The sequence below is a fragment of the Pantoea allii genome, assembly GCF_002307475.1.
Classification (GTDB): Bacteria; Pseudomonadota; Gammaproteobacteria; order Enterobacterales; family Enterobacteriaceae; genus Pantoea; species Pantoea allii.
Genome location: NZ_NTMH01000031.1, coordinates 114515 through 172185 on the forward strand (window position 1 = coordinate 114515; position 57671 = coordinate 172185).

The 57671-nt window shown below is 49.9% G+C and carries 49 protein-coding genes and 4 pseudogenes (2 of these 53 running past the window's edge); 23 read left to right on the forward strand and 30 right to left on the reverse strand.

The window, feature by feature from the left end:
• The 5 genes and pseudogenes from CMR03_RS11550 to CMR03_RS25565 form a co-directional block, all read right to left on the reverse strand.
• A protein-coding gene (locus CMR03_RS11550; protein ID WP_096011618.1) for an aromatic amino acid transporter crosses the window boundary here: on the reverse strand, positions 1 to 640 show its 5' portion. Its footprint begins 611 nt before the window's first position; only the first 640 of its 1251 coding nucleotides appear in the window; the start codon lies at positions 638 to 640; its stop codon lies beyond the left edge, outside the window.
• Positions 641 to 794: 154 nt separating this feature from the next.
• Positions 795 to 1895, reverse strand: a pseudogene (locus tag CMR03_RS11555) (tyrosine phenol-lyase); the annotation flags it as partial.
• Between the two features lie 102 nt (positions 1896 to 1997).
• Positions 1998 to 2657, reverse strand: a complete 660-nt coding sequence (locus CMR03_RS11560) for a DUF2931 family protein (RefSeq protein ID WP_063876930.1) — start codon at positions 2655 to 2657, stop codon at positions 1998 to 2000.
• Positions 2648 to 4522 carry a phospholipase effector Tle1 domain-containing protein gene (locus tag CMR03_RS11565; RefSeq protein ID WP_096011619.1) on the reverse strand — a complete coding sequence of 625 codons (1875 nt, stop codon included), beginning with the start codon at positions 4520 to 4522 and terminating at the stop codon, positions 2648 to 2650. Before CMR03_RS11565 ends, CMR03_RS11560 begins: the two co-directional genes overlap by 10 nt.
• Positions 4523 to 4601: 79 nt before the next feature.
• Positions 4602 to 4917, reverse strand: a pseudogene (locus CMR03_RS25565) (recombinase family protein); the annotation flags it as partial.
• Here CMR03_RS25565 and CMR03_RS11575 point away from each other — a divergent pair.
• A pseudogene (locus CMR03_RS11575) lies at positions 4914 to 5122 on the forward strand (Tn3 family transposase); the annotation flags it as partial. The pseudogenes CMR03_RS25565 and CMR03_RS11575 sit on opposite strands and share 4 nt — an antisense overlap.
• 138 nt (positions 5123 to 5260) lie before the next feature.
• Here CMR03_RS11575 and CMR03_RS11580 read toward each other — a convergent pair.
• The gene (locus CMR03_RS11580; RefSeq protein WP_244181377.1) at positions 5261 to 6223 is read right to left on the reverse strand and encodes a D-threonate 4-phosphate dehydrogenase; all 963 of its coding nucleotides are present in this window, start codon (positions 6221 to 6223) and stop codon (positions 5261 to 5263) included.
• A 16-nt stretch (positions 6224 to 6239) separates the two neighbouring features.
• Positions 6240 to 7520 carry a D-threonate kinase gene (gene dtnK, locus CMR03_RS11585; RefSeq protein ID WP_244181374.1) on the reverse strand — a complete coding sequence of 427 codons (1281 nt, stop codon included), beginning with the start codon at positions 7518 to 7520 and terminating at the stop codon, positions 6240 to 6242.
• Positions 7521 to 7664: 144 nt separating this feature from the next.
• Between dtnK and CMR03_RS11590 the strand changes: the two genes are divergently transcribed.
• The 6 genes from CMR03_RS11590 to CMR03_RS11615 all read left to right on the forward strand — a co-directional run bounded on the left by CMR03_RS11590 (position 7665) and on the right by CMR03_RS11615 (position 13528).
• Positions 7665 to 8810, forward strand: a complete 1146-nt coding sequence (locus CMR03_RS11590; RefSeq protein WP_096011622.1) for an iron-containing alcohol dehydrogenase — start codon at positions 7665 to 7667, stop codon at positions 8808 to 8810.
• An 18-nt stretch (positions 8811 to 8828) separates the two neighbouring features.
• A complete protein-coding gene (locus CMR03_RS11595) occupies positions 8829 to 9713 on the forward strand; it encodes a dihydrodipicolinate synthase family protein (protein WP_063876935.1) in 885 nt (294 codons plus the stop codon).
• 77 nt (positions 9714 to 9790) lie between these two features.
• Positions 9791 to 11212, forward strand: a complete 1422-nt coding sequence (locus CMR03_RS11600; RefSeq protein WP_063876936.1) for a sodium:solute symporter family protein — start codon at positions 9791 to 9793, stop codon at positions 11210 to 11212.
• Between the two features lies 1 nt (position 11213).
• The gene (locus CMR03_RS11605) at positions 11214 to 12371 is read left to right on the forward strand and encodes a sialidase family protein (RefSeq protein WP_096011623.1); all 1158 of its coding nucleotides are present in this window, start codon (positions 11214 to 11216) and stop codon (positions 12369 to 12371) included.
• Between the two features lie 4 nt (positions 12372 to 12375).
• Complete coding sequence (locus CMR03_RS11610; RefSeq protein ID WP_096011624.1) at positions 12376 to 12846, forward strand: NanQ anomerase/TabA/YiaL family protein; 471 nt, start codon at positions 12376 to 12378, stop codon at positions 12844 to 12846.
• A gap of 1 nt (position 12847) precedes the next feature.
• The gene (locus CMR03_RS11615) at positions 12848 to 13528 is read left to right on the forward strand and encodes an SDR family NAD(P)-dependent oxidoreductase (RefSeq protein WP_096011625.1); all 681 of its coding nucleotides are present in this window, start codon (positions 12848 to 12850) and stop codon (positions 13526 to 13528) included.
• A gap of 175 nt (positions 13529 to 13703) precedes the next feature.
• Here the strand turns inward: CMR03_RS11615 and CMR03_RS11620 are convergent, their stop codons facing one another.
• On the reverse strand, positions 13704 to 14105 hold the full coding sequence (locus CMR03_RS11620; protein WP_063876940.1) for a cupin domain-containing protein: 402 nt from the start codon (positions 14103 to 14105) through the stop codon (positions 13704 to 13706).
• 253 nt (positions 14106 to 14358) lie between these two features.
• Between CMR03_RS11620 and CMR03_RS11625 the strand changes: the two genes are divergently transcribed.
• Positions 14359 to 15156 (forward strand): MetQ/NlpA family ABC transporter substrate-binding protein, encoded by a 798-nt coding sequence (locus CMR03_RS11625; RefSeq protein ID WP_096011626.1) that lies wholly within the window; start codon positions 14359 to 14361, stop codon positions 15154 to 15156.
• 56 nt (positions 15157 to 15212) lie between these two features.
• Here CMR03_RS11625 and CMR03_RS11630 read toward each other — a convergent pair whose 3' ends face one another.
• A complete protein-coding gene (locus tag CMR03_RS11630) occupies positions 15213 to 15920 on the reverse strand; it encodes a phage antirepressor KilAC domain-containing protein (protein ID WP_063876942.1) in 708 nt (235 codons plus the stop codon).
• Positions 15921 to 16352: 432 nt separating this feature from the next.
• Between CMR03_RS11630 and CMR03_RS11635 the strand changes: the two genes are divergently transcribed.
• Positions 16353 to 16787 (forward strand): 6,7-dimethyl-8-ribityllumazine synthase, encoded by a 435-nt coding sequence (locus CMR03_RS11635; protein ID WP_063876943.1) that lies wholly within the window; start codon positions 16353 to 16355, stop codon positions 16785 to 16787.
• 87 nt (positions 16788 to 16874) lie between these two features.
• Entirely contained in the window at positions 16875 to 17348 is a 474-nt protein-coding gene (locus CMR03_RS11640; RefSeq protein WP_096011627.1) for a nuclear transport factor 2 family protein, read from the forward strand.
• Positions 17349 to 17605: 257 nt separating this feature from the next.
• On the opposite strand, the gene CMR03_RS11645 is transcribed toward CMR03_RS11640, so the two are convergent.
• The 4 genes from CMR03_RS11645 to budA all read right to left on the reverse strand — a co-directional run bounded on the left by CMR03_RS11645 (position 17606) and on the right by budA (position 21565).
• Positions 17606 to 18058, reverse strand: a complete 453-nt coding sequence (locus CMR03_RS11645) for a hypothetical protein (RefSeq protein WP_063876945.1) — start codon at positions 18056 to 18058, stop codon at positions 17606 to 17608.
• Positions 18059 to 18282: 224 nt separating this feature from the next.
• The gene (locus CMR03_RS11650; protein ID WP_096011628.1) at positions 18283 to 19056 is read right to left on the reverse strand and encodes a (S)-acetoin forming diacetyl reductase; all 774 of its coding nucleotides are present in this window, start codon (positions 19054 to 19056) and stop codon (positions 18283 to 18285) included.
• Positions 19057 to 19087: 31 nt separating this feature from the next.
• Positions 19088 to 20767: an acetolactate synthase AlsS gene (alsS, locus tag CMR03_RS11655; RefSeq protein WP_063876947.1), complete on the reverse strand. Its 1680-nt coding sequence runs from the start codon at positions 20765 to 20767 to the stop codon at positions 19088 to 19090.
• Positions 20768 to 20782: 15 nt separating this feature from the next.
• A complete protein-coding gene (gene budA / locus CMR03_RS11660; protein ID WP_096011629.1) occupies positions 20783 to 21565 on the reverse strand; it encodes an acetolactate decarboxylase in 783 nt (260 codons plus the stop codon).
• A gap of 104 nt (positions 21566 to 21669) precedes the next feature.
• Between budA and CMR03_RS11665 the strand changes: the two genes are divergently transcribed.
• Both CMR03_RS11665 and CMR03_RS11670 read left to right on the forward strand, forming a co-directional pair.
• Complete coding sequence (locus CMR03_RS11665; protein ID WP_096011630.1) at positions 21670 to 22563, forward strand: LysR family transcriptional regulator; 894 nt, start codon at positions 21670 to 21672, stop codon at positions 22561 to 22563.
• 901 nt (positions 22564 to 23464) lie between these two features.
• On the forward strand, positions 23465 to 24739 hold the full coding sequence (locus tag CMR03_RS11670) for a Glu/Leu/Phe/Val family dehydrogenase (protein WP_063876950.1): 1275 nt from the start codon (positions 23465 to 23467) through the stop codon (positions 24737 to 24739).
• A 61-nt stretch (positions 24740 to 24800) separates the two neighbouring features.
• Here CMR03_RS11670 and CMR03_RS11675 read toward each other — a convergent pair whose 3' ends face one another.
• Complete coding sequence (locus CMR03_RS11675) at positions 24801 to 26732, reverse strand: methyl-accepting chemotaxis protein (protein ID WP_096011631.1); 1932 nt, start codon at positions 26730 to 26732, stop codon at positions 24801 to 24803.
• 159 nt (positions 26733 to 26891) lie between these two features.
• On the opposite strand from CMR03_RS11675, the gene CMR03_RS11680 reads away from it, so the two are divergent.
• Positions 26892 to 27230 (forward strand): cupin domain-containing protein, encoded by a 339-nt coding sequence (locus CMR03_RS11680; RefSeq protein WP_096011632.1) that lies wholly within the window; start codon positions 26892 to 26894, stop codon positions 27228 to 27230.
• A 339-nt stretch (positions 27231 to 27569) separates the two neighbouring features.
• On the opposite strand, the gene CMR03_RS11685 is transcribed toward CMR03_RS11680, so the two are convergent.
• From CMR03_RS11685 to fhuE, 4 genes and pseudogenes are all read right to left on the reverse strand, one after another.
• Positions 27570 to 27896, reverse strand: coding sequence for a YebG family protein (locus CMR03_RS11685; RefSeq protein WP_063876952.1), 327 nt, complete (start codon positions 27894 to 27896; stop codon positions 27570 to 27572).
• 137 nt (positions 27897 to 28033) lie between these two features.
• On the reverse strand, positions 28034 to 28828 hold the full coding sequence (locus tag CMR03_RS11690) for an SIR2 family protein (RefSeq protein ID WP_063876953.1): 795 nt from the start codon (positions 28826 to 28828) through the stop codon (positions 28034 to 28036).
• Entirely contained in the window at positions 28825 to 29385 is a 561-nt protein-coding gene (locus tag CMR03_RS11695; protein WP_063876954.1) for a non-canonical purine NTP pyrophosphatase, read from the reverse strand. The genes CMR03_RS11690 and CMR03_RS11695 overlap by 4 nt, the downstream gene beginning before the upstream one ends.
• A gap of 217 nt (positions 29386 to 29602) precedes the next feature.
• Positions 29603 to 31815: pseudogene (gene fhuE, locus CMR03_RS11700) on the reverse strand (ferric-rhodotorulic acid/ferric-coprogen receptor FhuE).
• 1177 nt (positions 31816 to 32992) lie between these two features.
• Between fhuE and CMR03_RS11705 the strand changes: the two are divergent.
• Positions 32993 to 33388 carry an H-NS family histone-like protein gene (locus CMR03_RS11705; protein ID WP_063876956.1) on the forward strand — a complete coding sequence of 132 codons (396 nt, stop codon included), beginning with the start codon at positions 32993 to 32995 and terminating at the stop codon, positions 33386 to 33388.
• A gap of 59 nt (positions 33389 to 33447) precedes the next feature.
• Here CMR03_RS11705 and CMR03_RS11710 read toward each other — a convergent pair whose 3' ends face one another.
• Positions 33448 to 34497 (reverse strand): tyrosine-type recombinase/integrase, encoded by a 1050-nt coding sequence (locus tag CMR03_RS11710; protein WP_208625022.1) that lies wholly within the window; start codon positions 34495 to 34497, stop codon positions 33448 to 33450.
• Between the two features lie 496 nt (positions 34498 to 34993).
• On the reverse strand, positions 34994 to 35290 hold the full coding sequence (locus CMR03_RS11720; protein ID WP_063876958.1) for a hypothetical protein: 297 nt from the start codon (positions 35288 to 35290) through the stop codon (positions 34994 to 34996).
• Between the two features lie 953 nt (positions 35291 to 36243).
• Between CMR03_RS11720 and CMR03_RS11730 the strand changes: the two genes are divergently transcribed.
• Positions 36244 to 36486, forward strand: coding sequence for a ParD-like family protein (locus CMR03_RS11730; protein WP_096011636.1), 243 nt, complete (start codon positions 36244 to 36246; stop codon positions 36484 to 36486).
• Positions 36486 to 37271 (forward strand): type I methionyl aminopeptidase, encoded by a 786-nt coding sequence (gene map / locus CMR03_RS11735; protein WP_096011637.1) that lies wholly within the window; start codon positions 36486 to 36488, stop codon positions 37269 to 37271. The genes CMR03_RS11730 and map overlap by 1 nt, the downstream gene beginning before the upstream one ends.
• A gap of 112 nt (positions 37272 to 37383) precedes the next feature.
• Here the strand turns inward: map and CMR03_RS11740 are convergent, their stop codons facing one another.
• Both CMR03_RS11740 and CMR03_RS11745 read right to left on the reverse strand, forming a co-directional pair.
• Positions 37384 to 38442, reverse strand: coding sequence for a diguanylate cyclase (locus tag CMR03_RS11740; protein ID WP_096011638.1), 1059 nt, complete (start codon positions 38440 to 38442; stop codon positions 37384 to 37386).
• 204 nt (positions 38443 to 38646) lie between these two features.
• The gene (locus CMR03_RS11745) at positions 38647 to 38958 is read right to left on the reverse strand and encodes a hypothetical protein (RefSeq protein WP_096011639.1); all 312 of its coding nucleotides are present in this window, start codon (positions 38956 to 38958) and stop codon (positions 38647 to 38649) included.
• A 170-nt stretch (positions 38959 to 39128) separates the two neighbouring features.
• Here CMR03_RS11745 and CMR03_RS11750 point away from each other — a divergent pair, with 170 nt between their 5' ends.
• Positions 39129 to 39815: a RipA family octameric membrane protein gene (locus CMR03_RS11750; RefSeq protein WP_096011640.1), complete on the forward strand. Its 687-nt coding sequence runs from the start codon at positions 39129 to 39131 to the stop codon at positions 39813 to 39815.
• 290 nt (positions 39816 to 40105) lie between these two features.
• On the opposite strand, the gene CMR03_RS11755 is transcribed toward CMR03_RS11750, so the two are convergent.
• Positions 40106 to 40927, reverse strand: coding sequence for a Cof-type HAD-IIB family hydrolase (locus tag CMR03_RS11755; RefSeq protein ID WP_096011641.1), 822 nt, complete (start codon positions 40925 to 40927; stop codon positions 40106 to 40108).
• A 228-nt stretch (positions 40928 to 41155) separates the two neighbouring features.
• On the opposite strand from CMR03_RS11755, the gene CMR03_RS11760 reads away from it, so the two are divergent.
• Entirely contained in the window at positions 41156 to 42418 is a 1263-nt protein-coding gene (locus tag CMR03_RS11760) for a DUF1479 domain-containing protein (protein ID WP_096011642.1), read from the forward strand.
• Between the two features lie 49 nt (positions 42419 to 42467).
• The gene (locus CMR03_RS11765) at positions 42468 to 43289 is read left to right on the forward strand and encodes a DeoR/GlpR family DNA-binding transcription regulator (RefSeq protein ID WP_096011643.1); all 822 of its coding nucleotides are present in this window, start codon (positions 42468 to 42470) and stop codon (positions 43287 to 43289) included.
• Here the strand turns inward: CMR03_RS11765 and CMR03_RS11770 are convergent.
• Positions 43233 to 44240 (reverse strand): LacI family DNA-binding transcriptional regulator, encoded by a 1008-nt coding sequence (locus CMR03_RS11770; RefSeq protein ID WP_096011644.1) that lies wholly within the window; start codon positions 44238 to 44240, stop codon positions 43233 to 43235. The genes CMR03_RS11765 and CMR03_RS11770 overlap by 57 nt on opposite strands.
• A gap of 312 nt (positions 44241 to 44552) precedes the next feature.
• Between CMR03_RS11770 and ascF the strand changes: the two genes are divergently transcribed.
• Together ascF and CMR03_RS11780 are read left to right on the forward strand one after the other, a co-directional pair.
• Positions 44553 to 45989, forward strand: a complete 1437-nt coding sequence (ascF, locus tag CMR03_RS11775) for a PTS cellobiose/arbutin/salicin transporter subunit IIBC (protein ID WP_096011645.1) — start codon at positions 44553 to 44555, stop codon at positions 45987 to 45989.
• Positions 45990 to 46018: 29 nt separating this feature from the next.
• Positions 46019 to 47449, forward strand: coding sequence for a 6-phospho-beta-glucosidase (locus CMR03_RS11780; protein ID WP_096011646.1), 1431 nt, complete (start codon positions 46019 to 46021; stop codon positions 47447 to 47449).
• 115 nt (positions 47450 to 47564) lie between these two features.
• Here the strand turns inward: CMR03_RS11780 and CMR03_RS11785 are convergent, their stop codons facing one another.
• Entirely contained in the window at positions 47565 to 49331 is a 1767-nt protein-coding gene (locus CMR03_RS11785) for a sensor domain-containing phosphodiesterase (RefSeq protein ID WP_096011647.1), read from the reverse strand.
• Positions 49332 to 50169: 838 nt separating this feature from the next.
• Here CMR03_RS11785 and CMR03_RS11790 point away from each other — a divergent pair.
• Positions 50170 to 50409 (forward strand): hypothetical protein, encoded by a 240-nt coding sequence (locus tag CMR03_RS11790; RefSeq protein ID WP_096011648.1) that lies wholly within the window; start codon positions 50170 to 50172, stop codon positions 50407 to 50409.
• A gap of 278 nt (positions 50410 to 50687) precedes the next feature.
• Here the strand turns inward: CMR03_RS11790 and CMR03_RS11795 are convergent, their stop codons facing one another.
• Together CMR03_RS11795 and CMR03_RS11800 are read right to left on the reverse strand one after the other, a co-directional pair.
• A complete protein-coding gene (locus CMR03_RS11795; RefSeq protein WP_096011662.1) occupies positions 50688 to 51458 on the reverse strand; it encodes a DeoR/GlpR family DNA-binding transcription regulator in 771 nt (256 codons plus the stop codon).
• A 524-nt stretch (positions 51459 to 51982) separates the two neighbouring features.
• Positions 51983 to 53176, reverse strand: coding sequence for a diguanylate phosphodiesterase (locus CMR03_RS11800; RefSeq protein ID WP_096011649.1), 1194 nt, complete (start codon positions 53174 to 53176; stop codon positions 51983 to 51985).
• Positions 53177 to 53869: 693 nt separating this feature from the next.
• On the opposite strand from CMR03_RS11800, the gene CMR03_RS11805 reads away from it, so the two are divergent.
• A complete protein-coding gene (locus CMR03_RS11805) occupies positions 53870 to 55645 on the forward strand; it encodes an EAL domain-containing protein (RefSeq protein WP_096011650.1) in 1776 nt (591 codons plus the stop codon).
• Positions 55646 to 55707: 62 nt separating this feature from the next.
• Here the strand turns inward: CMR03_RS11805 and CMR03_RS11810 are convergent, their stop codons facing one another.
• The 3 genes from CMR03_RS11810 to rluF all read right to left on the reverse strand — a co-directional run.
• Positions 55708 to 56379 (reverse strand): hypothetical protein, encoded by a 672-nt coding sequence (locus CMR03_RS11810; protein WP_063877094.1) that lies wholly within the window; start codon positions 56377 to 56379, stop codon positions 55708 to 55710.
• Between the two features lie 270 nt (positions 56380 to 56649).
• Complete coding sequence (locus CMR03_RS11815) at positions 56650 to 57162, reverse strand: GrpB family protein (RefSeq protein WP_096011651.1); 513 nt, start codon at positions 57160 to 57162, stop codon at positions 56650 to 56652.
• Positions 57163 to 57177: 15 nt separating this feature from the next.
• Positions 57178 to 57671, reverse strand: the 3' portion of a protein-coding gene (rluF, locus tag CMR03_RS11820; RefSeq protein ID WP_063876980.1) for a 23S rRNA pseudouridine(2604) synthase RluF. The gene runs 379 nt beyond the window's last position; only the last 494 of its 873 coding nucleotides appear in the window; its start codon lies beyond the right edge, outside the window; its stop codon occupies positions 57178 to 57180.

Here is a 57671-nt window from a genome sequence, read left to right on the forward strand (position 1 = left end):
TAGGTACGTTACCGTGGAAACCGTAAGAAATAATACAGAAAGGCAGGGTCATTAAGACATAAGGCAGGTATTGCGTATCAGGCAGCGCCAGCGCGGGACTGTCGATCAGTTTGGCCCCGTCGACATGCCATACCAGACCGGAAAAAGTAGCAAAAAACGCCAGAAACTTACCGATAATGAGCACCGTTGTGATACGACCAACTAAAAGCGAACTGTACCAGGCGATGCCCCCGACCAGCAGACTAACGATAACCACCGATAACCGGGCCGGAAGATGAAAATCGCTATATTTTTCCACTGTCTGGGACAGGACAGCAGAGGAGCCAGAAATATAAGCATAAGTTAAAATATATAATACAAACCCGAATGCAATACCGACGACCCCATTCCATTTATGACCTAATAAGTCCTTGGTGAAGGTGTTAAAACTCGCGCCACCACCATAATGGAGGTTAACCTCGACCAGCATTAAACCGGTTAACAGCATCATTACCGCCACAACGATTAAAATAACCGATGCTCCCGGAAACCATACGCCAGCCATAGCAACAGGAAGAGAGAACATTCCTCCACCGATAACGGTGGCAATGATAAGCATTGTTCCACTGAGCAAACCGGGTGTTGTTTTATTAATATCCATGAAAAAATGCTCCTGTTGACTCTTTATTATCATTTTGGCGTCATTCTTGATGATGTGGATACTAAACTGTTAACAGCTGACCTGTCATTAAGGCAGGTCCGAAATAAAATCCTGTTTATAAAAAACAGGCCCCTGTCAGGGGACCTGAATCGTATTAAATATAATCAAAGCGGGCAGTAAAGAAACGGAGCTGTTTGGGTTCATAAACAAACCTCAAACCGCGAATATCGTCTTTGTGTTGATACAGTTTAATGATGCCATCAGCAACAACATCCATGTGTGCGTAGGTGTAAACACGGCGTGGAATAGCCAGGCGTACTGTCTCCAGTTTGGGGCGGTGGTTTTCCCCCGTTTCTTTACTGCGCCCGGCGGAAACGATGCCACGTTCCATGCTACGCACGCCGGTTTCCATATAAATGCTGGCTGCCAGACTCTGTGCCGGAAACTGATCCTGCGTCAGATGGGGGCAAAAACGACGGGCATCAAGAAATACAGCATGTCCACCCGTCGGTTCGACAATAGGTACACCGGCATTACGGAGCTTATCTCCCAGATAGCGCACCTGTTTCACGCGATGTTCAATGTATTCATACTGCATGGCTTCACGCAACCCAATAGCCATGGCTTCCATATCACGACCGGCCAATCCGCCATATGACGGCATCCCCTCATAAACCACAACCAGCTCTTTCGCGGCCTGGAACATCTCGTCATCGTTCATGCACAGGAAGCCGCCGATATTCACCAGACAGTCTTTTTTGCCACTCATGGTGCAGCCATCGGCATAGCTGAACATTTCATGAACGATATCTTTGATGCTGGTGTTCTCGTATCCGGCTTCCTGCTCTTTAATGAAATAGGCATTTTCAACGCAGCGTGTCGCATCGTAGAAAATCTTAATGCCATATTGACGGGTCATTTCATGTACGGCACGCATATTTGCCATTGAAACGGGCTGACCGCCTGCCAGGTTCACGGTGACCGCCAGGCAGATATAGGCTATGTTATCCGCGCCCTTTTCTTCGATGAGTTTGGCTAATTTATTGAGGTCAATATCGCCTTTGAAAGGCACCTTCAGGCCAGCGTCGTGCGCTTCGTCACGAACAATATCCACAAAGGTTGCGCCGTTTTTTTCCTGATGGAATCGGGTCGTTGTAAAATACATATTCCCCGCAACATATTGACCGGGCTTAATGGCCAGCTGCGAGAGCAGGTTCTCTGCTCCGCGCCCTTGATGCGTGGGAACAATATGTTTGGGGTCAATTTGGGTATTGGAAATTATTGTACGTTAAGGCTTAAACTTGACCTCCAAGTCCCAAAGGATCTTGGGAAGATCCCCCAGGGCTCAATAGCAAGCTTACCAGCTACCATAAGGATACTTTTTCCCTTTGATAAACTCCTCGGTATCTTTTCCGTACTCATAGCCGTTAGAAAACCGCGTTATTCCTTTGCACATATCTAATTTGTCCCCTGAAACGGTTTTAAGGACTGACGGTTTGACGCGATAATTTGGCTCAGAACTAATCCCCTGCAACCAGACGGCGACTTTTCCCTCCGGAGCCAGACCAATTTGCACTCTGTCGTAATACGCAGTTCTTCCCCGATAATTCCTGTAATCACTCGGCCTGAGCATTTTCTCCAGTATGGGTTTAGGGATTGTCAGTGCGGTCTCATACACTTTTTTATCGATAATAGAGTCCCAGCAAAAAATAATATGTCTGGGAGGTCGTTTAACGTGATTCCAGTAGCCACCAGACACACGGTCTTTGTCGTTCCACTCACCGATAACGTCGGGTAGAACAGATGTACGGTTCAGGGTATTAAATTCATAAACTTTGCCATCGGCATCCTGAACAACGGCGTACGTCACCAGTGCGGGCAGCGCCTTAGGTGTGAAAAAATCAAAGGTCCACTCTACTGGCTCATCGTTTTGAGGGTCACTTCCGGGCAACGACTGCCCCTGACAGGCCGTCAGAATGAGCAACGGAAACAGCCAGGCCACACGAATTATTTCCATATTTTATTCCCATCCATATTATAAACTGTCCGCTGCCAGCGCTCGTCTGGCCGGTTGGTAAATGTTACCAGCTTCGCTGGTCTGACTGCACCGCTGATACTTCCCCGACCGTCTCTCACCACGCTGTTCCAGTTGGCTGAGCAATGGATATATTTTTCGGCCAGCATCAGAATTTCCGGCGTGGTAAAGCCGGGGGCTGACTTACCACTCCTTATGGCACGGCCCATCACGATTGCTTTTTCACACAGGCTGTTCAGTTCTGGCCGGAGTGACAGGTTGTCGTCTTTAGGTAAAATAGGGGAAAATTCCACCCCGGCATCCTGCGCCGCATCGAGCATCACTCGCAACACCACCTTCGACCAGTCGTTACGCGTCGGGCGATCGATAACCAGCGCAGCGCCGCTGCGTTTCTGTAGCGATCCGTAACGATCTGCTGGCAGTCTGTCGTCATGCCAGGTATCGACATTCACCTCCACCGCATTCAGCAGTGGCGCTATCGCGGGGTAACCGTCCATCGCTGTAAGCTCCCCGCAGGTCTGTTGATAAATCCGCGTTTCTGTGTCTGGTGTAGAAAGGGGAACGGTTTCAAAATCGGGTCGGGTAAGAAAACATAATTCATGCTCATCGGGATTGTAGCCGCCGCCTATGTCAGAATGCACCCCGGGAAGGGCCAGCTCCGGCCACGCCGGTTTCACGCTATTCAGCGCGAAATTGAAGCGGCATTCGTGCTGCGCAGTGATATGGAATACTTTATCAGCAACGCCCGGACGCAGCGCCAGATTGACATCCCCGGTATCGGCGCTGTGCGGGTTGAGGCCGTTAACCGGTGTCCCGATGGCGGCTACGGTATCAAATATCCCCAGAAAGCGGGTTTTGCCCCCGGACGTACCGGAAAAATCAATACCATTCAGACTGGCTTTAATCGCCGATACAATGGCTCTGTCCTGACTGAATATCCGGTTGGCAAAGTGGCGCGCCGCCGCCGCTCCCCGGCTGAAGCCGAAAATATCAAATTGCAACTCTTTGATGGTGCAGAACCGGGCATCTGTGTGTCTGTCTAAATAGCCCTGAATACCGGCAGCCAATGCTGCGACTGCTTTATCGGTTTTACTCACTACGCCGGTATCGCCCCGGCCAGTGCCCATTCCGTAAGTGCTGTCGCCAGCCCCGTCTTCCGTACCGATACCTTCAATATAAATGGCGTACTGTCCTGCCCCTGTATCAGTTTTTATTTCCGGGTTATAAAGCGTATAGAGCCAGTGCACGTTACTGTAGTAGCCGATATAGCTTCCGGCGGCAGTACCGCTGACTCCGCGATTCAGCTGGACACACTGCTCTAGCGCAGACATAGATTCTGCATCATTCATTCCGTAATGTTCACCGGAACAGGCGGCCTGACGGGCACCGCTGTTATTCGCATTGTTGCCAGTGCCATCAAAGAATACGCCGATGGTCAGCGTGATATCCCGTTTCTTCTTCGCGACCTGCGCTCGCTGTTCAGGCTCTGACTGCTGGGCTTGTTTTTTCGCCTTCTCAGACCGTTCGGCCAGCCGTCCGGCGTTGCAGTCGCTCTCGTAGGTGTGCGTCTGAACTGACGGAATAAATCGGGCGCGGCAAGGGCAGGAACTATAGCTGTCCAGTGAACCTGCCCACTCTTTCAGTTCATCGCCCACTTCATAGGAATCCCCCATGCCGCCGCACACCCGGAAGCGCCCCTCGTGCTTACCGCAAGTCACCGGGTCGCCCTCCCTGACCTGCTGCCGCTCTATGCCACCGATTTCGTAGGTGTCGTCAGACGCACCGGAAAGGATCCGTCCCCCGCAGGTGGTTTTATCCAGGTGATACAGATAAAATCCCGTAGTCATAATCCCTCATGAATGTAATGGTTATAAAATCAGCGCATCATACCTTAATCATGTCTTAACCAAAATCTTCGGCTTATGATTACCGGTACCATGCCTGGATACGGCAGATTTGCGAAGGACCGTACTCCGTGCATCCGCTGTTTCCCGGATACTGAGTTTCTTGACCTGCCGGTAGTACAGGACTTTATGATGACGCTCCTGTTCGGCCTGTTTCCTCTATATTTACCCAACGTATTTACGCGTTCAATTTCCTGTTTTTGCCGCTGGCGGCGGCTCAGCCAGTCCTTATGCGAGATTACGGCCATCAGATCGAAAAGCATATTATTTATAGCGGTTATCACGGCGCCGGTAATCGGGTCGGCCTGCGAAGAGTCTTTATCTGACAGTGCCTGCCAAAGCACTGAGGGAAACTGGCCGTATTGAACGAACGCTGTTTATGCTCGACTGGTTCCGCGATCCGGCACTGCGTCGGCGGGTACGGGCTGGTCTAACTAAAGGAGGAGCCGTAACGCGCTTGCGCGTACGATATTTATGGAAAGAGCGGTCGATGCCCTGAAGCGTAAAGCTTTAAATATCAACGAGCTACTGCTGCCGCATTTAAGGCTATCAGTGTCACCTGTTGAGATAACAGTTTTGTGGCAATACTGGCTACAGCAATCACTAATATGATCACTAAAGAAAAGGCGATGTATGACCATCGCCTGAGTGATCAGAACGTATTAACACCCGATGCGTTATTTATTCTCGGGTAATTTTCATCGCCATATCGATTGATATCGCCATGCTCTCGGGATTCGCCTTGCCTGTCCAGGCAATATTGAATGCGGTGCCGTGATCGGCTGAGGTGCGCAGGAAAGGCAATCCTGCCGTGATATTCACACCGTCGTAAAAACCGAGGAGCTTAAGTGGGATATGTCCCTGATCGTGATACATCGCGACAACGATGTCATACATACCTTCATTACACTGCATAAATACGGTGTCCGGCGGACAAGGGCCATAAACATCAATGCCCTGCGCTTTCATTGCGTCTATAGCCGGCGTCAGGATTCGAATCTCTTCATCACCAAACAGACCATTTTCGCCAGCGTGTGGGTTTACGCCTGCAACCGCAATACGCGGCTGGGTGAAGCCAACCCGGCGTAAAAAGGTATCGGCGATTCTGATGACCGTTTCCACCCGTTCCTGACTGAGCGTATCCAGGAACTTACGCAGCGAAATATGCGTGGTGACGTGGATAACCTTCAGCTTATCGGTGTACAGCACCATCGAATAATCTTTGGTGTCCGTCAACATCGCGAGTAACTCGGTGTGGCCGGGATAATGATGTCCTGCAAGGTGCAGCGCTTCCTTATTCAGTGGCGCGGTAGCAATCGCTTTGACCTCGCCACGCATCGCCATTTCGGTTGCTCGCTTGATGCACCGATAGGCCACATCACCGGCTTCGGGCTGAACCACACCACACTGCAACGCCTCCGGATGGGCAACTTTCTCATCAATAATGTGAATGATGCCCGGCGCGAACTGTGCCTGATCCACCTGCTCAATAACTCTGAGTTCAACCTGAGGTGTGATATTCATTGCCAGTATACGGCGGAAAGTCTGTGCGCAGCCGATAACCACCGCGGGTGAGCCATTCAATGGCCCTTTGGCTAAAGCCTTGATAATGATTTCAGGACCGATCCCTGCAGGATCGCCCATTGTTATAGCAACAGTATTAGTCACCTGTTTTCTCCTCAACGAAACTCAAAATTTTTAAGAGGGTGGTTTCATCACCGAAAGCACCGGCTTTAGTAAATACAGTCTGATTCCAGTCACAGCCAAGTAAGCGCCCGTAGGGAACACAACCTGCAGCCCTGCCCCGAATTCTGAATCCTGTTGCGCCCAATGCGGTTGCGGTTGCAGTCGCGACATCACCACCGGAGAGATACAGTGCTTTTGGTGGCGTGATGCGCATGACCGAATGGACCAGTTCTCCAAGCAGAAAACTGATTTTTTCACCCAGTTGCTTACGGGTAATGCCACGTTGTTCACACAGCCTCTGTATATGTTGCCTGTCGCCACTGTCACAGCAGGTATGAACCAGACAATGTGAGCCATGACGAAGAATGCAGGTAATGGCCTCTCTGAAACGATCGCTACCTTTCTCCAGCAGTTCAGCGGTATCGATATAGACGTGTTCAACTCGCGGATGTTCTGCGGCTAGCACCAGTTGTCTTTGAGCGACTTCACTCATTGAACCCACCACAGCGAACAGGCCTGGGTACTTTTTGGCTGACGTAAAATAGCGAGCAAAAGCATCACACAGCCCAGCTGAGCCTACCAGCAACGGCTTTGGCCGTAACGATGCACATATTTCTACGATGTGATCCAACTCAGCATCAGTTTTTGCATCAACGATGAGGGCGGTCATTCCTTCGCGCACCTCTTGCGCGTGCCGGGCAAGATCGCTGCACCTGACGTTAATGCAGCTAATGCCACTCTGTTTTTGCACAATGTCACTGATATCTGCACTCACGATCGGGGTTTTTGGATCGCTGGCAAATTCCGTCGCGGTGAGCAACTTGCCGGAAACCAGACATTCACCGTTTTGCGTTGTTCGTCCTGCTGACGGAAACGCAGGCGCAATGACCGCCAGATTGATGCCGGTTGCCTGCAACACTGCCTCTGTTTCGGCTCCGGGATTACCTCGCATCGTCGAATCGATCTTTTTGATAAACCACTCCACGGTCATACCGGGTTGGTCTGCCAAAAGTGCAGTCATGTGGTTTGTGACTTGCTGTGCGGCATCGCTCGCTGAATACGCCCTGCTGTCGCTGTTCAGCACAATCGCCTGAGCCTTACTCAGATAGGGCTTTTGGAAAATGACATCCACGACCATGCCCGCTTCAGCCAGCGAAACACCGGCATCATTCGCGCCGGTGAAATCATCGGCCAGCACAATGCATTTTTTTTGATTACCCGCCTGCACCGTCATTGGATCTCCAATGCTACTCATCCGTCATTTGATTATATTCAATCACAATCGATTATATGTGAGCAAGATCAATTTAATAAAGCCTTATTTTATTTATAAATTTAGTCACTGAGTGAATGCGCTACAGCAGCATGAAGAATTTCAGTCAAAAATGGGGAGAAAAACGTGGCATTAATTAACAGTACAATCTTAAGCGGTTCCAACGCGATAAACGCCCTCACGCCAGTCGTGGTGGGCCGTAACCGACTGCTGGTTTTGACAGACAAGAACATTGTGAATTTGTCCGCGACTCAGCAAATTCTGGCACTGCTGGGCCAGGATGACCGTCATGTTGAACTTATTGATGATGTTCCCGCTGAGCCAACGCATACCGATGTTGAGGCCGTGCTGACGCGCGCGACAGGCAAAACCTATGATTTGGTGGTGGGCATTGGCGGCGGAAGCGTTTTAGATGTGGCGAAGCTCCTCTCTGTTTTATGCCATGCTTCCAGCCCGTCGCTTAAGGCGCTGCTGGACGGTCAGAAAATCGAAGCCCGTTTGCCCTCGCTGCTCATTCCTTCTACTGCGGGCACCGGATCGGAATCGACACCCAATGCGATTCTGGCCATTCCAGAGAAAAATACCAAAGTGGGCATTATTTCTCCTGTGATGCTGCCCGATTATGTTGCCCTGCTACCCGAACTGACAACCAGCATGCCGGCGCACATCGCCTCTTCAACGGGCATTGATGCGTTGTGCCATTTACTTGAATGCTACACCGCCACCATTTCTAACCCTGTGGGCGACAACGTGGCGTTAATGGGTCTGCATAAATTATTCCGTAATCTCGAAACATCCGTTAATGAGCCGCATAACCTGAACGCAAGGCTGGAGATGCTGTGGGCTTCTTATTATGGCGGCGCGGCGATTGCCCATGCCGGCACTCACCTTGTGCATGCGCTTTCTTATCCGCTGGGCGGGACCTGGCATCTGCCTCACGGTGTCGCCAACGCCATTCTGCTGGCACCCTGCATGAAAGTCGTGCGCCCGTTTGCCGTGGAAAAATTTGCCAACGTTTGGGACCTGATTCCGGATGCCGATACCACGCTAAGCCAGGAAGAGAAATCCCATGCGCTGGTCGACTATCTCGCCAAATTAGTTAAACGACTCAACCTGCCGGATAACCTTGAAGCCTTAGGTGTGCCTTCAGATGACATTGATTCCCTTAGCGAAGCGGCTCTGAATGTGAAGCGGTTGATGAACAATGCGCCTTGCGTGGTCAGCCATCAGGACGTGGCTGCGATTTACCGGACGCTTTTCCCAACGGTTTAATTTAAAAAGGAGTGGGCAATGAGTAAAAAAATTGAAGGTGTGCTAACAGCGATTGTTACCCCTTTTGACAAAGAAGGTGAGCTTAATCTTGATGAGCTTAAACGTCAGGTGATTCGTCAACTGAATGCGGGCAATGGGATTTTCTGCGGCGGCACTAACGGTGAGTTTTTTGTTCTGAATGAAAAAGAGAAACTTACTGTTACTGAAACCTGTGTCGATGAAGTATCAGGACGCGGAAACGTCGTTGCACATATTGGTGAGATCTCTACCCGTGAAACCATTCGCTTAGGTAAACAAATTGAGAAACTGGGCGTAGACGCGGTTTCGGTTATTACGCCTTACTTTGTTCCCCTCAATCAACGCGAACTGATTAACCATTATACGGCTATCGCCGATGCCCTTTCCGTCCCGGTTTTTTTGTACAACATTCCGGCCAGAACGGGCAATACCATTGCGCCAGAAACGGCCCGCATACTGGCTGAGCATCCCAATATTATTGGCGTAAAAGACAGTGCGGGAAGCTACGAAAGCCTGAGTGGATATCTGGATGCGGTGAAGGATAGCAAAGACTTTGCTGTCCTGAACGGGCCGGATTCGCTTATCCATCAGGGTTATGTAGACGGCTGTTCAGCCTGTATTTCAGGTCTGGCTAACGTTGCGCCCCGTCAAATAAATGATATCTGGTCCCGGTTCCACGCCGGAGATATCGACGGATCGCGATTGGCACAAGAGCAGGTAACGGGTTTACGCACCGACCTTTATAAAGTGGCCTTTTCACCTGCAGCGGTAAAAAAAGCGTTGCAGATTCTGGGCCATAACGTGGGCGAAAGTCGTTATGCGATTCATTTTGATGCCGCTCAGGAAGATGAAATCCGCAGAATCATCAACCTCTACCTGAAGTGATAATAAGAAGTAATAAATCGTAAATACAGGGAGTACACCCTGCTCCCCGAATTTATCTTGTTATATCTGAGGCTATAATGAAAACTTTCAACGCTCAGGACACCCTGATAATTATTGGCATTGTGGTGGCTTATATTGTCTTTACCACCTGGCTGACATTCCGATTACGCAGTAAAAACTCTGGCGATTTTATGGAAGGCTCCAGAGCCATGCCAGCCTTTATCGTTGGTATTCTGCTGATGTCAGAATATATAGGCGCAAAATCCACTATTGGGACTGCTCAGGCCGCTTTCGAAGGCGGTATCGCCGCGTCATGGTCTGTTATTGGTGCCGCAATTGGTTTCCCGTTATTTGGTATGCTCCTGGTAAAACGTATTTATAATACCGGCAAGATTACCATTTCAGGTGCTATCGCTGAAAAATACGGTAACAGTACTAAAAATATCATTTCACTGATCATGATTTATGCCCTGCTCCTGGTCAATGTGGGAAATTATGTGAGTGGTGCCGCTGCTATCGCGACGGTATTACACGTCACCTTACCTGTTGCCGCGTTTATTACGGCCGTGGTCAGTACCTTCTATTTTGCGTTTGGTGGTTTGAAAGGGATTGCCTGGGTCACCATGCTGCACAGCGGATTAAAGTATTTTGGTGTGCTGGCCATTTTATGGTTTGCCCTGTCGCAAACGGGCGGCCTCAAGCCAATGATCGACGAAATGCCCGCTTATTACTGGACCTGGGACGGGAATATTGGTGCGTCAACAATCTTTGCCTGGCTCATCGGTACCATTGGTTCGATTTTCTGCACGCAGTTTGTGATTCAGGCCATCTCCTCAACCAAAGATGTTAAGTCTGCGCAGCGTTCAACCTGGATTGCTTTCCTGTTCTGTATGCCGATTGCCCTGGCGATTGCGGTGATCGGCGTGGCCGCTAAGTATCTGCATCCCGACATTAACAGCCTGTATGCAATGCCCGTGTTCCTGCAGGACATGAACCCGTGGCTGGCCGGTCTGGTGACGACCTCGCTGGTTGCCTCCATCTTTGTCAGCGTCAGTACTGTAGCCCTGGCGATTGCCTCACTGGTGGTGAAAGATTTTTATGTGCCTTACTTCAAGCCGTCACCTGAGCAGGAATTTAAAACCACCCGCTGGTTATCGCTGTTAATTGGCTTCCTGCCGCTGATTTTTGTTCTGTTCGTACCGGAAGTCCTGAAGCTCTCTTTCTTTACACGTGCTATTCGTCTGTCTATTACCGTTGTCGCGGTGATTGCTTTCTACGCGCCATTTTACAGAAGTACCCGTGGCGCAAACGCGGGACTGATTGGCGCCTGTGTTGTCACCTCCATCTGGTATCTGTTAGGGGATCCGTTTGGTATTAACAACATGTATATCGCGCTCCTGACGCCTGCGTTAATCATGGCTATTGATCATATGATCCCAAGTAAAGCCAGAACCCAAGCCGCTGAAGACGCAAAAACTGCAGCAAGCAAAGGAGAATAAAATGACTGTAACCGTAATTCGTGATGGCCATGTGAAGCCATGGGAAAAAGATGGCCGAGTGCTGACGGCAATGTTGCCTTCGTCGTGCCCGCAAAACCACGCGGCAAATATTTTGCCGCTTCACGATGGTTCCCTGCTCTGTGTCTGGTTCGGCGGCACGCAGGAAGGGATTGCTGATATCTCCGTCTGGTGCTCGCGCTTGCCGGCGGGAAGTGAGACCTGGAGCGAGGCGGTAAAACTGTCTGACGATCCAACGCGTTCTGAGCAGAACCCTGTGCTGTTTCTCGCGCCCGATAATGTGCTGTGGCTGTTATGGACAGCGCAGGTATCCGGCAATCAGGATACCGCGATTGTCAGATACCGCCAGTCCCGCGATCTGGGTAAAACCTGGGGGCCGATTGACACCCTGTTAGATAAGCCAGGAACGTTCATCCGTCAGCCTATCACCGTGCTTGAGAATGGTAACTGGTTACTGCCCGTCTTCTACTGCCGCACTCAGCCGGGCGAAAAGTGGGTTGGTAATGATGATATCAGCGCGGTGAAAATTTCGTCCGATCAGGGCAAAAGCTGGCGGGATGTGGTGGTGCCGGACAGCCTGGGTTGCGTGCACATGAACATCACCGCCTTAAAGGACGGCTCGCTTGTTGCCCTTTATCGCAGTCGCTGGGCAGATAATATCTATCTCAGCCGCTCAACCGACGGCGGTGAAACCTGGTCAGCGCCTGAAGCCACCGTTCTGCCTAACAACAACTCCTCAATTCAGGTGACAACGCTTCAAAGCGGCGAACTGGCCCTGGTGTTTAACAATATGAGCGCGGCCGGAGCCACGGAACGTCGTGCCTCTTTGTATGATGAGATCGATGATGGTGATGGCAGAAAAGAGCCAGAAACTACCGGCCGTGCCGCATTTTGGGGGGCACCACGCGCGCCCATGACCCTGGCTATTTCGGCTGATGGCGGCAAGAGCTGGCCATGGCAGAAAAACCTGGATGAGGGCGATGGTTACTGCATGACCAATAACTCGCAGGAGAAGCTTAACCGTGAGTTTTCCTATCCAAGTATCAAACAGGATGCTGAAGGCACATTGCATATCGCTTATACGTATTTCCGTCAGGCGATCAAATATGCTCGCGTCACGCCAGAGTGGGTGAAGGAATAGTCAGATGATGATTGGAAACCTGAACGCCCTGCCAATGGCAGGGTTACCGGATAAACTGTTAGCCCTACTCCAGTTACCCGAATGCTCACTTGAGGCATTAGCAGCAAAAGACATCGGTAAGTGGCAACCGGAAAAGGCTGAGTGGTTTTGTAATATCCAGCAGGCCAGCACTCAGGATGCGGCATTACGACATACGGAATATCATCATCTTTGGGCTGATATTCAGGTGATGCTGGAAGGGGAAGAGATGATCAACGCGGGAATGCAGTCGGTGGCCGATGCCGGGGATGAAGAGAAAAAACCCGATTTGTTTATCACCAACCGAAGCGATTTGCCGGTGAGCATTGTGCTAAAAAAAGGAGATTTTGCGGTATTTCTGCCCGGTGAACCGCATCAGGCACTGTGTGCGGTAAACGAACCGATGACGGTCCGCAAAGCGGTATTTAAAGTACCAAAATCTATGTTGGGAGGCTGAGATGCGTCACGCTATCGTCACTGGATACAGCTCCGGAATCGGCAAAGCCATCACACAGCATCTGCTGAGTCATGGCTGGAAAGTGACCGGCCTGAGCAGAACGCAAGGTGAGATGACATCACCGAACCTTGACTGGATTGCCGTTGATTTAACGGACGCCGACCAGCTTAAATCGGCTATCAGCCATCTTGATACGCCGGATGCGCTGATACATGCCGCAGGGATGATAGTGGCCGCACCCTTGGGTGAGCTGGATGGCGCGGCCAGCGCGCGCCTGTGGTCGTTGCACGTTCACGCGGCGGAAGTCCTGGTCAATCACTTTGCGCCAACGATGCAGTCTGGCAGCCGGATCGTCATTATAGGTAGCCGTACCTCCCGGGGTGCCGCTAACCGTTCGCAATATGCCGCAACCAAAGCGGCGCTGGTCGGTATGGTCCGCTCCTGGGGAATGGAGCTGGCACCGCGTAACATTACCGTTAACGTCGTCGCGCCTGGCGCAACAGAAACGCCGATGCTCACCAAACCTGAGCGCGCCGCTTCGGCACCTATGGTGCCCCCGATTGGTCGCTTAATCCGGCCAGAAGAAGTGGCCTCGCTGGTGGGTTATTTACTCAGCGAACTTGCCGCGCCTGTTACCGGTCAGGAACTGGTCATCTGTGGGGGCGCATCGCTGAAAGCCTGAAGTGTGTCGCATAACAACATAAACCAGCCTTTATCGGCTGGTTTTTTTATCCGTCATTACCCTGAATGACGTCATCGACATAGCCTGCTCCCCGAAGGATTTCACGGCCTTGCTCCCTTATGGTTGGGCGGCACCGCGCTGCCAGTGCTCACCGACAACGGCATACCTCTTCCCGTTAAAATTCTTCAGGTTCGCCGGGAAGCGGGTCGGTCAGCTCCATCCCTTTCACCCCCGCATAGGTAATCACCAGCTCGGCAGGCGTGTTCAGCGTAAAGCCGCGATGTGCGCTGTTTACCGTTTCATTTAACGCTTCGCCAGCCTGAAAGGTTTGCTGTTCACCGGTTTCTTTATCCTCAACCACAAGCGTGCCTGACAAGATAAAGCACGCATTCGGCATGGGATGAGTATGCCACGGCAATGAGGTATGGGCCGGAAGGGTCAGGCGCATCACCGTCAGTTCGGGCTCCCCTTGCGGATAGGCTTCAATACGCTGACCGTTCCACGCCTGACTGCTTTTTAATACCTGCACGGCGACGATTTCTGAATCTGATGATTTATCGGGATGATTCCCTGACATGTTTGCTCCTGACAGCGAGTCGGCGATGCCGAAATGAGTGACGTGTTTAAACGTAGCTGATTATTTAGCGTGGTGCGGCCTGACTTCATAATGGATTTTTTCATGCAGAGGTCGTTGAGTCATGGATTATCTTGTGATGATTTTTTAAACAAATCAGGCGTTAATGGTTATATCTTATATCGCCACGTCAGTACGCAAGGCTGAGAATTTGTATTAGGCTTTTGACATCTTTTACTGATGGGAATAGCTACTAATGAAAGGTTTATTTACGGCGCTAATCGCCAGTTCCGTATTATTATTGTCCGCCTGTTCACCTGATAATGATCATAAAGTTAAAGTCGCGATAAACACCGGTCCCGATGAAGCGATCTGGCAGGAAGTGCAAAAAATTGCTAAAGACAAGTATCAGCTGGATGTTGAAGTCCTTAACTTCAACGATTACGTGCTGCCAAACGAAGCGCTCAATAATAAAGAAGTGGATGCCAACGCGTTTCAAAGTCTTCCTTACCTTGAAGAACAATCCAAAGAGCGTGGCTACAAATTTGCCGTCGTAGGTAAAACCTTTGTCTTCCCCATCGCTGCTTATTCTCACAAAATTAAAAACATCAGTGAACTTAAAGATGGCGATACCATCACCCTTTCTAATGAAGCCACGACGCTGGGCCGCAGTCTGCTGCTGTTGCAGGCGCAGGGCTTGATTAAGCTCAAAGAGGGCGTTGGTTACTTGCCCACCTCGCTGGATATTACTGAGAACCCTAAGCACCTGAAGCTGGTTGAAGTTGATACGCCGCAGTTAACCCGTACTCTCGACGACCCGAACGTCACACTTTCAATTATTAATACCAACTTCTCTGCTCAGGCGGGCCTGTCAGCCCATCGCGACGGATTGTTTATGGAGAGCGCCTCATCGCCTTACGTCAATGCGCTGGTATCACGCCAGGACAATAAAGACAGCGATAAGATTCAAAAGCTGAAGTCTGCTTTACAGTCTCCAGAAGTCGCGGCTAAGGCTGAAGAAGTCTACAAAGGTGATGCTATTAAGGGCTGGTAAACAGCCTGCCGGAGCAGGCCGCTTAATCGGCGGCCTGTTAACAACACCGGCAAGCGCTAAGCCGCCGCACCTTTGGTTTGTGTCGACAGATGCCCGGCCCACAGGTGGGCAATCCACCTGACGCCTTTAGCAGTAAAACGCGCCTGAGAGAAAGCATGCTGATTATCCGCCGTGCCTGAATGCAGCGTAAAGTAACCCGCCTGAAGATGATAATGTTGAGGCGTCAGGGTTCCCTTGTCACGGAACATGATATTACGCTCCAGCAGGAACTGACGGAAATCAGCCTCTTTGGCTTTCAGCATTTTACACAGCTGGCGAAAACCCAGAGAGGTTTCGACGTTAACAAAGTCGTCAAAAAAAGCGGCTTTAGGTGCTGACTCCGCCAACTGTTTCTCTGCGGCCCGCCGCTGTTCAAACTGTTCAGCCCAGGCACGCGCCGCTTCAGCGGGATTGGTGAAGTCAGGCAGATGAATGCGTTCTTCCAGGGCTTGCCAACGGTCAAGCGCATCGGCAGTAAAACCGGGCGAAAGCCGGGCGACGGCAAGCAGGGAGTCGCGTTTATTCAGGCAGAACTCCTGACGCATCTCACCCTGGCGCTCATAGAGATTGACTAAAAGCGGCTGGGACAGGCGCTGCGCCGTTTCAAGGCTTTTGATTAAACGTTTGACTTCACCGTGCGTGTTCCCGGTCATTTGGGCAATTTCACGGCTGGTCATGGTAATGGCATGATCCGTTGCTTTGAAGATTTCTGTCGACATCATCATGGGCTTTACCCCCTAATCATTCCAGACAACACCCAACGGGCAGTGGAATAATTATACAATTACCTGTTTAAATATCCAGTAGTATTTTTAAGCAGACACATAAGTGGAAAGCGTTACGCAAAAAGGGCGTTACGACATCGCTGTTAAGGCTGCTGCAAAAGCACCCCTTGCTGCACTAAGCCCCTGGCTATTGCAACAGTGGATGGCTGTAAAAGCTCATTAAAGGTAAGCAGGGTTTATTGACATCAGCTTATAATGTCGCCCTTACGTTAGTGACTTCACCTGCATTCCGCCCTCAGGCGGCTAGGTTTATTAAGAAGTGCTGAGCGAATCTGTCGTGCTGCTCATCAGACAGCTTTATTTTTTATTTGGGAGAAGGCGATCGTTTTGCGATTTCACGGGAGCCGGATGTCACGTTTACTGGAGTAAGTTATGCAACCGTTAAGAGTCGCCTTTATCAAGGCAAACTGGCACAGCGACATTGTTTCTCAAACCCTGGTTGGCTTTAATCAGGAAATGGAGAACAGTGGCACGCCTTACGCGATCAAAACCTGGGATGTGCCTGGTGCCTTTGAAATGCCGTTACTGGCACAGCGCCTGGCGCAAACAGGTCAGTTTGACGCCATCGTCTGTGCGGCATTGGTGGTAGATGGTGGAATTTACCGCCACGACTTTGTTGCTCAGGCCGTGGTCAGTGGCTTAATGCAGGCACAGCTTGCAACGAATGTGCCGGTATTTTCTGTCTCACTGACGCCACATAATTTTCAGCCTTCCGACGACTTCATTGATTTCTACACGGCGCATTTCGTGAAAAAAGGGAAAGAAGCAGCACGCGCGGTCTGTCAGGTTCACGCCATTTCGCTCTAAAACAGGCGCTATTTCGTCAGCCCCGCTATTCAGCCGGCACCCTGCTTTTGTGGTGCCGCTGAGTCTGTCAGGATTTCAGGAGACCCAATGGAAGCACAACGTCAGCCGTTACCGCCGTTTACCGATGTACAGGATGCGATAAAGAAAGTTCGCCTGGCAGAAGACGCCTGGAACAGCCGCGATCCGGAACGCGTTTCTCTGGCCTATTCACCCGACAGCGCATGGCGCAACCGAGATACCTTCATCACGGGCCGGGCCGAAATCGTGACATTTTTACAAGACAAATGGCAACGCGAAGCCGAGTATCGGTTGATTAAAGAGTTATGGAGCTTTCACGCGAATCGTATTGCCGTGCGTTTTGCCTATGAGTGGCACGACAGCCAGGCCAACTGGTTCCGCTCCTACGGCAATGAGAACTGGGAGTTTGATGAGAATGGTTTCATGGTGAAACGTTATGCCAGCATTAACGATGTAGCTATTACCGACAGTCAGCGACTGTTTCACTGGCCTCAGGGCCGTCGGCCGGACGATCATCCTTCACTCAGCGAGTTGGGGCTTTAGCCACGCATCCCTGAGCCGTTTCTGTTATCCGGTACGCCATATGAGCAGATTATTCTCTTTAAAAAGAGAACAATCGTCGTCACAGGGCGGTCTGATGCAGACGATAAGAACGGTTACAGAATGAGGTGGCCAGAAGCGCTGGAAGCGGTTGCTGAGCGATCAGCATGATGACGACAGCAACCTGAAATTATCTGTCTTCATGCAAACATCAGGCTTCTGCTGGGTGCCCTAAGCTCTCTCTGCCCCTCAAGATTAAATCAGCCCTGTTCCTGCTCTTGCGGCTGTGGTTGCGGCTGTTCAGTCTGTTTTGGCTGTTCAACAAACGTCGCCTTATTACGGGTCACCGTGTAAGCCACTTTTTTGACATCATCAGGTGACGTTGTCACCTCAAGTGGATCGATAGTCACGCGGCCCAGGCCAAACAGCGTGCGCACATAGCCACCGACTTCGTGTTTACCCGCAGCAACATGAACAATCTTGCTTTCACCATTTGGCAGTTCGCCTGCATCTTTGCCATCTACCGTCAGATAAATATGCGATCCGTCATCAGCACGCGTAATGACATGTGAAACATCAATCTGCGTTGGACCGGTTGTAAAATCATCGGCAGCAACGGCAGCATCAGCAGTGGTATTGGCGGCAGGATGTTTAGCACATCCGGCTAATGTGGTGGCGACCGCGAGTGCGGCAAAAAGATTACGATAACGCATTATAGCTGTCTGACTCCCTGGCAAATGAGCGCATCATTTTAGCGGTTTCAGCGCATGATGGAAGCCCGCAAACGCTCGGTATGCTCTTAAAATTGTCAGTAAACTATGGGAAAGGTAACCAGAGTGGTCATGGCAGGATAAATCACGGCAGCAAAGCGCGTTTCGGGCTGAGGCTCGTGTGGACTACGGGCAGTCTGGCGCACTGGCGCCAGACTTTTATCCGATCAGCTAAACACCATGCCACCGTCGACCAGTAACGACTGTCCGGTGATGTAATCAGAGTCCGGGCCGGCAAGAAAGGCGACACAGGCTGCGACATCTTCGGGTTCTGATAACCGACCAAGCGTGATTCTTTTCGCAAACTCCTGAGTCCCATAACCCACGGGTTTGCCTGCCGCTTCGGAAATCTGCCTGTCGATTTCCGCCCACATCGGTGTTTTAACAATACCAGGACAAAAGCCATTCACGGTGATCCCCACCGGTGCCAGATCCCGTGCGGCAGTTTGTGTCAGGCCCCGAACAGCAAACTTGCTTGAGCTGTAAACTGCCAGCTCGGGATTGCCGACATGCCCGGCCTGAGAACAGGCGTTAATGATTTTCCCACCGTGCCCTTCCGATGCGAACGCTTTTACCGCCGCCTGAATGCCCCAAATCACACCTTTGACGTTAACGTTGTAAACCTTGTCGATGACGTCTTCGGTGATTTCATCAATCGGCGTGGAGGGTGCGACACCCGCGTTATTGACGATGACGTTAAAATCACCCAAAACGCGGCGTGCTTCTTCTACCGCATGAAACACCTGATCCCGTTTTGACACATCAACCTTGATGGCCAGCGCACGGCTGCCTTCTTTTTCGATCTTTTCTGCGACCCGTGAAGCGGTTTCGATATTGAAATCAGCCACTGCAACCGCAAAACCGTCTTTAGCCAGACGTAAGGCAATGGCTTCACCAATGCCCTGACCCGCACCTGTAACAAGCGCAACTCGTTTTTTCATCATCGTTTCCTTATTCCATTTTCCATTGAAATCAAAGCAACTGACTGAGGTGTAGCTGACCCATCAGCAAATGGTTATCGGCATAATCCACTGGCACCGCCACCACAGCCGGCCCCTGCACATCCATCGCTTTGCGTAACGTTGGCTCAAGTTCAGATGCACTGTTCACCGCGAACCCTGCTGCACCGAATGCCTCTGCATAAGCTTTAAAGTCGATTGGGCCAAAGTTCACCCCTGAAACACGCTGGTATTTCTTCTCTTCCTGCATCGCCACCATGTTGTAAGCATTATCGACCCAGACAATGTGCAAAATATTCGCTTTCAGCCTGACCGCGGTTTCCAGCTCCATGCTTGATTGCAGGAAGCCGCCGTCTCCCGAAACCGAGACGACCTTGCGCTGTGGATCGACCAGCCAGGCGCCGATCGCCCAGGGTAGAGCAACGCCCATGGTTTGCTGTCCGTTGGAGATCATGATTTGCCGTGCACGGAAACTGTAGAGATAGCGGGCAATCCAGATATGGAAGCTTCCCATATCGACGGTCAGACTGACATCGCTGTTAATAATGTCCTGCATCGCGCGAACGATGCGCAGTGGATGAAGGGCAAACTGATTGAGGCTTGCCCCCTGCAAGGCAAGTAACTGCCGCTGTTGCTGACGATCGTCCAGTACGCTTGCAGCTTCATGGCTGAGTTGTAAAGGATGGGTGATACGTTCAGCCAGTTTACGCAGAGTCTCGGCAATGTTGCCGACCAGTTCCGCATCAGGCAGGTAGCGGTTATCCGTTTCTGCGGGCACCACATCAATGTGGACTAACGTCGCATTACCGCTGTTCCACATCGCTGGCTCATATTCAACCGGGCTGTAACCGATGGTAATAATCAGGTCCGCCTGTTGCAGCAGCTTGTCACCGGCCTGGTTGTTGAAAAGCCCAACGCGACCGGCAAAACGGGAAAAGTGTTCCTGGCGAATGGCACCTGCGGCCTGATAGGTACTGGTGACCGGAATATGGCTGCGGTTTAACAGATCGTGAATCGCCTCACTGTTCTCAGGCTGGCTGGCCATCAGGCCCAGTAAAATGACCGGGTTTTTCGCGTTGGCGATTTCACGGCTGACCGCATCAATCATGATGTCAGGTGCCGCGCCCAAGGTGATGCGGCCTTTACTGGTGAGCACTTTACCCGTTACCGGCTGATCAACAATATCCTGCGGCAGGCTGACAAATGCACCGCCGCCGCGTCCATGCTCTGCATGACGGAACGCGTTCGACACGCATTCCGCCAGCGCAGAAGAATCCGTCACTTCGACCGCATATTTTGTCACCGGGCGAAACATGGAGACGGTATCCAGGCTCTGGTGAACCTGCTTGGCGCTGTCGGAACGTTTGACCGCGCCGCCAATGGCCACCACCGGATCGCCTTCACTGGTGGCGGTAGCCATACCGGTGACCAGGTTTGAACAGCCAGGACCGGATGTCACCAGCGCCACGCCCGCATTACCCGTCAGTCGGCCCACCGCAGCGGCCATAAAAGCCGCATTGGCCTCATGCCGCACGGGGATTGTTTGAATAGTCGAATCCAGCAGAGAATCAAACACTTTATCGATTTTTGCCCCTGGAATGCCAAACACATGGCTGACGCCCTGCGCTTCAAGTTGTGCGACAACCAGGTCGGCACCGCAGGTCCAGAGATTCGTATCAGAGAGAGTTTTCATATTCAGACCTCGTCATTAGCTTTCGACAGAACGGATTGCGTCATCCAGGTTTTCTGGCGTCAGGTTGGCATTAAGAAAGTCGCTGTTTTCTGGCAAATCGATGACCAGTTTGCTGATGGCACCAAAGGTCAGCGTGCCCTGCTCCAGCACATAATCCAGGATATGGCCGCCACCGGTTCTGTCGTCTGTGATGAAATGTTCGTGATAGCCCGCAACATTGATACCTTGCATGTACTGCGGCGTGCGGAAACCAATGAGTTCACCGCTGCGGTGGGTGAATTCAAATACGGGTTGATTGCCCAGGACTTCAGGCATCGATCGATAGGGGCGGCACTGGCACGGAACGGTACGCGTCTGGACTGACGAAAAATGTCCACTTACACGCAGTGCACAAAACTGATTATCTGACGTGATTTCACTGTCAATAAGCTGATGCAGCTCATCGCGTTGCACCGCACGTTCAAAGACATGTTTATGCTGCGGCTGAAAAAAGGTCATTACCGCAAAGGGGGTTTTCTGATCGGGATCGGCAGGCCGGGCACTGCCATCGGCGCGCAGCTGATAAACGTTGCTGTCAAAAGCAATCAGTTCGCCATCCAGCTGATTAAAGGTTCCCAGGCCAAAATCGCCTTTACGCAATAAGTCCGCAATTCTGGTTTCACCATCATAAACCCCACTCAGTAGCGCACTCATCAGAGAGGTTTGATACATAACGCTTTCTGGCATGTTTTTCTGCAGTCTCTGGACAGTATCTTTTAGTTGATCCTCGCAGGAACAATCAGTTACAAAATTGCTCATCGGATGCCTCATAGGTTAACTGTTAAGCCGTGTTAACATAATGGTGGCCCTGTTTGATGACAGAATCCAATAGCAAAACCTGTTAACTTTGAGACGTTTTTAATATGGAACTGCGCCACCTTCGTTATTTTGTTGCTGTCGCACAGACGCTGCATTTCACCCGCGCGGCCGAACTGCTTGGCATTTCGCAGCCACCGTTGAGCCAGCAAATTCAGCGACTGGAGCATGAAATCGGTACACCGCTGTTGAAACGGCTGACGCGCGGCGTGGAACTGACGGATGCAGGAAAAACGTTTTTGACGGATGCGATTGAAATCATTCAACTCGCCGATCATGCGCTGGAGAAGGCGAAAGGTGTTGCCCGGGGAATTAGCGGCAAAATGTCGCTGGGCTTTGCCAGTTCGGTGGCGTTTAATCCTCGCGTCTTTGAGATTATACGGCGGTTTAAAGGGCGTTATCCCGCGCTGGAATTAATGACACGGGAAGAGAATATGTCATTACTTATTCAGGATCTGCAGGAAGGATTACTGGACGCGGCCTTTATTCGTCTCCCCTGCGAAAGCAGTAAGCCCTTTAATTTACGCGTTATTTCTACCGAACGGATGGTGCTGGCCTTACCGGCGGCGCATCGCCTGCAGCAAAATCCCTGTATTGCCTTGAGTGAGCTGGCGCAGGAAACCTTAATTATTTTCCCGCGCGACGTTTCACCCAGCCTTTATGAGCTTATCGTCAGTGCCTGTTTACGCGCGGGTTTCACCCCTTCGTCTTTCCAGCAGGCGCCGCAAATCAGTTCTTCTCTTGGCATGGTGGGCGCAGGTTGCGGTATCGCGCTTATCCCGGAATCGATGGTTTGCGTTCAGAATCCACAGGTGTGCTTTCGCGAAATTGAAAATAATACCCTGTTCACAGATGTTGCTTTTGCATGGCGACGTAATCATACATCCAAAGCGGTCAACCACCTGTTGTCTCTGATGGCCGAGGGCGAAAAAACAGGCTGATGGAGGCGTTAACAGAGCGCCAGCTTGCTGGTTAACCATCCCTGAATACAGGCGGATAGCGTTGTCTTTATCCGTTTAAACATATTAGTGAACCCGGATGAAAACACCATTAGCAATATCACTCTGTTTTATCTTCCCGGTCGTTTTTGCGCATTGCGCAATTTTCAGCAGAGACGGTCGCGGGCATTCTTTTACGAAACATAAATTCCTACCGCTTTATTAAAAACGCAGGATGTGCAGGTCACACATTATTTAACGCATGAACAAAGAGTGCGCTGTGCGGGTATTTATGCCGGTTTGGTATGGATCGCTGCAAACAGGCTGAGGCACCGCGTAGTCTTCACTGCCGGCGTAAACCGTGCACAGCCAGGACAACGCCGCGCGTCAGCAAGATTCATTTTTAACGTTAAAACCTGTATTCCAGTTCAGGTAAAGAGAACCTTCGCCCTGTCCTGCGCTTAATGTAAAAGGGTGCGCTGGAGACTTAATTGAATAGATGACGGCGTAAAACAAATCACGTTGTGTTATTCATGCGCCTCTTCGCATTAGCGAAACAACGCTTCGCATTACTTTTATTTATGCACCTTACTGGTGCAACAAAGTCAATATCATTTGAAACAATTCCTTAACTTTTTGACCCTCTTCAAAGAACTGATAAATCGTCAAATTTTTAATTTATGCATTAATTATGCGTTCTTTATGCACAAAACAGCCGACCTTAAGGCAGGTAATGGGCGTTATTATTCACTCTTATTCACCAGGAATCGATATAGCATGGGGATAATCCCTGCCTGGTCGACATCAAATTTTTTCTGGTGGTGATAAATTATGTCGGCGCGCTCAAGCGCGTGTCGTTTCCACGGTTCAACACAATAAATAACTTCGATAAGAAAGGTTTTGTATGGATAAGTTATCTTACGCGTCTGACAGTAGTACTTCAGCCTGGTCCACCTACCTACAACAAATCGATCGCGTTGCGCCTTATTTAGGCGACCTCACTCGCTGGATTGACACTTTACGTCATCCTAAACGTGCATTAATCGTTGATATTCCTTTGCAAATGGATGACGGCTCTATTCGCCATTTTGAGGGTTATCGTGTTCAGCACAACCTGTCACGCGGTCCGGGCAAAGGCGGCATTCGCTATCATCCCGATGTCGATTTAAATGAAGTGATGGCCCTTTCAGCCTGGATGACCATCAAATGTGCCGCCGTCAATCTGCCCTATGGTGGCGCAAAAGGCGGCATTCGCGTTGATCCGTTCAAATTGTCTGAAGGCGAGCTTGAGCGATTAACACGCCGCTATACCAGTGAAATTGGCATCATCATTGGGCCACAGAAAGATATTCCGGCACCGGATGTGGGCACCAACGGTAAAGTCATGGCCTGGATGATGGACACCTATTCTATGAATCTCGGCACCACCGTGACCGGCGTGGTCACAGGCAAACCTATTCACCTGGGCGGCTCTCTGGGTCGTGAAAAAGCCACAGGTCGCGGTGTATTTGTCACAGGCCGTGAAGTAGCAGGCCGTGCAGGTATTCCAATTGAAGGCGCACGCGTTGCCGTACAGGGCTTTGGTAACGTAGGCAGTGAGGCCGCGCGGTTGTTCAGCCAGGCCGGTGCACGCGTGGTGGTGATTCAGGATCATACCGCTACGCTGTTCAATGCCGACGGTATTGATATGGATGCGCTGACGCAATGGCAGATTGAACACAAGCAGATTGCAGGCTTTACGGGCGCGCAAAGCATTGAGAAAGACGCCTTCTGGCACACGGAAATGGATATTCTGATTCCTGCCGCCCTTGAAGGTCAAATTACCCGTGAACGTGCGGAGATTCTGAGTTGTAAGCTGGTGCTTGAAGGCGCTAATGGCCCGACCTATCCGGACGCCGATGATGTTCTGGCCAACCGCGGTGTGATTGTGGTGCCCGACGTTATCTGTAACGCCGGTGGGGTAACCGTCAGTTACTTCGAATGGGTGCAGGATATGGCCAGCTTCTTCTGGAGCGAAGACGAAATTAACAAACGTTCAGACAAGATCATGACGGAAGCCATGGTTCACGTTTGGGAAAAAGCAAAAGAGAAGGACTGCTCTCTGCGTACCGCAGCCTATATCGTCGCCTGTGAACGTATTCTCATGGCACGTAAAGATCGCGGTATCTATCCAGGCTAATCCCCTCTAATAAAACAACCCGCAGCGCGCGGGTTGTTTTTATTTTCCGTTTTGCCCGATATCAACGGAACTGTTCTACCGTTTGCGCCAGCTGCTGGGCCTGGTCTTCAAGTGAACTGGCTGCCGCGGACATCTGCTGTACCAGTGCGGCGTTCTGCTGTGTCGTGCCGTCCATCTCGTTAACCGCGATCGTGACCTGACCGATACCGCGCGCCTGTTCATCTGAGGCCGACACAATCTCATCAATAATACTTTGCACAGAAGAGACAGCCTTCGTCATCTCGTGCATCGTTTTCCCCGCCTCGTTGACCAGTTTCACACCGCTTTGTACGCGAACGCTGGATTCTTCAATAAGGGCCGCGATATCTTTAACCGCGCTCGCACTGCGTTGCGCAAGATTACGAACCTCCGAGGCAACGACAGCAAATCCACGGCCCTGCTCGCCGGCACGCGCCGCCTCGACCGCCGCGTTGAGCGCAAGGATGTTAGTCTGGAAGGCAATGCTGTTGATCATGGTCGTAATATCACCAATCTTCTTCGAACTGTCATCGATCTGCGACATGGTTTGCACCACTTGCCCAACCAGCGTTTCACCCCGGCTGGCGATAGAGGTAGCATTTTCGGTCAGATTGGTGGCTTGCTGCGCATTGTCGGCGTTCAGCCGAACCGTTGCACTGATTTGCTCCATGCTGGCCGCGGTTTCTTCCAGGGCTGCCGCCTGTTGTTCGGTGCGCGATGCCAGATCGAGGTTACCACTGGCGATCTCGCTTGCACCTTCTCGTACCGATGCGCTGGCATCTTTAATCTGACCCACAATAGATTGCAGTTGACGTTGCATCGTATGCAGAGCATAAAACAGGCTGGCATTGTCGCCGGGTGCCACCGTGATGGCGTTACTCAGCTTACCGTCCGCAACGGCCAGCGCGATTCTGGCCGCTTCGGCTGGCTCACCGCCGAGCGGGCGCATCACTTTGCGATTGAACAATAACCCCAGGACAGCCCCAACCAGCAGAATGCTCACCAGCATCAGTCCGATGGCCCAGTAGCGTTGCCGATTCGCCGCCGCCATCACCTGACTGACCGGTGCCACAATGCCGACGTACCAGGGCTTATCGCTGTTACCCACCGTTACCGGGTACCAGGTGTACATGGCCTTCTCACCCAGCAACGGATCGTCATGCTCCACGATCTGTTGAGTGAAATTGTCTTTCTCACCTTTCCAGGCTTTACCAGCCTCATCTTTATCTGGTGAGGAAACCACTTTACCGCTATTAGAAAGCAGTAACGCATAGCCAGTACCCTGCCACGGCTTAATCTGATTCACTTTCTTTTGTAACGAGGCCAGGGATATATCGGAAGTAACGACCGCGTAGAGTTTGCCCTGATCGATAATGGGCGAGGCCACCGAGGTCAACAACGTCGGCACGCCGTTATAGGCATAACTGTAGGGTTCAATCAGCGTGTCTTTCTTTGTCTGCTGCGGCACCAGATAATAATCGCCCTGGCCCGGCGTCAAAAAAGAAAGTAACGGATGCATAGAATAATTACCGGACTGATCGCGGTCGACAAACCAGGCATATCGCCCCTGAGGCGCCTGCCCTTTCTGAGTGGCAAAATCTGCGTCCCGACCATCAAAAGCATTGGGTTCAAAAATAACGGACATGGAGAGATAGTCAGGGTTGGCCCTGAGTGTATATTCCATGATTTTGTCGGCAATTTTACGATCGTTAACGCCCGCTTTCGGTAATGCGATAAGGCTTTGCCCTAAGCTGTGCGCCATATTAAGGGCATAACTCAGCTCTTGCTGAATTTGCAGTCCACGACTTTGCGCAATCTGCTGCAGATATTTTTCCGCCAGCGTTTTTTGTTCTTTCGCCGACTGCCAGCTCAGAACACCAATTGTGACGGTAAATCCAAGCGTGATGGTTAAGCCGCCCGCCAGCAGCATCTGCGTGCGGGTACTCATCGTTTTTTTTACGGGTTGAGTGGTCATACTGATTCCCCTGGAATATACCGGCTAAATTGACCACCCTGTCAGATACAATCTGTCGTGTCCCTGGAAGAACTATCGGCGTGTCATAAATGAACTTTAATAAGATTGATGCATACCCGCGCCGGATCACATAGCCCGTCGAACGTAACGTGAGGAAGTATGATTTCAAAAGACAACGCGGAACATTATGTGTGGGGAAATAACTGTGATGGCTGGCATTTTGTGAAAAGCCAGGATCTGAGCATTATTTATGAGCATATGCCGCCCGCCACCTCTGAAACACGGCACGTTCACAGCCGCGCCCGTCAGTTCTTTTTTATCCTTGAGGGCCAGCTGACGATGGAAATTGAGGGCGTTGTACATTGCCTGCAGGCTCAGCAGGGGATTGAAATTCCGCCGGGAGCCCGTCACCAGGCACGAAACGACAGCAGTGACAGCGTCACTTTTTTAGTCATCTCCCAGCCTACCACGCGAGGCGATCGCACAGATTTAACCTGAGTTACTGACGGGAAATGCGCATCAATCCATTACTAATATCGATAGTATTGATGTGAAACAATACCGCATCAGGAATAATATGTCAGTTTATGTCACCCCTTTGACAGGACATACCTGAACCGGAAATTCACCATGCTTAACAAACCAGGCAGGTTTCATGGCTATGCGCTTTGCCTGACGTGCATTGCCAGATATCTTCATCACTATGCTTTTGCCGTGACGCACTTGATACGCTAATGACTGACATACAAAACATTTTTGCGGAAGTGAGTTACGAATGATATCAGAACGCGAGAGACGTAAAGCGGTACGCTGGAAGCTGACTTCCAGCGTAAAGGATCAGGCGGCTTTAACGGCACGCACCTTTTTGTCGTTTTGAGCAGGAGAATCAGCATCCGCAACATCCGTTGCGCTGTCGACCGTTACGGACTCGGGTAACTTACTGGTGCGAAGGATATGTTGCACCGCCTCTTTTTGTTCTGCCAGCAACAAGCCTAATGATTCAGCCTGCGATTCGTCCATATCAGCCTGATGCGTCAGCAGCCAGTCGGTGAAGGCTTCCGCCATATCCAGCATCTTGTCGTAGGCATCAGCCTCTTTTTTATTGGCAAATGTCATCTTCTCTTCACCTTTTCTGACCACTACAAATTTTGTTTCGACAGCCATAGTTTTTGCCCTCAGGTACTGTGTATTTATACAGTCTATCACAGTAGTCCGCGTTTTCCAGAGAAGAATAAACACAACCGCTAAGACGGAGGTCGTCCGCCGTTTTTACCGCGCACCGGTTGAACTGGTCTCGGTTATCAAGCCAGTAGCTCTTCCATAAAGTCAGCCAGGGCTTTGCGGGGATCGTCCTCTTCTGACACGATCATTTCGATGCCCCACTGACCCAAGACCTCTTTTGCCACCGGGTTATTGCGATTAGTAAAGAGGTAGGACTTAGGGCGTGCGGTGGCCAGCCCAGTGCGTCCCCACATTTTCGTCAGGCGATAAAACAACAGACGAATATTAAAATCACTGATGCTGTAACCCACAAATAATACGGAATTGCCCATCACATCATGCGTCAGCTTGATATCCAGTGGCGAATCAAAGTAGAGGCGCTCAAAATAGCTACTTTCATCTAAAACAATGGAGGTATCGTCGTCGAAATCACCATGAAGTTTGATGATATGGCGCTTATCTTCCGTTAATGAGACCAAGTCAGCCGCGTTAGCCACTTTAAAATAGGGTACGCCGTGCGCCTCGTGCGCAGCCTCTAACCACCGGTCATAGTTGGTGGTATAAATACGGGAGAAATTGCCCTGAGTAATCATGGTATGAATTTCAGAGCTACGGACATCGATATCCGGCCGATGCCATTCGCGGTCCATCCAACTTCTTAACGGGCCAAGCGATCCTTTTTTCTGCTTGTAGTACTCCGCCAGAGAGAGATGCGTCCCATAGGTATTAAAAATCTTGGGATCGTAACCCAGCTCGTTAGCCAGATGGGCGATGAGTTCATGCCATTCCGGCAGGCCGAGATTGCGGGAAAGGCCCGCACCGGCAAACAGTATCAGCTTACCGGAATCATAAGCCCGTTTTAGTTCAGGTTTCATGCCACGCCTCGTGCGGTTTTCAGGAAGGACGCGAAGCGGTCCAGCGCAATGCGACGGTTTGAAATTTCGTTTTTCTTGTCGCCCATCTCAGCAAAGGTTTGGTCGTAACCTTCGGGGATAAAGACGCAATCCCACTGAAATCCCCGGGGACCCGCAGGCTTTGGCGCTATCGTCCCACGCAATTCACCGTAAAACTGATACATTTTGCGCCCATCACAATAGCCAAGTACCGTTTTGGCCGTGACACCCTGGCTGTCCAGCCCGTTAACCAGGGAGGCAAAACGGTCGGCATCCAGTCGGTTCCAGAAAATACGCGTCAGACCGGCTGGCAGGCCATTCAGACCATCCAGATAAAGCCCGGTATGCTCTACGAAAAGAGGACGTCCTATAATAGAAAAAGCTTTGGTCAGCTTATCGCGGACTAAATCCAGCTCGTTCTCCGTTTGAATTTCTTCTATGCGACGTGCGATCGGTAATACTTCTACGCCCACTGGCTCCAGTATTCCGCGAACCTCTGCCAGTTTTTGTTCATTGGCCGAAAGGAATCTGATTTTCATACTTCTTCCAGGTTAATTAGTTTGCCTCAAACAGCACCATGATAGCGGCAGAACACAGGGTTAACGCTGGTCAGTGTAGCGCAAATCCGGGGCTTTCTGACGTGAAGATTGCATCAAAACGTGATGGATCATGGATTTGCAGTTGGCAGAGGCGAGCAAAACACTGATTGCTGAAAGCGCCTCGCATGAGGCGCGTATTGAAGAGACTGTAGACTGTTCAGAAGCGATAGCTGGCGGTAACAGACACGTTACGGGGTTCGCCGTAAACGATGTCTCCCGCAACGTTGGTGTCATAGGTTTTATCAAAAAGGTTATTGATGTTGCCCTGGACAGCAAAATTTTTAGTGACCTGATAGCGGCTGAACACATTCACTAAGGCATAACTCCCCTGCTCTGCACGCCATGTCCCCTTGCCTTCTGGTGCGGAGTTATCACTCCAGACATGGGTTTGCCATTTCACACCGCCGCCTACCGTCAGGTCAGGCAGCATGGATAAACGGTAGCTTGTAAAGACGCTCAACTGCGTTCGTGGCAGATCGGGCTTTAACGCCGTGCCCTCTCGCTGTTCTGCAATATAACGGGTGCCACCCAATGTCATTTGCCAGTTATCGGTTATTGCGCCATTAATTTCAAACTCGACCCCGCGGCTGACCGTGCCATTTTTACCTTCATAAGCTGACTCAGTGGTGCCCGGAATAATACGTCCCGTTGTTTGCGCGACATTATCCAGCTCGGCACGAAACACCGATAACGACGTCGTTAAACGGCTGTCGAACCAGTCAGATTTGACGCCCGCTTCGTAATTTTTACCCATAACCGGTGCCAGATAGGCGCCTGAGATATCACGATAGGATTGTGGTTGAAACACAGAGGTGTAGCTGGCGTACGTTGACCAGTTCTCATCAATGTCATAAATCAAACCGGCATAAGGCGTGATATTTTTTTTTCCATATCATTGGTCAGGGTGTTTTTGCTCCAACGGGTATAACGCGCGCCCAGTATCAGATTTAGCGGATCGGCGACTGAAATACGTGTCGCAAGGTAACCTGAAGTTTGGCGGGTAATATCCTGTTGGGATAGCGTGCGTGGCTCCCAGTCCGTTTCCGGGAACTGACCATCAAAGAGATTGAAGTCACCTAATTCCGCTGAAGAGATATTGGCAAAGGTACCGTAATAGGTGTTTTTCTGCCTGCTGTAGCTGACACCCAGCATTAATTCGTGGTTACGTCCGAAGAGTTGATAAGGGCCACTGGCAAAGGTGTCGACGGCATCGACTTTACGTTTTGCCGAATTATATCCCGTGCCGCCTACGACAGGATAATCCGCATAAGGCGAAACGCCTGCGCCGGTATTTTTGTCGAAATAGCCAGCGATATACATCATTTTACTGTTAAGCGTGGACTGGTCGTGCGTTCCGTTTAATGTCCATTGCCAGCCGCTGTCAAAGGTGTGTTTCAGCCGGGCAAAGAGCTTTCTGCTCTCTTTATCGTTATAAGTCCAGTCAGGCGCGGTATTAAAGCCGCGACGGTAATCAGTTTTTGTACCATCGGTATACCAGCGAGGCAGTCCGCCCCACATTGGGCTGTCAGTATTGAGTTGCTGAAATTCATAGCCCGCAGAAACGGTGGTGGTATTATTCAGGTCCGCATCGATCACGCCATAGATAAATTTCTTTTCCGCGCCATACCGCTCAACAAAACTGTTATTGTCCTGGTAACCCGCAATCACTCTGCCCCGCACATTGCCTGACGCTGTCAGCGGTGACTGTACGTCCATGACGTAACGCTGCTTATTCCTGCTGCCGAAACTGGAAGACACCTCTCCCTCTGGCTGACGGCTGTCAGCATGTTTACGCACCATATTAACGGCCGCTGAAGGATTGCCTGCCCCGGTCAATAACCCGTTTGCGCCCCTGACCACTTCAATATGTTCGTACAGTGCGCTATCGGTTTGTGCATCGCCCAGATTCCAGCGCTCTTCAAATACGGTGGGAATACCGTCAATCAGATAATTATCGATTAAAAACCCGCGAGAATAATAGGTCTTGCGATCCATATCCGCGGTGCTGGTCTGAATGGCTGTCGTATTATCCAGAACGTCATTCAGTGACTGGAGCTGTTGGTCCTTCATCCGCTGCTCACTGATAATGCTGACGGATTGGGGGATATCACGTACCGTCGAAAGCAATTTATTGCCCGCCCGGGTTACCGGAACGCTGTAATCCGACGCTGTGTTTTCGACGACAGGGGGTTCAGCAGCCGTGACGATGAGTGTTTGGTTATTCACTGCCGAAACAGGCGCTGTCGTTGCAAACACGTTGTGTGACACGATCCCAGTAATTAACGTCGTCAAAAGTGAATAGCGAGAGGGAACCAGAGGGAAAATCGACTGCAGGCGATCCCGTTGAACATGAAGTGTACTCAAAAGCATTGTAAACGCCTCGTTTTCGTTTTTTATTTGCCACTGCAGCGAATCAGTCCCCAAAAACTGCCGCACAGCCTGAGCATTATGAATAAGTCAAAAGCCATCAAACACAAAAGCAAATGAGAAATATACGCATTTAGATTATCATTGCAAGTTATTGTTAATATTTATAAGTAATGATTCCAGAAAAGCTGAAAGGAGTACGGCATTGATAACGCGGAAGTTTTGCTGAAAGATGAGGTGTAGGGTCACCAGACAAAGGCCACAACAACACAGGCGTTTTTAAAAGGCTGGTAATTTATTGTACGGCGAGTGATGTCATCTTATGAATAAAATGATTGCCGGGTTCCACTCCTGTTTTGATTTCAGTCCCCCGGAGAATGCCTGGGTAAATGCCAGGAAAAATCCCATCGGGTTTCCGCTGCGATATAGGTATAACGTTATCTAAAGCGGTTATTAGTGATTGAATTTTTATTCTGTCTTAACCTTATTGGCGCTTCGCTTATGATTTAGCTCGCCATACTTATGGCTGTGATACAGTGTGATTAACTGTCAGGCCAGCATAAGACGTCATGTATGTCACGTTTGACGCCTCTGTTAGGCACAAAAAATGTATTGATATTGGGTTCCGGCTGGATGAGACGTTTATACCTCGTTCAAAAAAAAGCCGCGATAAAAGAGCCAATGGGCTAAGCCAATTTGAAGCAGATTCCAACATGAATATCAGGGTTTACTTATGACAAATGTCGCTGTCAGCGACAGGCATTTTGGTGCATTCTGACGATGCGAATGTTTTTCTATTAAATGGCAGATATTATTCACTATACGTTATCATTTTTCTGCGGCGCCGATGAAACCCGTTATCTTAAGGGATCTGCACTACTACTGGCAGAGGCAAGATAGCTTTAGGTTATGATTTAATTGATTTTTCTATTTATAAATAAAGTTTATAATACGTCTTGCGCAGAAGATGCTCACTCCTGAGCATGGCTGTGCTGCCTAAATAGGGTTTATAACATCAATGTTTTTTTAATACGTTATGTCTGCTTGCGCCCCAAAGAAGTGGTAATAATCCTAACAGTAACAAATTTGTACATTTCAGACTGAAGAGATATTTCCTTCCTGGAATATTTTTCGTAGAATGACCCTGTTTAAATATTCGCTGTAATTTAAGGATTAATCAATGGATGCGCTCAAAGCATTAAATAACCTTCGTATTTTACGCGCACAAGCCCGGGAAATTGAGCTTGATGTGTTAAATGAGATGCTCGAAAAGCTTTCTGTCGTTGTCGCTGAACGTCGTGAAGAAGAAGAAGCCGAGCAAGCCCTGCAGCGTGAAAAAGCAGACAAGCTGGCTAAGTATAAAGAAATGCTGATGAATGACGGCATTGATATTTCTGAGCTGGTGGATTTGCCAACAGAAACGAAAACAAAAGCTAAACGTGCACCACGTCCGGCTAAATACCAATATACCGATGAAAACGGTGAAACTAAATCATGGACAGGTCAGGGTCGTACACCATCGCCAATTAAAAAGGCGCTGGATGCAGGCGGTTCTCTTGATGACTTCCTGATCTGATAAAAAAAGCGGTGTTGATAACAACACCGCTTTTTATTGGAAACCGTATCAATCATGCTTTACGGGCTCATAGTCATAACAGATGAGCCGTCTAATTTTAGCGGTTCGCCCTCAAAACGATGACGTAAACAATGGTAATCATCACTGTTTATAATTAATTCTAACGATGCCGAATAGTTGTCCAGCGCAGCCCGCATTTGCACAAGATAGTCGTGAGTATCGTAAACCCGGTCTATCCCTTCTAACGCATGATTCATAATTTTTCTTGCCACGTCGTTGGGCGTATCCAGCGCAGATAATTTCGAACGTGCCGTTCGACGTAAATCTCGTGGCGTAAAGTGTTCCAGCCCCAACCCACGCGGTGCGCGCAGCATACGGCGCAAAGCCTGATTTAACGCGCCTTTAGACAGCGGCTGCATCACATCGCGCGGTGCCGGCACCAGCCAGGGCGAAGCGGGATCGCTGGCATTGAGTAATGATTCGATGCAGAGTCGCATTAATGCCGAGACGGGCAAAGTATGTTCGCGATGAGACTTATTACGCGTTCCCTGTTTCCAGAGCCCTGACTGCAAATTGAATTCTGACTTGCGTGCCTGGACGATTTCATCAGGACGTCGCGCACTGACAAGGCAAAGGCGCAGTGCCCACCGTGCCTGCTCAGAAAGCGCCCAGTTGTCCAGACCATGCCAGAACACCCAGATCTCCGCATCCGACAACTGCCGGCTTCGCGGCGGCGCAGCGCGACCGGCAATATCGCGTTTCTTCATTGACGCAACGGGAGAATGTTCAAGATAACCCTGCATTTCAGCCCAGGATAAAAACTGTTTCGTTAGAGCAAAGACCCGGCGCGCCTCTTCTTTTTTACCCTCTGAAATCAGTATGTTATACAAACGATTTAGCCGCAGCCGCGTCAGATCTTTTAACGGCAGCGCACCGATATTGGGCAATACATGTCTGAGCAGGGAGGACACCGCAATTTCGGGACGACGACGCGTCACAAGTAATGACAGTTTTACCCACACTTTCATGACCTGCTCAACTGTGCCTTCATCACCAAAGTTATCTACCTCAGGTAACGAAGCACTTCTGACCTGATTAAGCCACGCCATGACGTGATGCCCGACATGGGGCGAAACGGTTTTTGTGCGGATTTCTGTCACTGCCCTTCCCTGATGATAAAGCTGAAACGCGGATTCTACTCTTCAGATGATTGTGACTCCAGACCTATTAAGTCTGGAGTCACAATGATGCCGCTACGCGGATTCTGATAAAAATGCATGGGATATTTTGCGCTGCTGATATAAGCCCTGAATGGCAACAGCGGATCAACGCTGACAAGATAGAAGGAAACGAAAAAATGCCCGTTAAATACTGAACACATACGCACATACCACGCCTGTTAGATGCGCAGACGTCATCATCACCGCGTTTTATGATGATCTGTTCTTAAATGCGGTTTTGCATTCTCAGTTATGACGCTGAGTGCCAAACTGTGGAGACGCTGGCGAGGTCAGAAAAGATCTTGCGCTCTGTTTGACCTGAACAGCAATGCTCAACGGTAAATGTCGTTTAAACAACAAAGCGAACCGATAATCCAGGACGCCATCAGGCACCATGACTTTTACGCCACTCCTCCACCATTTCCCGGGACACGTCTTTTTTATAACAGAGGGGAGAATAGCCGCCCGGCTTGCTCCATGCGCTACGCTTGCCACAACTGCTACCGTTGCGCGCTGAATTAAACGGGCACGCGCAAACACCGGGATAGGACGCGATTGAATCCTCAATAATCAGCTGACGAATTTGGTCATCCGTCTGCCGGAGAGCCTTTGCGACAGAACTCTCGGCCCACAGTAAACTCATCACCATAAGGCATGAGGTAAAAATGAAATGTTTTTTCATCACATCCCTCCTGAATTAAGAGGCATAGCGTAAATCAATATGTGAATCCGCAATCGTTCGAACAAAGTAAAAATTCATGCTTCTGTCAGAAGACTTGATATCTCCCTAAAAGGACGTCAACTTTTACTAAATGTGTAGTTAAACACTCTGCCATTTTTTGTCTGCACTGTGAGTGTTTCACCTGCAGAGGTATCCAGCACTCTGGCTTTGCTGTATTTCCACATCAGTAACTGCTGCCCATTGGGGTAAGGTGTTTCCGTATCAGGCGGGCCAAACATCGCGATCAGTTCCGCACGTGTTGTCTGACCTGGCCTGATATTCTGAACGGTGGCTGTATCAAAATTATGTCCCACTGAGTTAGAGCATGCTGTTAACGCGAACATCAGGCCTGTGATGAAGAATGCTCTCATAACGTTGTTCCCGGTAATTACGAAGTAAGAAGTGGATAAGCGTGACCGTTTCATCATGCCGTTTTATGCGGTTCAGGCACCTTCGTGCCCGTCATTAAAATATCATCATCTGCCTTTAAACATCTCACCTATCGTAATCATCCTGACTAATCTGAACCGCTTCTTTTTTAACTGATGTGCCGAGTGAAGGCGGATTCTCAGGAGTCGGCCCATTGCTGAAAAGACGGTTACCGTTATCCAGCACTGACCTGGCCGAATCAGACAGTATGGCCAGCGGTGATAAAAAATTTAGCCTTCACGGATAACCTTTGTACCGCCGACATAATGCACTCAGCGTCTCTGTTGCCGATTTTCAGATGTAGAGTATGGTTCAGGATCTGCCAGAGGGCTTAAAAATCGCAATCTGGAAAACGGGCCTGACACAGGTGCGCTGGCGGATGAATGTTACTGAAACGTTCGGACCCGCTGTGATTTTTTTCTTTAACTCTCCCTTCATAACGCGTAGCCTGTATACAAAACGTATATATTCCATATAGGCTTCGCATGGGCATTGTCAAAATATCCGATCTGATGCATGAAAACCTGCGCCTCGCCAGCCAGGCGATGAGCCGCTCGATCAACGCTCAGGCTGAGCACTGGTTAAAACTCGGTATGTTGGCCGAGCTGTATCCTCAACTGACACAACATGAGCTGGCTCAAACGTTGATCCGTATCGAAATGAACGGCGGCGCGGATATTCGCCAGGTGCTACATAACGCCGATTTAACCTCACAAGGAGAAGTGTAATGGGGACCGTTAAGATCCATTCCGCAGAAGAAATTGAAAAAGCACGCGCTGCCGGACATGCTGCAGCCCAGGTACTGGCAATGATTACCCCGCATGTGCGCCCGGGAATCACGACTGAACAACTGGACGATATCTGTCACGATTTTATCGTGAATGAACTTAAGGTTACGCCAGCCAACATCGGCTATCACGGTTACACGCGCACAACCTGCACCTCTGTGAATCATGTGGTTTGCCACGGTATCCCTGCTGCCAAAAAATTAAAAGACGGCGATATTGTGAATATCGACGTAGCCGTTATTAAAGATGGCTGGTATGGCGATACGAGCCGAATGTATTTTGTTGGCACACCGTCCGTACGCGCCCAACGCCTGGTCGATATTACTTATCAGTCCCTGGTCGCGGGCATTAAAACGGTGAAGCCTGGTGCGACACTGGGTGATATTGGTGCCGCCATTCAGCGCCTTGCTGAAAACGCCGGCTTTTCGGTGGTGCGGGAATATTGTGGTCATGGCGTGGGCGAGATTTATCATACTGATCCACAGGTTCTTCATTATGGTACCCCTGGCGAAGGGATGCCGTTGAAGGCAGGGATGATTTTCACCATCGAGCCCATGATCAACGCAGGCAAAGCCGGCACCAGCGTCCTCTCTGATGGCTGGACTGTGGTCACGAAAGACCGATCGCTTTCAGCCCAGTGGGAGCATACGGTGGCGGTGACTGAGACAGGGTTTGATTTGCTTACGCCCTGGCCTGAAGGCACTGGCGACTATCCTGCAATCTGATAGCAAAAGCCGCCTTAAGATAAGGCGGCGTTAATTTCTGGCTGATTACAGTATCGGTATGCTGATGTTAAACCAGTAAAAAAGCGCCCGTGCTACACCGCTTCATATAACCTCAGATCTGCCATAATTTCAGATCATTACGCCCCGATCGCTTAACCTCATACAGGGCTTCATCAGCGCGTCGCAGCCATTCATGTATAGAGCTGGCTTTTGCCGCACAGGCAATACCAATGCTGACTGAACATCTGAACTCTGCAGAAGCAGGCAAGCGTAATTGCGCAATGTTTCGTTGAATGGTTTCGGCCAGCCTGACGATGTTAACGTCATTTGAGTCACGTACGATCACGCCCAGTTCATCGCCACCAAAGCGCGCCGGGATATCTTTCATGCCTACGCTGTCACGCAGCAACCCGGAAATTTCAGCCAATAGAAAATCCCCTGCTTCATGACCAAAGGTATCGTTGACGTTCTTGAAATGGTCGACATCAATAAGTATCAGGTATGCCTTGCTGTCTCCACGCCGGGTGCGCAGGAATTCACTTTCAAGCCGCCGTTCAAACAGGCGTCGGTTAGGGATTTGCAAACTGGGGTCCATCAAGGCGATCCTTTCCAGCTCCCGGTTCTTCTGGCGCAGATTAAACGTCAGATTATGGGATACCACGCTTAGCGCCAACAGATAAAACGTGGCCAGCGGTATCGTAAGCCATGCCGAACGGATGCTAAATTCCATCAAAACCGGCGCGCCCTCTATTGTCCATACCATGATAAAGGCAAACAGAAACGCCTGCAGTGCAGAGAGAAGTTGTGGCCAGCCTCCGGCGGCATAACGGTCGGAGACCAGTACCGCCATAATGACAAAGGATGGCATCGGGCTCACGGCCATGAGTGCTACCCAAATACCGCCGAAGGCGGCATCGAGCGTTAAATTGGTTCGCTCTCTGGCGGTTGAATCACGTGATGTAATGGCAAGACAATATGCCAGGCAGGGCCAGATAATAACGTTACTAATCAGTAAGACCAAAATGGCGGGTTTTTTGCCCAGCTCCATCAAAACGGATGCAACCGGCAAAGCGCATAAAATCGTGCCAAGTTGGCGCATGGCGAACATGCGACGGACAAATCGCGTGGATCGCATCTTAAGATGATGATCTTCGGGGGAGTAATAAGTCATTCGCAAGCGTAATTGACGGTATATTCAGCGCAGTTTATCCATAAAAAATGTAAACCGCATAAATTTTTAAGCGTTTTACCGCTTTATTTATTATTGTTTTTACTCTGCTTGATCCTGATTTTGTACAGGCAGTTTAGTGAGAGTGGCATAAGCCCAACGATAAACAGAATTATATCGTCAGGCGTCAGCATCATTATTCTGTCGTTATCTTCTGCGGCCTTTTGCGACTGAAGCAGACCAGTTAAAGTCGCTAACTTCACTCGCGGCCATTGATGAAGGTTTCTTTTTCCTGACCGGTTTTTTGCTCTCTTTTTCTGCTTTTAACTTTTCATTAAGCAGTTTATCGGCCATCACCTGCTGGCGGGCTTCAGTGTTAAGCTCTTTTTCTTTTTTGCTGTCAGGCTCTTTGCCGGTGCGTTGACGGTGCTTTTCCATCAGATTTTGAAGGGCTTCGTTAACGGCAAGTCGCTCTTCATCACTGAACTGATCGATGGAAATCATCTTCTTGTCATTCATAATCGCTTTCCTCGTGGTAAGTTCACTAGCAGTGTACATCATGCGGCTGTCGTAAAACGCATTACCTGATACTTAACTGACTCAGCCTGAAGATTTTTAACGTGTGAAGCTTGTATCATTTCCTCTCAGGCAGACTAAAATAAGCGGAAATTTTACTGAGAATCCACGTAATGAATATTCCCCTGCACAGTGACCACAAGCCCTTTATCGAAGCCCTGCTGGATGAAAAGGTTGACGCGATTGAAATGCACTCGCCCCAGGCTGAACATATCGAACGCGCTTTCACCGTTGCGCTTCAGCAAAAGAACCGCGAAACCGAGGCAGACTGGAAACGCACGATAACCTTTTTAGCGTTGTTCGTGTTCCTTTATGCCGCGCTGGGTGCCTCGTTGACGCTGGATCTGAGTCCAGCCGGGGCGAGCCACAAAAGTATTGAGTATGCGCTGGAAGCCGTTCCAGTCCTGATTGCGTTTTCAGGCTTTTTTATCTCCGTCCTGTATCTGTTTATTGTACGCACGGGTTCACGACAACGTCGTAACTGGCAAAAAACCATCCTGATTTTAGAAAGATACACGACTGGAAACCTGTTTAAACTGACGCATCAGCAAGGCGCCGGCACCAGTAACTACTCGCTCTCGTCCATCATGCTAGCCCTGTCGATGTTCATTTGTCTCACCTGGTTGATTATCTATAACTATCTGACCTTCACCACCAGCGGCGTATTTGGCAGCGTGATTTCCCTGTTTATCAGCACGATGGTTTATGTGATTCTGGATATTCAGCTGCTGAAGCCCTGGCGATCGGATGCTGAAACGCAACCGTCAGGCACCGAAGAAGAGAAGAAAGCCGACAAATAATCCCCATCAGCCCGGTGTAAGCCGGGCTGTGGATCGCTATTCTGCAAGACCTGAAAACCACCCGGATGCTGACTCTGGGCTTTTACTACTGTCACTTAAAGTATGTTGTAACTATAGGCGACAACTTTTATGATGCTTTGGTACAGCGATGACGCTGGCACCTTACGCTGCCAGCGTCGTGAAAAGCTAATCATACACCTTTAATAACATCATTGATGTGACACTGTCACACCGATCTGATACACGGCATTTGCCTTTATGGGCACAGCACAAATCCCGGCGTTAAGGCGTTATTCAAAGGGAAACTCGCGCGCCAGAATCCGGGCAATTACATTTAGCGCCCCTTCATCCTGATTGCTTTCAGTTTTAAAACGCGCCACGGCGGATACCGGCTCTACGGCATTGGCCATCGCAAAACTGAAACAGGCCTGACGCAGCATTTCAATATCGTTCGCGCTGTCGCCAATCGCCACCACCTCACAATCGCTGATGCCCCATTTTTGTTGCAGCAAAGCAATGCCATGTGCTTTATGACAACCAGGAATAATCAGGTCGATAAAACCATAGCCACTCGATACGGGATGCATAATATGATCGATCTCGCCGAGTTGGTTATGCAAACGATCCATCAGGCTTTCAATGCCTTCGTGCGCCAGATTAAGCGAAAATTTAAAAATGGTGTCGTCAATATCATAAAGATTATCGCGCTTTTCGAGCCGATAATAATGGTTATTGAGCATCTGAATAACGCTTTCAGGCATGGAAGAATGAACATAAGCGCCCTTACGTCCACAAACGACCGTGCTGATATCCGGCTCTTTTGCCAGTATCTCCAACACGCGGTGCACGCTTTCCCTGGCCAGCTCACCACAAAAAATTTCCTGGTCGCCCTCTGACACCCACGCGCCATTTTCGGCGACAAAGGCGATTTCATTTTTGATGTCAGGAAAGTAGCGCTGTAGCTGATAATATTGATTGCCACTGGCGACAACAAAGCGAATGCCTTTTTGTTTTAGCAGGGCGTACTGGCGTGAAAAGCGCTGAACGTTGTACTGCTTATTTTCGTCCAGAAAAGTCCCATCCATATCAACTGCAATCATCCTTACTGCCATTGTCGTTCCCCCCTTGTCTCCCGGCCTGAATAGGCTGAATGTTGCTTCAAGCTTACTCGCTGTAGGGATTAATGAGAATTCCAATCATTAAATATCCTTCTGTTAGCTCACATTGTGCGCCAGTCGCGATTTTACCCATCAGCAATCTGTTAAACATAAGTTCATCTTTCGAATGTAATGAAAAAAATCTTCATCTGAAATATAAACTATCTGTTAAGGGCCACAATTATGACTGTGAAGCTTCAACACACACCGTTACCCCACGATATTCCAGCAGCGATCCGTCAGTTTAAGCAGCAGGTGCGTCAGCAGATCGGCGATGTTGAAGGCTTATTCAGTGAGGTTTGCAATAAAATCGAGCAGGCCATAAGCCAGGCCAAAGCGGAAGAACAACAGAGCGGCAGTTCCTGGCCGGTGATTTCACCCGAACAGATTACAGATGGCACGCTGACCCCTGAGACACGAGAAAGAATAAAACGTCGTGGCTGTGTGGTCGTAAAGCAGCATTTTCCTCGAGAACAGGCGCTGGCATGGGATGCCGCCATGTTGCGTTATCTGGATGAAAATCAGTTCGATGCACAGTATCGCGGTCCCGGGGACAATTTTTTTGGAAGTCTCGAAGCCTCCCGGCCTGAAATTTATCCGATTTACTGGTCTCAGGCGCAAATGGAGGCGCGCCAGAGTCATGAAATGGCACAGGTGCAGTCGTTTTTAAATCGCCTGTGGCGATTCGAATCCGAAGGTCAGCAATGGTTCGATCCGGATGTGAATCTTATCTATCCGGACCGAATTCGCCGACGTCCGCCGGGAACAACGTCGAAAGGGTTGGGCGCGCATACGGATTCCGGTGCGCTTGAACGCTGGTTGTTGCCCGCGTATCAACGCGTCTTTCGCTCGCTTTTTGACGGCAATGTTGAGCGTTACGACCCATGGAATGCGGCCCATCGTAGCGAAGTGAACGAGTTTGATGTTCCCGATACCACAAAATGCTCGGCTTTCCGCACGTTTCAGGGATGGACTGCGCTCTCCGATATGATGCCCGGTCAGGGCTTACTGCACGTGGTTCCCGTGCCGGAAGCCATCACCTATGTCCTGCTTCGACCGCTGTTATCGGATGTGGCTGACGATGAATTGTGTGGCGTTGAGCCGGGGCGCGTGCTTGCAGTAAATGAAAAATGGCACCCACATTTGATAAAGGGATTATGCTCGGTACCGGCGATTACGGCGGGCGACTCTGTCTGGTGGCACTGTGACCTCATTCACGCTGTCGCACCGGTTGAAAACCAGCAGGGCTGGGGCAATGTTATGTATATTCCCGCTGCGCCCATGTGTGATAAAAACCGGGCCTACGCGCACCTTGTCGCGCGCGCACTTGAGCAAGGCCATTCCCCTGCTGATTTTCCTCCTGAGCACTACGAAGCTGGCTGGAAAAATCGCTTTACCCTCGCCGATCTTAATCTCAACGGAAAACGGGGGCTGGGTTTAGCCTGAAACCCGTATCGCTTAACGTCAGCTTAATCCATGGATGCAAAGAACCACGATGAATACGCGTCAGCAACAAATTATCGAACTGGTTAATTCACGTGGCAGCATCGCCGTCAGCGAGCTGGCTCAGCTTGTCGGTGTTTCAGAGGTCACGGTACGTCAGGATCTCAACCAACTGGCGCAACAGCGGGTTCTGCGTCGGGTTCATGGCGCGGCCCAGTCGCTGGACAGCGACGATGTTGGCACGCGCATGAACACCCGTTATGGTATTAAGCTGGCTCTCGCTCGCTATGCCGCTGATCTGATCAATGATGGCGAGTCTGTATTGATTGAAGGCGGCAGCACCAATGCCCTGCTGGCACGCATGCTGGCCAGCCGTAAAAGCCTGACGTTAATCACGGTGAGCCACTATATCGGTCACCTGCTTAAAGATGCGGCTTGTGACGTGATTATTCTGGGTGGCATGTTGCAAAAGAGCAGCGAATCCATAACCGGCCCGTTAACCCGTTACTGTATTCAGCAGATTCACTTTCACAAAGCCTTTGTTGGCGCAGATGGCTGGCATCCGGAAACCGGCTTTACCGGTCGCGATATGCAGAGATGTGATGTGGTTGACGCCGTGCTGGCGAAAGGCGCAGACAGTTATGTTCTGACCGACAGATCTAAATTCGGGCAAATACATCCTTATCCCTTGTCGTCCGGTTATCAGCCTGGCCATGTTATTACAGAGGATGGGCTTTCCCCGGACGTGGTGGCCCGGCTTTCTGAGCAAGGTATCGCGCTGATGCAGGTCGGGATCGCCGCCTTGCAGGCAGAGACGTCAGGGGGCAACGGTGATGGAGTCGCGCAGGACAAGGCTGCCCTTAAAAGGCGTTAACGTCGTTAACTCGCCGCCATCCAGCATCGAAACCAGCCGGTTAATGGTCTCGTTAATCATATCGGTTACGGGAAATTTCACGCTGGAAAGCGCAGGAATAATGTAGGCCGCCAGCGGGATATCGTCAAAGCCAATCACGGAGACTGTCCCTGGCACAGCGATATTATTTTCCGTCAGCTGTTTGATGGCCCCAATAGCCATTTCATCATTGCTGGCAACGATGGCACTGAAGGATTGTCCCCTTGCGAGCAAGGTTTTCACCGCCAGCATGCCGCTTTGCGCGGTCCACTTTCCGTGCACAATAAGCTGCTGATTGATGGCGATTCCCTGCTCGCGTAGCGCGGTTTGATAGCCCGAAAGCCGTTCCTGACTGGTAGGTGAATCCAGTGATCCCGTAATAAACGCGATATTACGATGGCCCTGCTCCATCAGATAACGGACGGCCATCTGGCTGGCCATGTGCTGATCGCTATAAACGCAGAAGCTGTCATTGATACGCAGGCGACGATTAATGACCATGACAGGTTGCTTGTGCTGCGAGATCATCGCGTCCAGCTCGTCAATGCTGAGAAAGCGCGGATAGATAATAATGCCATCGCAACGCAGGTCGAGCAGAAACTGGATAGCCGCACGCTCCTGTTCCGCGGTGTGTTTACCATCGGCCAGGATCAATTGACGATTTTGCTGCTCCATAATTCTGGCAGAGTGCGACATCAGCTCACTAAAAATGTTACCGCTGTAAAGTGTGTTGGTGACCACCAGCCCAATGGTTTGGCTACTTTTGTTCGCCAGGTTGCGTGCCAGCAGATTTGGCCGATAGCCTGTCTCTGCAATGGCCTGTAATACGCGATCTCGTTTCTCCTGCCCCACATAACCATTGCCCGACAACACTCGCGATACTGTCGCTTTTGAGACGCCGGCGCGTTTTGCTACTTCAGATATTGTTGTCATGTTCTCGCTGCCCGTGTCCTCAGAGTAAATGCAGTCTACCTAAGCCTTTCATTATTTAAAATATTTGCCCTTAGCCCGGCATGGCGCTCTTTTCCACTTCGAGTGATTGCCATCACAAAAATAACAGATGGTCATTTTACGCTCTTGTTTAAACAGTAAAACATCTTCATGATTTTGTGAAACCGGTTTCCTATTTAGCTGCCCCTTCGGTCAGATACAACCTGAGTCAGGCTGACTGAAGGCGTATAACAATAAAGCGGCGGCTCCAGCGGAAACCCGAGCGCATTTTCCTCTACCCTACGAGATAAAATCATGCCAGGAAATTATGCAGAGATTTCACAGGCTATCGTTAATAAGCTGGGCGGTCTGAACAATATCAGTGCCGTCACGCATTGTATGACTCGCCTGCGTTTTGTGGTGAAAGACGATAGCCTGGTTGACCTTGCCGGATTAAAAACCCTCAATGGCATTATGGGCGTTGTGCATACCGATACACAGTTGCAGGTGATTATTGGCAATGATGTGTCGAAAGCTTATGAGGCAGTTTTGGCATTGGGCGATCCGCAGTCAGACGGTACTGCGCCCAGGAAACGGCGACTCACGCTAAAAAGCGTGGGGGCCGGTATTCTGGATGCGCTGGTCGGCACCATGTCACCGCTGATTCCCGCCNCAATGGTCAAGCTGTTGGCCATGATCCTGGATATGGCCGGTGTGTTTGAGAAAGGCTCATCGACTCTGGTCATATTGAACGTGATTGGAGATGGTGCTTTCTTCTTTTTGCCCATTATGGTGGCTGCGTCAGCGGCGCTTAAATTCAAGACGAACATGTCACTGGCGATAGCCATCGCTGGCGTCCTGGTGCATCCCAACTTTATTGACCTGATGGCTAAAGCGGCGCAGGGACAACCCGTCGAGTTTGCTTTTATCCCGGTAACGGCGGTGAAATATACCTATACGGTAATACCGGCGCTGGTGATGACGTGGATTTTGTCTCACATTGAACGTGGTGTGGACCGTATTACGCCTGCGGTAACAAAAAACTTTCTGAAGCCGATGTTGATTGTGCTGATCGCCGCACCGATTGCGATTGTCTTGATTGGCCCGATTGGTATCTGGATCGGCAGTGGAATCTCCGCCGTGGTTTACACCATTCACGGTTATTTGGGCTGGCTTTCGGTTGCGATTATGGGCGCGCTCTGGCCCTTGCTGGTGATGACCGGCATGCATCGGGTTTTCACACCCACTATTATCCAGACCATTGCTGAAACCGGTAAAGAGGGCATGGTTATGCCTTCGGAAATTGGCGCTAATCTGTCCCTTGGCGGCTCTTCACTCGCCGTCGCCTATAAAACGAAAAACCCGGAATTACGTCAAACCGCGCTGGCAGCAGCAGCCTCTGCCATTGTGGCCGGCATTTCTGAACCGGCCCTTTACGGTGTCGCTGTGCGTTTAAAACGCCCTTTGATTGCCAGTATGATCAGTGGGTTTATTTGTGGTGCCGTCGCCGGCATAGGCGGTTTGGCCAGCCATTCGATGGCATCACCCGGATTGTTTACCAGCGTTCAGTTTTTTGATCCAGCCAACCCGATGTCCATTGTTTGGGTTGTCGCGGTGATGGTGCTCTCTGTGGTGCTGTCATTTATTCTTACCCTGATTCTGGGCTTTGACGATATTCCTGAAACCACCAGCCTGGCAGCATCACAACCTAAGGTTTCACCTGAAAAAGCAAAAGCGGCTAACGCTAGCTGATCATTAATGACTGTGTTAAAGAGGATTTCATGTCTGAATCACGATTCCCGCAAGGATTTTTATGGGGCGGTGCCTTATCCGCAAATCAGTCAGAAGGCGCTTTTCTTGAAGGCGGGAAAGGATTAACCACCGTTGACATGCTCCCCATCGGGCCTGCACGTATGCCGGTCAAGCTGGGTCAGGAAAAACGTGACGCACTGCGGGACGATGAATTCTATCCCAGCCACACTGCGATCGATTTTTATCATCGTTATCGTGAAGACATCGCTTTAATGGCAGAAATGGGCTTTACGGTTTTTCGGACGTCGATTGCCTGGAGCCGTATTTTTCCGCGCGGCGATGAAGTCACGCCCAATGAAGAGGGGCTGGCTTTTTATCGTGACATGTTTACCGAATGTCGCAAGTACGGCATTGAACCCTTAGTGACGCTTTGCCATTTTGATGTACCTATGCATCTGGTTACGCAATACGGTTCGTGGCGCAATCGTAAAATGATCGATTTTTTTGCCCGTTATGCACGCAGTTGTTTTGAGGCGTTTGATGGTTTAGTGAAGTACTGGCTGACCTTTAATGAAATAAATATCATGCTGCACAGCCCTTTTTCGGGCGCAGGACTGGTATTTGAACCGGGTGAAAACAGTGAGCAGGTTAAATATCAGGCCGCTCACCATGAGCTGGTGGCAAGCGCGCGGGTGACAAAAATAGCTCATGAAATCAACCCGGATAATCAGATTGGCTGCATGCTGGCTGGCGGCAATTTTTATCCCTGGTCGAGCAAACCTGACGATGTCTGGGCGGCGCTGCAAAAAGATCGTGAGAATCTGTTTTTCATTGATATTCAGGCGCGGGGTGCCTATCCCGCCTACTCTGCTCGCCTTTTCCGCGAGAAAGGCATCCAGATTGAAATGGCAGAAGATGATGCTGATGTACTCATGAACACCGTCGATTTCGTGTCATTCAGTTACTATGCTTCCCGTTGTGCGTCCGCCGATATGAATGAGCAGAACAGCAGCGCGGCAAACGTGGTGAAATCCCTTACGAATCCGCATATTCAGCGTAGTGAATGGGGCTGGGGCATCGATCCGCTTGGACTCCGCATCACCATGAACATGATGTACGACCGTTACCAGAAGCCGCTTTTCCTGGTGGAGAATGGCCTGGGCGCACGCGATGAGGTCAATGATGAGGGCGAAATTATTGATGATTATCGCATCAGCTATTTGCGTGAGCACATTCGGGCCATGGGAGAGGCGATAGGTGATGGGATACCAGTAATCGGCTACACCACGTGGGGCTGTATTGACCTGATTGCCGCCTCAACGGGTGAGATGAGTAAACGCTATGGGTTTGTGTATGTCGATCGTGACGATCGTGGACAAGGCACGCTGGCCCGGCGGCGAAAAAAATCCTTCTGGTGGTATAAAAAAGTGATTGCCAGTAACGGCAGCGATCTGGATTGACGGCACAACGCGCATTCACCTTATTGCTGCCCGAGTGCGCGTTGTGCAAAACGCCCTGTACTCAGCTTGACTGACCGTACTGAGAAGGCGACAGATACTGTCGCCTTTATCGCGTTTACTTCTGCAGTAACCAGTGTTCGATATCGCTGGCTGGAAGCGGTTTCGAAAAGAAGTAACCCTGGATTTGATCGCAGCCGTATTGCTTCAGCAAACTCAGTGTGGCTTCTGTTTCTACACCTTCTGCCAACACCGTATAGTCCAACTCCTTCAACATCTGGATAATGCTTCTGACGATAATTCTGGAGGCAGAATCGCTATCCATCCGACTGATTAAAGACATATCGACCTTAATCACATCTAACGGAATTTCCTGCAGGTAACTAATGTTGCTGTAGCCTGTACCGAAATCGTCCAGTGAGATAATAAACCCGTGGGCTTTAAGCGCTTCGAGTCCATTAATCGCCACATCGCTTTCCGTTATCAACTCATTTTCCAGACATTCCACGCCCATTAATGATGTTGGCAATTCTGCAGCCTGCATCTTACTGGCTAAACTGGAAGCAAACTCCGCTCTGGAAAAGTCACGTTCGCTGACGTTGACGGATACCGGGATTAATTCAAATTCTTTATTCCACTGCGTTAACTGAATGATGACGCGATCGATAACCCAGTCAGTCAGCACCGAAATCAGGTTAGTTTTTACGGCCAACGGTATAAAGTCGACGGGAAACAGCTCGCCTCTTTCCGGATGGTGCCAGCGAATTAATGCCTCAAGCCCAACGGTTTTTCCCGTCTTTAAGCACACCTTTGGCTGATACGCGAGGTACAGGCCTTCGTCTTTTTTAAGCGCCTGGGCCAGATCGTTCATAATCAAGAAATCTTCCGTGCGCCGCGAATCGTATGCATGATCGAACGTCATAGCACCACCGTTCTGGTGAATACATTCGTGCAACGCACTGACCGCCTGACGGACAACTTCATTTGCATCAATATCGCGGGAAACAAACTCGGTCTCGCCTGCATAAACGTCGATATCAATGGTGATGTTATCCGCTAAATCTGCTTTAAGGTTGGTTAACACCTCAATGGTACTTTGCGCGCTATAGCCGCCAAAATAAGGCTGGATTAATGCAAAGCGCCCCGGTGCAAATGAATAAAGCATGTCATCTGGCTGAAGCTGAAGACGAGCGCTGACCAGCCCGGCAATTTGCCTGAGTAAGTTTTCCACTGGCGCAATGCCAAAGGTACGTGATAACTCATATGCCTGGGGAATATCAATACAGTCGATAAGGATCATGCGAAAACGACGATCGGGATTGCTGACGGCCAGCTGTTGCATGTCGCGAATCAGGCGTGGCCGGTTCGGTAGATGCGTAATCAGATCGGTGAAACTGGCAAGATTCCATGCATCCAGAAAGGATGTCACCAGTCTTGCCAGCGACTTCAGTGTTTCCAACTGCTCATCACTAAACGTATGAGGCTGCGTATCGGTCACGCAAAGCGTCCCTAACACCAGCCCTTCCAGATTGTATAACGACACGCCCGCATAAAACCGGATGTGAGGTTCACCCTCAACTAAGGGATGAAAAGTGAAGCGGCTGTCTTGCAATGTATCCTGTACAACGAGCTGCCCGTCGCCATCAATAACATGACGACACAAGGAAACTTCGCGTGCTGATTCTTTGAGGTTAAAGTTGCGGGAAACCTTAATATACTGATTTTTATCATCAATAATTGAAATAAAACTGCCTGAAATACCCAGCGCCTGCGCGGCAAGATGAACAAATTTTTCCAGCACCTCATCCCTGGTAATATCAGGTGACAAAAGTGCTTTAACCGCTTTAAGACGATTTTCGTCATTGCCACTTTGATTATCGTGCACAACAGCCTCCCCTTGTGCGGGTGCAAAAAACGCAGAAAAACAATTTAGCTTAAATTTAAATATTTAGCGCCATATTAACCGACAATTTATAGCAAACAGGGGCCATGTGCGACTGTATAACATGCGCGAAACTGTTTTCAGAAATTTTTAACATGATACCGTGCTGCCAGCATCGGGTTTGCCGTTTCTCTGAACAACAGTGGCGATTAATAACCCATAAAAGCGGTAATTAAATAATCGCGCAAATAATAACAATTGTTATTACTTTTATGATTACCATCAATCCCTTAAAGGCGCTTGCCGTTAATCCTGATGGCCTGAGAGATAATACCAGAATCCTTTTAATTCAAGTTGTTAATTCTGTGAAATTGATCTCTTTGGGTCGTGTTGCCCAACCTGTTACCGCGACATCTTCATTGCGTTGCTGAAGTCAAAATCGTCGCTCAGTGACAAGATCACAACGCGCAGTAAAGGATTAGTGAAGCCAACATCCATAACCGCGCCCCTGTGTGTGCATAGCTGCATAAATAATTTGCGGATGGAGCAAGGCCTGGCCGCTTAAGGCGGCTTTTCCATTGTGCGCGGAGGCGGTTGTCGATGCAGACTGTAGCAGCCCTTCTGTCATCGCCCCTCACTTTCCTTTAGATCTCTGTGTGAACAGACTTCGAAATCTTCCCTTCACGTAGTAAGCTACGCCCTTACAGCCAACATGGGCTATCTTCCCCTGACCGTTCTGCAACGACGAATACTCACGGGCGCCTGTTTGACCACGATTAACTGATTTAAACCCCCAGCGCCTCTTCAGGGTTGCTGGTCAGGGTTGTTCAGGAATGGAAGTATGCTTACCGAAGAACAGTTGAATGATATTGTCAGTCGCCCGGATGGGGTTTCACATCAGGTTGTGGCAATGGCAAAAGAGTTACTCGCGTACCGTGCCGCTTTTGCGCATCCTTACGCGGTCATAGAGCCTTTGGGAATGACCTATATTGGCGACGAAAATGCGGCGATGGTCTGGCATCCAAAACATGTTGAAGAAGGTGACACCTGTCTGTATCTGAAACCCCGTATCGAAGCCTAGTGGTGACACTGCGATGCTGATCGTTGCACCAATGCGCCAGAGTAGCCATGACAGATGGCTTATTTCAGGATCAGAGAGAACATGCATCTTTCAGATTGCCCATTAATTTCACCATCACCATTCACGCCTTGCGCTGTGCTGCCGTTCGCTTTTACAGACGAGGATTACACCAGGGCGCGAAGGTTTCAGCGATATTCACGCAAGCGAGCCGTCACTGCGTCAGGCTACCTCCACGAATACCTGTTGAGCAGGCTGCCTGATTAGCACAATGAGGCTGTTTATAACGGATCTGCGATGGTCAGCGTCGGCGTCAGTTTTGACTGAAGCGCTTGCCTGATCTCAACGTCCAGATTAGCATCGGTGACAATATCGGTGAGCTCATTTAAATGCACCACATTGAAGAGTGACCATGCCCCATATTTTGAGCTGTCCGCCAGTAAAATCCGGCGATGAGCGTTCATTATCAGATCGTGTTTCAGTGCCGCTTTTTCTTCTGTCGGGGAAGTTACGCCTTTAGCGAGGTCCCAGCCGTTGCCACTCAGAAACGCAATATCAGGATGAATATTGTTGAGCATTTTACGCCCGTGATCGCCAATACAGGACTGGCTGCTCTCATCAATGCGCCCACCGATTATTGTCACTTCGATTTGTTTGAACTCTGAGAGAAACAGGGCGATGTGTAAGTCATTGGTAATCACGCGCAACGGCATATGGGTAATTTGCCGGGCCAGTTCAAACATCGTGGTGCCCGCATCCAGAATGACAGCATCGCCGGCTTTAACAAAGCTGGCCGCCACGCGCGCGATAGCATGTTTTTCCACCAGATTACGCGAGGACTTTTCCAGCGTGGTCGGCTGAGAAGGGATAAACCGATTCAGTGTCACACCGCCATGTGTTCGGCTGACAACACCTTCGTGATCGAGTTTAATCAGATCGCGTCTGATCGTTGCCGGTGAGGCACCCGTTACCGTAACAAGCTGCTCAACTGTGACCAGATTATTCCCTTTGAGGTAATTCATTATCGATTCTAAACGGCTGTTTTCTTTCATATTATAAATGCCCGATAAGGTTTTTATTTTCCGTAATGCCGCTATGATCGCAAACTGTGCTTTTTCTGTCCAGGCAATCTCGGAAAAGAGGATTGCGCCGACGCATTTGTAAGTGTGAATGGTTGTTTTGGCACAACGGCTCATTCGCAAAATGCGAAAGACGGCATTAGGTGCAGCGAAGAGAAAACATCCCGCTCTTTTCAGGAAAATTAATCCCGTAAATAATGTCGGTGCGCCTGGCTAATTTTATTTGCCGTTTAAAAGTCCGGTATTTTCTCAGCTGTATGTCTTTTCATATAACGCTTATAACGCACGAATAAAGACAGCTATCTCGGTAAACAGGCGGGCGAACGTTATATCCAGAGCAGGTTTTATCTGGGTATCAAAGGGGAATGTAGAGCGTACAACGTGGGGAGCATCATGATTGAAGTCAAAGGGGAATGAGAGCAGCGATCCATGCTGCTGTTGATATATCGCAAAGCGTTTAATAGCTGCGCTATTCGCCGCGAGGCGATAGGGCAACACTACATAGCATCACGATATTCAGGCCAGGCAACCGCATCGGCATGACCCGAACCTGCAGAGGCAAACAGACTGCCCTGGAAGTTGATAATGCCCGCCGCTTCAAGCCACATCCACTCCTCGGCCTTAACGATACCAGCAGCGATCACCGTGATCTCTAAGGCAGAACAGCATTTGATAATCGCCTGGACAACCGCCTGCTTAGGGCCGCTCCGATGAACATCCGTTGTAATACTGGAATCGATACGAATGCGATCGGGCTGGATGTGTGTCAGTAACGACAGGCCAGCTGATCCCGCACCAAAGTTATCGACGGACAAACTGATACCTGCGGCTTTGAGCTGCCTGACGGCAACGGAAAACGCTTCGAGTCTGGAGATGACTTCGGTTTCGCTCACGCCAAGCACCACCTGTTCCGGGACTAATCCGGCCGCATTGATTGTCGAGACAATCTTTGCAACCGCATCCGGCACCACCACCAGCGTCATGGGAAGCAGGCTGACATACAGGGTCATTTCATCCGGACAGGCCCTGCCCGCCATGTCGAAAGCCTTGATCACCGCCTCGAGGTCAGCATCATGTAACGCTTGCTCGGAGCCGTTCTGGTCGGTGCCACGATGACGCGTATCCGTGATTGCCTCAATCGCTGTGACCTGTCTGGCAAGAGGATCGACCACCGGGCGGAAACTAATACCGGAGGAAGCGGGTTTTGCCGTACTCATCGCAGGACGATCGGGAATAAACTCCCAGTATTCGGATGGCAAAACCTCGTAATAGTTTTCTTTCTCACGCGCTTCGACAAAGGTACGCAGAAACTGCAACGCCCTGTCAGCGTAGGTCAGTTGGTACTTAGACGTGCCTTTATCGAGTACAGCCTGAAGCACGGTTGAACGATCGTGCTGGCGTAAATCAAACAGCTCCATACCGGCATTACCAAACCGACGGGATGGTGCGTAGTCACGCATCAATTCAACCACGTTGTGATGGCGGCGAGCGGCACAGATGCGCTGGTAAACGGCAAGCACGCCCTCTTCAGGGCCTTCCAGTAACTGGAAAAAATGGGTGCCATTAAAGAGCAAAATGCCGGTCACTTCATGGGAAGCATTGAATATGCTGGCATCGTCCACCATGTCAGGAAGCGTCTTAACGGGCACGTCATCTGAGATGTGGCTGCGATAAATAATTGTGGTCAGCAAAGGGCAGCTCCAACGTCATCGTGATTGAGGCTGTTAGCTTATCAGTTATTGTCCTGATATGCAGGTATCGGTTGGGAGATGAGCACGATAATTTACATTAATATGCAACAGAAATGATTCTCAGGTAAGACAACGCACAGGTTGGCCCTGTAAAAAGGTTATCACCTCAATGATTAATTTTATTTATTTAATGTCGCATTTCCCATTTCACGCATTCAGAGATAATGCTGCGGCTCAGGGCTGTTCATAACCCCCTGCCCGCTGTTAATCATGATTAATCCCTTGTATTAACGGCTAATTTCACAAAAACCCCAGAATGCGGCGATGTGGTACACTAACTTATGACGTTTACCCGGTTATTCTCACGCCCGATCATACATTAACAAAAGCAAACTATAGAGTTAATTTAATTTAGCGCACAATATTAAGTGAACGCGACCCTGTTTAATTAAATAACTGCAATGTTATTTAACCTTACTGGCCAGAAAAAACCTTTTAAAAATGACACTGACGCCAATGATAATTTTAATTTGCGTTAAGTGGGCAGGGATAAAAAAATAATTACGCCTTGACCCTTCTAAAGAAAAAATTAATTTAATTGCTTTTGCCTTTTATAATGATTGGGCTTTATTTTCGCTATTTATCGTACACTCTTCTTTTGCAGTTTCATTGAGCAAACGGGCAGGAGCGGAAATGTCTACGGAATCTAGCGACAAGGAACATCACCGCACCAGTGCAACAAAAGCACTTAGTCTTTCCGATCGGGGCCGGGATGAGGTGCTGAAAAAATTCTTGCGTCTGGCCAGTCAACTGCTGGGTATCAATGGAAGTTACATTACTGTTCTGAACGATGACCAGCATATTGTTCGCGCCAACTATAATATTGAGCTGCAGGATACGTCACGCGAGCAAGCGCTGTGCCGATATGTTGTGGAAGGCGGCGCAACGGTCATTGTACCGGACACCACCTGCGATTCACGTTTTGCCCATCATCCACTGATCAGGCATGCACCTTTCATCCGCTTTTATGTAGGTACGCCGCTAAAAAACCGCAATGGCCAGATACTGGGCACGCTGTGTTTGACGGATACAGTGCCGCGCCCTTTCAATGACCAGCAAAAAAAAATAACAGAATCCCTGGCTGGGTTAATCATCGCTTTTCTTGATGCCTGGCACTCCGCGGCTTTCATCGAACCGGTTACCGGGTTAGCCAACCGCGAACGTCTTATTCGCGATATACAGCACCTTGCCACCCAAAAGGATAAATCGCTGCGCCGTCTGGTGTTGATTGATTGTATCGATATGTCCCGCGCGTTTGAGTTATCCCGATCGTTGGGCATGGCCGCGCTGGAGTCACTGCTGAAAGATGTCGCGACACTATTGCTGTTACGCCTTCGGCCAACTAATGGCTGCCAGTTTTACACTATCGCAACAGGACGTTTTGCTATTTTAACCCAGGCTGACAGCCCCGTGAGTGCAACCTGGGTAGCTGAGCGACTGGGAGCGATCAGCGCTGATATGGGCGACGGTCTGACCATGGCGCTGACGACCTATACGGAGCAAACTGATTTTATTGCCAGCGATGCGCCGCCTTATGAAGTCCTCCGACGGGCAGTCAATGCGCTGGAGTACATCAGCGGACAGACATTATCTCAGGTTCGTTTTGATGAAATCAGCGACATAAGCTGCGCGACTGATGTCACCTTGATGAGCGACCTGGCAGAAGCCTTACGGCACAATCACGGCTTATTCTTGGTTTTTCAGCCCAAAGTCTGTATTAAAAGTGGTAAACCCGTTGGTCTTGAAGCACAGGTGCGTTGGCATCATCCGTTACGCGGTGAGCTGTTAGCAGATCACTTTGTCGCTCTGGCTAAAGGGACGGAACTTGATACGCAACTGACAACCTGGCAGGTCGACAGCGCCATTTCCCGCCTTAAACGTTTACGACATCATCATGTCCAGTTGCCAATAACAATCAGTATTAATGAGCGAGATATTGCTGACAGCACGTTTGCAGAAAAACTGGCTGAAAAAATGCTCAAGGCCGCCCTTCCCACATCAATGCTTATCATCAACATATTGAAAACCGAGCATATGATTGACAGTCCAACCGCTATGCTCGGACTGGAAATGCTCAGGCTTTCAGGCTTCAGCATGTCATGGGAAGATACGGCTAAGGGCTACAGCAAAATACGTTACCTACGACAGAGCCCGCCTGAAGTCATAAAACTTGATAACGTACTGGCAAAAGAACTTAATGCCAGGATCACGTCACGTCTGATTGCCCACAGCATTTTTACTACCTTAAAAGCGCTCAATACCCTTGTGCTGGCCGATGGAAAAGATTACCCGCCATCGGTTTCTCCGCCTTTAGAAGACCGTGACGATGTTGCACGTGAGTATTTTAATATAAAGCCAATGGCTGAGACGGAGCTTGATACCTGGCTTAAATGGAAGCTGCCTGGCTGAGACCCTGGATAATGACGTTTTAACCAGAGCAGGTTTCTGCCCACTCCGCGCTCGCCGTTTTTTTATTTCCTTGCCAGGTAACGTTTACTGTCACGAGCCTGAATACGCGCGGCCGTTGGCGAAGGGAAAATATAATTAAACAGGTCACGATACAGGCCCAGATGTTTAATCACGCCTTCACGAATGTTTTTGGTGATGTCATTGACCAAAAAGTCGCTCGTGGTATTGAAACTTCCCATTTTAAAAAAGGCTTTATCAAAAACGGTAATAGTACCTTCCCATTTCATATGATATTCATCTCGGGCGACATCATGGGTGGCAATAAACAGGCCTTTATGTGTTTTTACACCGTGGTTACCCACATACGTCACCTGTGAATCGTAGCCACGCTTGTTGCGCCAACGGCAAAATTCATAAGGCACATCATAATGCGGCAAAATAAAATCGGGACAGCGAAAATTCTCATCACTCAATAAGCCGTCCAGCGTGACGGAAAAATGCAAAAAATCCTGCATGAAATCGAACTGTCGGGTTTTAGTTAATTCAACGTTGATGGTGAAATGACCTGAGTGCACATACCAGTAATTAGTAAATCCATTCACGAGAATACAAAATACCTGCCAGTCACTGAGCCGTCGATCCCCGGCTAATCCTCTGAAACGGCTGATCATCAACCTTGATTTCGGGTTCTGATACGCCTTAAGCAACGGATCATTCATACCTTTCAGTAACATCAGGCCCACTCCTTTGTTATTTGGCTTATCCTGCCATGCCGTTTTCATCCTGAAAAGGTGGCGTCCTCTGATTGTGCGGCGTTAAGCACGGCTTCAGTAATGCTTTAATCACTCGCGCGCTACACAGGTATCTTCACCCCATCCTGTCCGTTGTTTTTGTATGAGGCTACGGATTTCAGGCGCGCTTATTTCCTGAGCAGGCAAGCACACGCAGGGCTGAAACGGTTGTCGGGCGTCAGCGGATATAGCGTTAAAATTTGAGCGGATAAATCAGAATGGGAATATGGCTAATGCCCGTTGCTGATGACAGGCAATAAAATCATGTTTCAATTGACCGTAAATCTTGATGTCGCCCTGACAGGCAAGTTGTGCAGCGCGTTTAACCGCCGCATATTCATCCCGTACCTTTGGAGAGTGACGTAAATAATCCCGAAAGGCGAGATGCCGCCTGATATCGGGGCTGCCAGAGATAAAAGCATGAATGTGGTGGGTCCGCGCCTCCGCACCTTTCGTGAAATAGCGTCTCCCCGGCATCCCGTTTTCTCCGCGCGATTGGTAGCCCATCAGTATTAGCGCCTCAGCAGTCGGGGAGTCATGATTTAACACTTCTGTCAACATATCGATGACGGGTTTTGCCGCTAAGCCTTCCACAGCTGTACTGCCAATGTGATGGATAGTCACAAGCGTGTCGCCCAGCGCCGCCGCAACAGCGGCAGCTTCAGTTGAAAAGTGATCTGCCCATTCAGGCCGGTATTCACTGATAATTAGCGGGCGTGGACGCATTGACAGGCACCTGTGTTAACGCCCTTTTTTCTTACGGCCGGGCTGGTTGAAACGCTTGCGCGACGCAGATTTATCCTCGGTCTTATCACCCTGCTTAGGTGCACTTTTCATCGGCTTTTTCGCCGCCGGACTTTTTTGTGATGTTTTCTTCGCTGGTTTTTCATCCGAGGATGAGTTTTCCAGTAATTTGAACAGCTCGACTAATTCATCATCCGTCAGATCGCGCCATTCACCCAAGGGAATGCCCTTGAGATTGACGTTCATGATGCGCGTGCGTTCAAGCTTCGTCACTTCATAGCCAAAGTGTTTGCACATGCGACGGATTTGCCGGTTAAGCCCCTGAACCAGCGTAATACGAAACACATAAGGCGCTTCTTTCTTTACTTTGCATTTTTTGGTCACCGTTCCCAACATAGGAACGCCTGCCGCCATGCCCGCAATAAACTCATCGGTAACAGGTTTATCGACGGTAACCACATATTCCTTTTCGTGGTTATTGCCGGCACGTA

What these genes read in the sequence shown, in the direction of transcription:
- CMR03_RS11560 (WP_063876930.1), bottom strand. Translation starts at nt 2,657, where the DNA reads ATGGAAATAATTCGTGTGGCCTGGCTGTTTCCGTTGCTCATTCTGACG.
- CMR03_RS11565 (WP_096011619.1), bottom strand. Translation starts at nt 4,522, where the DNA reads ATGACTACGGGATTTTATCTGTATCACCTGGATAAAACCACCTGCGGG.
- CMR03_RS11580 (WP_244181377.1), bottom strand. Translation starts at nt 6,223, where the DNA reads ATGGGCGATCCTGCAGGGATCGGTCCTGAAATCATTATCAAGGCTTTA.
- dtnK (WP_244181374.1), bottom strand. Translation starts at nt 7,520, where the DNA reads ATGAGTAGCATTGGAGATCCAATGACGGTGCAGGCGGGTAATCAAAAA.
- CMR03_RS11595 (WP_063876935.1), top strand. Translation starts at nt 8,829, where the DNA reads ATGAGTAAAAAAATTGAAGGTGTGCTAACAGCGATTGTTACCCCTTTT.
- CMR03_RS11600 (WP_063876936.1), top strand. Translation starts at nt 9,791, where the DNA reads ATGAAAACTTTCAACGCTCAGGACACCCTGATAATTATTGGCATTGTG.
- CMR03_RS11605 (WP_096011623.1), top strand. Translation starts at nt 11,214, where the DNA reads ATGACTGTAACCGTAATTCGTGATGGCCATGTGAAGCCATGGGAAAAA.
- CMR03_RS11610 (WP_096011624.1), top strand. Translation starts at nt 12,376, where the DNA reads ATGATGATTGGAAACCTGAACGCCCTGCCAATGGCAGGGTTACCGGAT.
- CMR03_RS11615 (WP_096011625.1), top strand. Translation starts at nt 12,848, where the DNA reads ATGCGTCACGCTATCGTCACTGGATACAGCTCCGGAATCGGCAAAGCC.
- CMR03_RS11620 (WP_063876940.1), bottom strand. Translation starts at nt 14,105, where the DNA reads ATGTCAGGGAATCATCCCGATAAATCATCAGATTCAGAAATCGTCGCC.
- CMR03_RS11625 (WP_096011626.1), top strand. Translation starts at nt 14,359, where the DNA reads ATGAAAGGTTTATTTACGGCGCTAATCGCCAGTTCCGTATTATTATTG.
- CMR03_RS11630 (WP_063876942.1), bottom strand. Translation starts at nt 15,920, where the DNA reads ATGATGATGTCGACAGAAATCTTCAAAGCAACGGATCATGCCATTACC.
- CMR03_RS11635 (WP_063876943.1), top strand. Translation starts at nt 16,353, where the DNA reads ATGCAACCGTTAAGAGTCGCCTTTATCAAGGCAAACTGGCACAGCGAC.
- CMR03_RS11640 (WP_096011627.1), top strand. Translation starts at nt 16,875, where the DNA reads ATGGAAGCACAACGTCAGCCGTTACCGCCGTTTACCGATGTACAGGAT.
- CMR03_RS11645 (WP_063876945.1), bottom strand. Translation starts at nt 18,058, where the DNA reads ATGCGTTATCGTAATCTTTTTGCCGCACTCGCGGTCGCCACCACATTA.
- CMR03_RS11650 (WP_096011628.1), bottom strand. Translation starts at nt 19,056, where the DNA reads ATGAAAAAACGAGTTGCGCTTGTTACAGGTGCGGGTCAGGGCATTGGT.
- alsS (WP_063876947.1), bottom strand. Translation starts at nt 20,767, where the DNA reads ATGAAAACTCTCTCTGATACGAATCTCTGGACCTGCGGTGCCGACCTG.
- budA (WP_096011629.1), bottom strand. Translation starts at nt 21,565, where the DNA reads ATGAGCAATTTTGTAACTGATTGTTCCTGCGAGGATCAACTAAAAGAT.
- CMR03_RS11665 (WP_096011630.1), top strand. Translation starts at nt 21,670, where the DNA reads ATGGAACTGCGCCACCTTCGTTATTTTGTTGCTGTCGCACAGACGCTG.
- CMR03_RS11670 (WP_063876950.1), top strand. Translation starts at nt 23,465, where the DNA reads ATGGATAAGTTATCTTACGCGTCTGACAGTAGTACTTCAGCCTGGTCC.
- CMR03_RS11675 (WP_096011631.1), bottom strand. Translation starts at nt 26,732, where the DNA reads ATGACCACTCAACCCGTAAAAAAAACGATGAGTACCCGCACGCAGATG.
- CMR03_RS11680 (WP_096011632.1), top strand. Translation starts at nt 26,892, where the DNA reads ATGATTTCAAAAGACAACGCGGAACATTATGTGTGGGGAAATAACTGT.
- CMR03_RS11685 (WP_063876952.1), bottom strand. Translation starts at nt 27,896, where the DNA reads ATGGCTGTCGAAACAAAATTTGTAGTGGTCAGAAAAGGTGAAGAGAAG.
- CMR03_RS11690 (WP_063876953.1), bottom strand. Translation starts at nt 28,828, where the DNA reads ATGAAACCTGAACTAAAACGGGCTTATGATTCCGGTAAGCTGATACTG.
- CMR03_RS11695 (WP_063876954.1), bottom strand. Translation starts at nt 29,385, where the DNA reads ATGAAAATCAGATTCCTTTCGGCCAATGAACAAAAACTGGCAGAGGTT.
- CMR03_RS11705 (WP_063876956.1), top strand. Translation starts at nt 32,993, where the DNA reads ATGGATGCGCTCAAAGCATTAAATAACCTTCGTATTTTACGCGCACAA.
- CMR03_RS11710 (WP_208625022.1), bottom strand. Translation starts at nt 34,497, where the DNA reads ATGGCGTGGCTTAATCAGGTCAGAAGTGCTTCGTTACCTGAGGTAGAT.
- CMR03_RS11720 (WP_063876958.1), bottom strand. Translation starts at nt 35,290, where the DNA reads ATGAAAAAACATTTCATTTTTACCTCATGCCTTATGGTGATGAGTTTA.
- CMR03_RS11730 (WP_096011636.1), top strand. Translation starts at nt 36,244, where the DNA reads ATGGGCATTGTCAAAATATCCGATCTGATGCATGAAAACCTGCGCCTC.
- map (WP_096011637.1), top strand. Translation starts at nt 36,486, where the DNA reads ATGGGGACCGTTAAGATCCATTCCGCAGAAGAAATTGAAAAAGCACGC.
- CMR03_RS11740 (WP_096011638.1), bottom strand. Translation starts at nt 38,442, where the DNA reads ATGACTTATTACTCCCCCGAAGATCATCATCTTAAGATGCGATCCACG.
- CMR03_RS11745 (WP_096011639.1), bottom strand. Translation starts at nt 38,958, where the DNA reads ATGAATGACAAGAAGATGATTTCCATCGATCAGTTCAGTGATGAAGAG.
- CMR03_RS11750 (WP_096011640.1), top strand. Translation starts at nt 39,129, where the DNA reads ATGAATATTCCCCTGCACAGTGACCACAAGCCCTTTATCGAAGCCCTG.
- CMR03_RS11755 (WP_096011641.1), bottom strand. Translation starts at nt 40,927, where the DNA reads ATGGCAGTAAGGATGATTGCAGTTGATATGGATGGGACTTTTCTGGAC.
- CMR03_RS11760 (WP_096011642.1), top strand. Translation starts at nt 41,156, where the DNA reads ATGACTGTGAAGCTTCAACACACACCGTTACCCCACGATATTCCAGCA.
- CMR03_RS11765 (WP_096011643.1), top strand. Translation starts at nt 42,468, where the DNA reads ATGAATACGCGTCAGCAACAAATTATCGAACTGGTTAATTCACGTGGC.
- CMR03_RS11770 (WP_096011644.1), bottom strand. Translation starts at nt 44,240, where the DNA reads ATGACAACAATATCTGAAGTAGCAAAACGCGCCGGCGTCTCAAAAGCG.
- CMR03_RS11780 (WP_096011646.1), top strand. Translation starts at nt 46,019, where the DNA reads ATGTCTGAATCACGATTCCCGCAAGGATTTTTATGGGGCGGTGCCTTA.
- CMR03_RS11790 (WP_096011648.1), top strand. Translation starts at nt 50,170, where the DNA reads ATGCTTACCGAAGAACAGTTGAATGATATTGTCAGTCGCCCGGATGGG.
- CMR03_RS11795 (WP_096011662.1), bottom strand. Translation starts at nt 51,458, where the DNA reads ATGAAAGAAAACAGCCGTTTAGAATCGATAATGAATTACCTCAAAGGG.
- CMR03_RS11805 (WP_096011650.1), top strand. Translation starts at nt 53,870, where the DNA reads ATGTCTACGGAATCTAGCGACAAGGAACATCACCGCACCAGTGCAACA.
- CMR03_RS11810 (WP_063877094.1), bottom strand. Translation starts at nt 56,379, where the DNA reads ATGTTACTGAAAGGTATGAATGATCCGTTGCTTAAGGCGTATCAGAAC.
- CMR03_RS11815 (WP_096011651.1), bottom strand. Translation starts at nt 57,162, where the DNA reads ATGCGTCCACGCCCGCTAATTATCAGTGAATACCGGCCTGAATGGGCA.